Source organism: Pseudomonas sp. GW821-FHT09C09, assembly GCF_059418105.1.
On the sequence record NZ_JBWKPF010000001.1, the window covers coordinates 544,976 to 602,646 of the forward strand.

At 59.9% G+C, this 57,671-nt stretch carries 53 protein-coding genes (2 of these 53 running past the window's edge); 15 read left to right on the forward strand and 38 right to left on the reverse strand.

Going from position 1 to position 57,671, the window contains the following annotated elements; translation table 11 throughout:
• From AC07NR_RS02720 to AC07NR_RS02740, 5 genes are all read right to left on the reverse strand, one after another.
• Nucleotides 1–11: the 5' end (the start) of a Com family DNA-binding transcriptional regulator gene (locus tag AC07NR_RS02720; RefSeq protein WP_495077941.1), read on the reverse strand. It extends 184 nt beyond the left edge of the window; only the first 11 of its 195 coding nucleotides appear in the window; its start codon is at nt 9–11; its stop codon lies beyond the left edge, outside the window.
• Nucleotides 12–156: 145 nt separating this feature from the next.
• Nucleotides 157–585, reverse strand: a complete 429-nt coding sequence (locus tag AC07NR_RS02725; protein ID WP_495077752.1) for a tail fiber assembly protein — start codon at nt 583–585, stop codon at nt 157–159.
• Nucleotides 586–711: 126 nt separating this feature from the next.
• The gene (locus AC07NR_RS02730) at nt 712–1,128 is read right to left on the reverse strand and encodes a tail fiber assembly protein (RefSeq protein ID WP_134825655.1); all 417 of its coding nucleotides are present in this window, start codon (nt 1,126–1,128) and stop codon (nt 712–714) included.
• A gap of 178 nt (nt 1,129–1,306) precedes the next feature.
• On the reverse strand, nt 1,307–1,495 hold the full coding sequence (locus AC07NR_RS02735) for a hypothetical protein (protein WP_139831911.1): 189 nt from the start codon (nt 1,493–1,495) through the stop codon (nt 1,307–1,309).
• A 148-nt stretch (nt 1,496–1,643) separates the two neighbouring features.
• Nucleotides 1,644–2,378, reverse strand: a complete 735-nt coding sequence (locus tag AC07NR_RS02740) for a LexA family transcriptional regulator (protein WP_495077753.1) — start codon at nt 2,376–2,378, stop codon at nt 1,644–1,646.
• Nucleotides 2,379–2,588: 210 nt separating this feature from the next.
• Between AC07NR_RS02740 and mutS the strand changes: the two genes are divergently transcribed.
• Together mutS and fdxA are read left to right on the forward strand one after the other, a co-directional pair.
• Complete coding sequence (gene mutS, locus AC07NR_RS02745) at nt 2,589–5,171, forward strand: DNA mismatch repair protein MutS (protein ID WP_495077754.1); 2,583 nt, start codon at nt 2,589–2,591, stop codon at nt 5,169–5,171.
• A gap of 163 nt (nt 5,172–5,334) precedes the next feature.
• Nucleotides 5,335–5,658, forward strand: a complete 324-nt coding sequence (gene fdxA, locus AC07NR_RS02750; RefSeq protein WP_007908827.1) for a ferredoxin FdxA — start codon at nt 5,335–5,337, stop codon at nt 5,656–5,658.
• Between the two features lie 510 nt (nt 5,659–6,168).
• Here the strand turns inward: fdxA and rpoS are convergent.
• The 8 genes from rpoS to AC07NR_RS02790 form a co-directional block, all read right to left on the reverse strand.
• A complete protein-coding gene (gene rpoS, locus AC07NR_RS02755; RefSeq protein ID WP_007954831.1) occupies nt 6,169–7,176 on the reverse strand; it encodes an RNA polymerase sigma factor RpoS in 1,008 nt (335 codons plus the stop codon).
• Between the two features lie 106 nt (nt 7,177–7,282).
• A complete protein-coding gene (locus AC07NR_RS02760; protein WP_305837008.1) occupies nt 7,283–8,164 on the reverse strand; it encodes a peptidoglycan DD-metalloendopeptidase family protein in 882 nt (293 codons plus the stop codon).
• Nucleotides 8,165–8,376: 212 nt separating this feature from the next.
• Nucleotides 8,377–9,012 carry a protein-L-isoaspartate(D-aspartate) O-methyltransferase gene (locus tag AC07NR_RS02765; RefSeq protein WP_169432601.1) on the reverse strand — a complete coding sequence of 212 codons (636 nt, stop codon included), beginning with the start codon at nt 9,010–9,012 and terminating at the stop codon, nt 8,377–8,379.
• Between the two features lie 41 nt (nt 9,013–9,053).
• Entirely contained in the window at nt 9,054–9,803 is a 750-nt protein-coding gene (surE, locus tag AC07NR_RS02770) for a 5'/3'-nucleotidase SurE (RefSeq protein ID WP_085712856.1), read from the reverse strand.
• On the reverse strand, nt 9,791–10,849 hold the full coding sequence (gene truD, locus AC07NR_RS02775) for a tRNA pseudouridine(13) synthase TruD (RefSeq protein ID WP_248738169.1): 1,059 nt from the start codon (nt 10,847–10,849) through the stop codon (nt 9,791–9,793). The genes surE and truD overlap by 13 nt, the downstream gene beginning before the upstream one ends.
• Complete coding sequence (gene ispF, locus AC07NR_RS02780; protein ID WP_042606995.1) at nt 10,846–11,319, reverse strand: 2-C-methyl-D-erythritol 2,4-cyclodiphosphate synthase; 474 nt, start codon at nt 11,317–11,319, stop codon at nt 10,846–10,848. The genes truD and ispF overlap by 4 nt, the downstream gene beginning before the upstream one ends.
• A 43-nt stretch (nt 11,320–11,362) precedes the next feature.
• Entirely contained in the window at nt 11,363–12,208 is an 846-nt protein-coding gene (gene fghA / locus AC07NR_RS02785) for an S-formylglutathione hydrolase (protein WP_134825648.1), read from the reverse strand.
• Between the two features lie 55 nt (nt 12,209–12,263).
• On the reverse strand, nt 12,264–13,376 hold the full coding sequence (locus AC07NR_RS02790) for an S-(hydroxymethyl)glutathione dehydrogenase/class III alcohol dehydrogenase (RefSeq protein ID WP_305837006.1): 1,113 nt from the start codon (nt 13,374–13,376) through the stop codon (nt 12,264–12,266).
• A gap of 115 nt (nt 13,377–13,491) precedes the next feature.
• Between AC07NR_RS02790 and AC07NR_RS02795 the strand changes: the two genes are divergently transcribed.
• The gene (locus tag AC07NR_RS02795; RefSeq protein WP_085712852.1) at nt 13,492–14,388 is read left to right on the forward strand and encodes a LysR family transcriptional regulator; all 897 of its coding nucleotides are present in this window, start codon (nt 13,492–13,494) and stop codon (nt 14,386–14,388) included.
• Here AC07NR_RS02795 and ispD read toward each other — a convergent pair.
• The 23 genes from ispD to rpsB form a co-directional block, all read right to left on the reverse strand.
• Entirely contained in the window at nt 14,385–15,092 is a 708-nt protein-coding gene (gene ispD / locus AC07NR_RS02800; RefSeq protein ID WP_114881645.1) for a 2-C-methyl-D-erythritol 4-phosphate cytidylyltransferase, read from the reverse strand. The genes AC07NR_RS02795 and ispD overlap by 4 nt on opposite strands.
• Nucleotides 15,089–15,367, reverse strand: a complete 279-nt coding sequence (ftsB, locus tag AC07NR_RS02805) for a cell division protein FtsB (RefSeq protein ID WP_003222158.1) — start codon at nt 15,365–15,367, stop codon at nt 15,089–15,091. Before ftsB ends, ispD begins: the two co-directional genes overlap by 4 nt.
• Before the next feature lie 171 nt (nt 15,368–15,538).
• On the reverse strand, nt 15,539–16,828 hold the full coding sequence (gene eno / locus AC07NR_RS02810) for a phosphopyruvate hydratase (protein ID WP_007954808.1): 1,290 nt from the start codon (nt 16,826–16,828) through the stop codon (nt 15,539–15,541).
• Between the two features lie 156 nt (nt 16,829–16,984).
• On the reverse strand, nt 16,985–17,830 hold the full coding sequence (gene kdsA, locus AC07NR_RS02815) for a 3-deoxy-8-phosphooctulonate synthase (RefSeq protein ID WP_007954807.1): 846 nt from the start codon (nt 17,828–17,830) through the stop codon (nt 16,985–16,987).
• Between the two features lie 4 nt (nt 17,831–17,834).
• Nucleotides 17,835–19,466 carry a CTP synthase gene (pyrG, locus tag AC07NR_RS02820; RefSeq protein WP_011332696.1) on the reverse strand — a complete coding sequence of 544 codons (1,632 nt, stop codon included), beginning with the start codon at nt 19,464–19,466 and terminating at the stop codon, nt 17,835–17,837.
• 274 nt (nt 19,467–19,740) lie between these two features.
• A complete protein-coding gene (gene tilS / locus AC07NR_RS02825; protein ID WP_495077755.1) occupies nt 19,741–21,069 on the reverse strand; it encodes a tRNA lysidine(34) synthetase TilS in 1,329 nt (442 codons plus the stop codon).
• A 146-nt stretch (nt 21,070–21,215) separates the two neighbouring features.
• A complete protein-coding gene (locus tag AC07NR_RS02830; RefSeq protein ID WP_085712849.1) occupies nt 21,216–22,163 on the reverse strand; it encodes an acetyl-CoA carboxylase carboxyltransferase subunit alpha in 948 nt (315 codons plus the stop codon).
• 140 nt (nt 22,164–22,303) lie between these two features.
• Complete coding sequence (dnaE, locus tag AC07NR_RS02835; protein WP_085712848.1) at nt 22,304–25,825, reverse strand: DNA polymerase III subunit alpha; 3,522 nt, start codon at nt 25,823–25,825, stop codon at nt 22,304–22,306.
• 76 nt (nt 25,826–25,901) lie between these two features.
• Nucleotides 25,902–26,528, reverse strand: a complete 627-nt coding sequence (gene rnhB, locus AC07NR_RS02840; RefSeq protein ID WP_085712847.1) for a ribonuclease HII — start codon at nt 26,526–26,528, stop codon at nt 25,902–25,904.
• Nucleotides 26,529–26,539: 11 nt separating this feature from the next.
• Nucleotides 26,540–27,670, reverse strand: coding sequence for a lipid-A-disaccharide synthase (gene lpxB / locus AC07NR_RS02845; RefSeq protein ID WP_305837003.1), 1,131 nt, complete (start codon nt 27,668–27,670; stop codon nt 26,540–26,542).
• Nucleotides 27,671–27,672: 2 nt separating this feature from the next.
• On the reverse strand, nt 27,673–28,449 hold the full coding sequence (gene lpxA, locus AC07NR_RS02850; RefSeq protein WP_085712845.1) for an acyl-ACP--UDP-N-acetylglucosamine O-acyltransferase: 777 nt from the start codon (nt 28,447–28,449) through the stop codon (nt 27,673–27,675).
• Nucleotides 28,446–28,886, reverse strand: coding sequence for a 3-hydroxyacyl-ACP dehydratase FabZ (fabZ, locus tag AC07NR_RS02855; protein WP_003222142.1), 441 nt, complete (start codon nt 28,884–28,886; stop codon nt 28,446–28,448). The genes lpxA and fabZ overlap by 4 nt, the downstream gene beginning before the upstream one ends.
• 106 nt (nt 28,887–28,992) lie before the next feature.
• Nucleotides 28,993–30,048, reverse strand: coding sequence for a UDP-3-O-(3-hydroxymyristoyl)glucosamine N-acyltransferase (gene lpxD / locus AC07NR_RS02860; protein ID WP_495077756.1), 1,056 nt, complete (start codon nt 30,046–30,048; stop codon nt 28,993–28,995).
• A gap of 3 nt (nt 30,049–30,051) precedes the next feature.
• Entirely contained in the window at nt 30,052–30,555 is a 504-nt protein-coding gene (locus tag AC07NR_RS02865) for an OmpH/Skp family outer membrane protein (RefSeq protein ID WP_003222140.1), read from the reverse strand.
• Between the two features lie 45 nt (nt 30,556–30,600).
• The gene (gene bamA, locus AC07NR_RS02870) at nt 30,601–32,976 is read right to left on the reverse strand and encodes an outer membrane protein assembly factor BamA (RefSeq protein ID WP_495077757.1); all 2,376 of its coding nucleotides are present in this window, start codon (nt 32,974–32,976) and stop codon (nt 30,601–30,603) included.
• A 74-nt stretch (nt 32,977–33,050) separates the two neighbouring features.
• Nucleotides 33,051–34,403, reverse strand: coding sequence for a sigma E protease regulator RseP (gene rseP, locus AC07NR_RS02875; protein WP_248738177.1), 1,353 nt, complete (start codon nt 34,401–34,403; stop codon nt 33,051–33,053).
• 53 nt (nt 34,404–34,456) lie between these two features.
• Complete coding sequence (gene ispC, locus AC07NR_RS02880; RefSeq protein WP_114881639.1) at nt 34,457–35,647, reverse strand: 1-deoxy-D-xylulose-5-phosphate reductoisomerase; 1,191 nt, start codon at nt 35,645–35,647, stop codon at nt 34,457–34,459.
• On the reverse strand, nt 35,644–36,450 hold the full coding sequence (locus AC07NR_RS02885) for a phosphatidate cytidylyltransferase (protein WP_495077758.1): 807 nt from the start codon (nt 36,448–36,450) through the stop codon (nt 35,644–35,646). Before AC07NR_RS02885 ends, ispC begins: the two co-directional genes overlap by 4 nt.
• The gene (uppS, locus tag AC07NR_RS02890) at nt 36,450–37,205 is read right to left on the reverse strand and encodes a polyprenyl diphosphate synthase (protein WP_085712839.1); all 756 of its coding nucleotides are present in this window, start codon (nt 37,203–37,205) and stop codon (nt 36,450–36,452) included. Before uppS ends, AC07NR_RS02885 begins: the two co-directional genes overlap by 1 nt.
• A gap of 14 nt (nt 37,206–37,219) precedes the next feature.
• Nucleotides 37,220–37,777 carry a ribosome recycling factor gene (gene frr / locus AC07NR_RS02895; RefSeq protein ID WP_085688727.1) on the reverse strand — a complete coding sequence of 186 codons (558 nt, stop codon included), beginning with the start codon at nt 37,775–37,777 and terminating at the stop codon, nt 37,220–37,222.
• Nucleotides 37,774–38,517: a UMP kinase gene (gene pyrH, locus AC07NR_RS02900; RefSeq protein ID WP_011332683.1), complete on the reverse strand. Its 744-nt coding sequence runs from the start codon at nt 38,515–38,517 to the stop codon at nt 37,774–37,776. The genes frr and pyrH overlap by 4 nt, the downstream gene beginning before the upstream one ends.
• 209 nt (nt 38,518–38,726) lie before the next feature.
• Nucleotides 38,727–39,590, reverse strand: a complete 864-nt coding sequence (gene tsf, locus AC07NR_RS02905; protein WP_134825640.1) for a translation elongation factor Ts — start codon at nt 39,588–39,590, stop codon at nt 38,727–38,729.
• Between the two features lie 190 nt (nt 39,591–39,780).
• The gene (rpsB, locus tag AC07NR_RS02910; protein ID WP_003222119.1) at nt 39,781–40,518 is read right to left on the reverse strand and encodes a 30S ribosomal protein S2; all 738 of its coding nucleotides are present in this window, start codon (nt 40,516–40,518) and stop codon (nt 39,781–39,783) included.
• A gap of 373 nt (nt 40,519–40,891) precedes the next feature.
• Here rpsB and map point away from each other — a divergent pair, with 373 nt between their 5' ends.
• The 5 genes from map to AC07NR_RS02935 all read left to right on the forward strand — a co-directional run bounded on the left by map (nt 40,892) and on the right by AC07NR_RS02935 (nt 47,498).
• On the forward strand, nt 40,892–41,674 hold the full coding sequence (gene map / locus AC07NR_RS02915; RefSeq protein WP_011332681.1) for a type I methionyl aminopeptidase: 783 nt from the start codon (nt 40,892–40,894) through the stop codon (nt 41,672–41,674).
• Between the two features lie 40 nt (nt 41,675–41,714).
• Nucleotides 41,715–44,417: a [protein-PII] uridylyltransferase gene (locus tag AC07NR_RS02920; protein WP_495077759.1), complete on the forward strand. Its 2,703-nt coding sequence runs from the start codon at nt 41,715–41,717 to the stop codon at nt 44,415–44,417.
• A 43-nt stretch (nt 44,418–44,460) separates the two neighbouring features.
• The gene (dapC, locus tag AC07NR_RS02925; RefSeq protein ID WP_085712836.1) at nt 44,461–45,660 is read left to right on the forward strand and encodes a succinyldiaminopimelate transaminase; all 1,200 of its coding nucleotides are present in this window, start codon (nt 44,461–44,463) and stop codon (nt 45,658–45,660) included.
• Between the two features lie 167 nt (nt 45,661–45,827).
• A complete protein-coding gene (locus AC07NR_RS02930) occupies nt 45,828–46,556 on the forward strand; it encodes a M12 family metallopeptidase (RefSeq protein ID WP_495077760.1) in 729 nt (242 codons plus the stop codon).
• Between the two features lie 183 nt (nt 46,557–46,739).
• Entirely contained in the window at nt 46,740–47,498 is a 759-nt protein-coding gene (locus tag AC07NR_RS02935; RefSeq protein WP_495077761.1) for a hypothetical protein, read from the forward strand.
• Between the two features lie 24 nt (nt 47,499–47,522).
• Here AC07NR_RS02935 and AC07NR_RS02940 read toward each other — a convergent pair whose 3' ends face one another.
• Nucleotides 47,523–49,154, reverse strand: coding sequence for a Na+/H+ antiporter (locus AC07NR_RS02940; protein ID WP_192559899.1), 1,632 nt, complete (start codon nt 49,152–49,154; stop codon nt 47,523–47,525).
• Nucleotides 49,155–49,414: 260 nt separating this feature from the next.
• On the opposite strand from AC07NR_RS02940, the gene AC07NR_RS02945 reads away from it, so the two are divergent.
• The 4 genes from AC07NR_RS02945 to AC07NR_RS02960 all read left to right on the forward strand — a co-directional run bounded on the left by AC07NR_RS02945 (nt 49,415) and on the right by AC07NR_RS02960 (nt 52,484).
• Nucleotides 49,415–49,723, forward strand: coding sequence for an arsenate reductase (locus AC07NR_RS02945; protein ID WP_042607053.1), 309 nt, complete (start codon nt 49,415–49,417; stop codon nt 49,721–49,723).
• A 31-nt stretch (nt 49,724–49,754) separates the two neighbouring features.
• Nucleotides 49,755–50,789 carry a 2,3,4,5-tetrahydropyridine-2,6-dicarboxylate N-succinyltransferase gene (gene dapD / locus AC07NR_RS02950; protein ID WP_085712832.1) on the forward strand — a complete coding sequence of 345 codons (1,035 nt, stop codon included), beginning with the start codon at nt 49,755–49,757 and terminating at the stop codon, nt 50,787–50,789.
• Nucleotides 50,790–50,877: 88 nt separating this feature from the next.
• Complete coding sequence (locus AC07NR_RS02955; protein WP_495077762.1) at nt 50,878–52,083, forward strand: aminotransferase class V-fold PLP-dependent enzyme; 1,206 nt, start codon at nt 50,878–50,880, stop codon at nt 52,081–52,083.
• A complete protein-coding gene (locus tag AC07NR_RS02960) occupies nt 52,080–52,484 on the forward strand; it encodes a SufE family protein (RefSeq protein ID WP_495077763.1) in 405 nt (134 codons plus the stop codon). The genes AC07NR_RS02955 and AC07NR_RS02960 overlap by 4 nt, the downstream gene beginning before the upstream one ends.
• A gap of 25 nt (nt 52,485–52,509) precedes the next feature.
• Here the strand turns inward: AC07NR_RS02960 and tcdA are convergent, their stop codons facing one another.
• Nucleotides 52,510–53,328, reverse strand: coding sequence for a tRNA cyclic N6-threonylcarbamoyladenosine(37) synthase TcdA (gene tcdA / locus AC07NR_RS02965; protein ID WP_085702578.1), 819 nt, complete (start codon nt 53,326–53,328; stop codon nt 52,510–52,512).
• A gap of 273 nt (nt 53,329–53,601) precedes the next feature.
• On the opposite strand from tcdA, the gene AC07NR_RS02970 reads away from it, so the two are divergent.
• The 3 genes from AC07NR_RS02970 to AC07NR_RS02980 all read left to right on the forward strand — a co-directional run.
• Complete coding sequence (locus AC07NR_RS02970; RefSeq protein ID WP_495077764.1) at nt 53,602–56,193, forward strand: glycosyltransferase; 2,592 nt, start codon at nt 53,602–53,604, stop codon at nt 56,191–56,193.
• Between the two features lie 215 nt (nt 56,194–56,408).
• Nucleotides 56,409–57,560 (forward strand): succinyl-diaminopimelate desuccinylase, encoded by a 1,152-nt coding sequence (gene dapE, locus AC07NR_RS02975; protein ID WP_495077765.1) that lies wholly within the window; start codon nt 56,409–56,411, stop codon nt 57,558–57,560.
• Nucleotides 57,560–57,671, forward strand: the 5' end (the start) of a protein-coding gene (locus AC07NR_RS02980; protein ID WP_495077766.1) for a putative RNA methyltransferase. It continues 698 nt past the right edge of the window; the window shows 112 of its 810 coding nt (coding positions 1–112); it begins with the start codon at nt 57,560–57,562; its stop codon lies beyond the right edge, outside the window. Before dapE ends, AC07NR_RS02980 begins: the two co-directional genes overlap by 1 nt.

Genomic DNA, 57,671 nt, shown 5'->3' on the forward strand with positions numbered 1-57,671 from the left:
TCTTTCAACATCTGCAAATCCTTTTGATTCTCCGCCTGACAGTGTTTATGCCGTGACGCTTCGTTGAAGCGGCGCGCATCCGGCAGGCATTCCAAAAAGCCCGGCACTGAGGCCGGGCTTTTCAGTAATACAAACCAGAACAATCGGATCGTCGAATCAAACCAGCGAAAAAGGCTCTGTCGGCCAAATCATGGTGTACGGGTAACCCGGCTGACTCTTGTATTCGCACACAGCGACAACGTATTGCTTGAATGCCAGTAATGCCGCTTCTTCCTCTGGCGTTGCGATCCCCAGATCCTTCTTGTAATCCAACGGATTGAACGTCAGCCAGCCTTTGGCATTCGACAGCTTCTCAGTCGCGAGGAACTTGACTTCACTGGCCACCTCTTCGTAGGTGGGTGCATGCAACTCCCATTGATCGTTGACCAATCTGGCATTCCACCCCACCGCAACTTCCGCGTTTCCAGTGGCATCCACCCATTGCCCCCACAATCCGTCAGGAAGACTGACCGGCTTTCCTTCGTCGGTATCCAGCACCCGATAAACCTTGAAATTGGGCATCGTGATGAAGACGTATCGATTCATGCTTATCATCCTTTTTGATTGCCGGTTCCCGGCATTTCTGTTCCCGCCAGACCGGCAATCAGAAAGCCCGGCGGTGCGCCGGGCCATTGAGTGATGCGGTCTGCGTGCAGCGGCATGAATCGGTGTTTATGGAACTTCAGGCCAAGTGATTGTCAGCGGGTAGCCTGGCTGCTTGTTGACGTTGCTCATATCAATGAAAAACTGCTTGTAGGCTTGCAGCCCCGCGATATCGGCTGGAGTCGCCAGACCCAGTTCAACCTTTTGTTCCAGCGCGGTAGCCAGCAGAGTGGCGTTGACTCGATCAAACCGGCGCGATCGTTCGGCGCGCAGTTGATTGGACAACTGCGATGGCTGGCCCCACATATCGCTGTCGGTGAAGGTCCAGACGCCGTTGGTTTTCACTGCGTTCCAGGAATAATCGATCTTGGGCAATGCGGTGACATCCACCCAGACCTGAGTCGCCGGGAAATCGTCGGTGATCGGATTGTTGGTTTCGAAAATGTTGTCGACCTTGCCATCCACAACACGTACGTACTTCTTCATGGTCATCATCCTTTTTGATTGCCGGCATTCCGGCCTTTCTCTTTCTGCCCAGACAGGCATTCCAAAAAGCCCGGCAAAACGCCGGGCTTTTCAGTAATGCACTCCTTTGCCTTCCTTCCATCCCTGTGTACGTGAAGGAAGCTGACTTTTCGGCGCTACTGGCGCGGTACGAGCCCGTTCAAATTGTTTTTCCGACCGCGGTCCCTGCCCGCCGGATAACTGCTTCTGGTGCTTTACGCTGCACACCCGGGTCAGTTGCCAACCCTCTGAACCGTTGAGGCCGGTTCATCGCTGCCTGTTCTTGTGGAACTAAAGAGCTGTTGTTGCCAGCCGCTTTGTCGAGCGGCTTGGCGGCAAGAATATGCATGTATGCATATCCAGTCAATGCGTAAATGCATTTATTTATGCATGAAAAATGCGCGGATGCATGGAAGCCCCGCCAATCAAGGGTTGTCCGGTTTTCTACAGGCGAAAAAAAACCCGCCGTGGGCGGGTTTTATCTGAGAGAGGTATCGTTACCGGGCGTACATGCCCCACCAGAAGACGTGACCGAGGATGACGATCTGCTCTTCCTGCATGTCCTGGAAGCTGTAGTCCTCGTCCGGATGTTCGTCGCGATTGAAGCTGCGCAAGCGTATACCGGTGGGCAGGCGATAGAGCTGTTTCACCCGCAACTGACCGTTGTGGTTGATCGCGTAAAGGTCGCCATCGATGATGTCGCCGATACCGCACTTGCCCGCGTTCACACCGACGGTGGCGCCGTCACGCAGCACTGGCAACATGCTGTTGCCCCGTACGGTCACGCATTTGGCCTGGTCGAACTGCACGCCGTTATGGCGCAGGCTGCGCTTGCCGAAGCGCAGGCTAGAGCGTTCGCTCTCTTCGATGACGAATCTTCCTGATCCAGCAGCCAATTCAACCTCGCGAAGGAAGGGCACCGACACCTCGTCGTCATCGACGGGCGTGTCATCGTCCCACAGGCTTATGTCCTTGAGTTCGGAATGCAACTCCTCGCGCCCGCTGCCGGCGACCGGCGCAACATCCGCGCGCCCGCGCAACTGATCGGTACTCACGGCGAAGTACTCGGCGATCTTCGAGATGTGTTTATCCGAAGGATCGACGATCTTCCCGCTGAGAATCCGCGAGAGAGTGGATTGAGGCACGCCGGTGCGACGGTGGAGCTCCGTGGGGGAGATCCCGTGCTGATCGAGCAGTGCTCTTAAGACGGAGGATACGTTGCGTTTTTGCATAACGCGCATAGTGCTTGAAGTTTTTCGGGAAGACAAATGCTGATTTGCATAAATCGTGCATAATCGACCTTTTTGCGCCATATAACTGTCACCCGGCCGCGATGCCTGCGTCCGACAGACTGCCCATGGTAACCTTGCGCCCATCGCGGAAAAGCCCGGCGACCGCCCCGCTTTTGCCCCACATCTTCCAACGAGTTACCTGACAATCCGATGAATAAAGCCGTCTCCGACCTGTCCTCCCACACCCCGATGATGCAGCAGTACTGGCGCCTGAAGAATCAGCACCCGGACCAGCTGATGTTCTACCGCATGGGCGACTTCTACGAGATCTTCTACGAAGACGCGAAGAAGGCGGCCAAGTTGCTGGACATCACCCTGACCGCTCGCGGGCAGTCGGCGGGGCAGGCGATTCCGATGTGCGGGATTCCGTATCACGCGGCGGAAGGCTATCTGGCGAAACTGGTCAAGCTCGGCGAGTCGGTCGTGATCTGCGAGCAGGTCGGTGACCCGGCCACCAGCAAGGGCCCGGTCGAGCGTCAGGTGGTGCGGATCATCACCCCTGGCACGGTCAGCGATGAGGCACTGCTCGATGAACGTCGCGACAACCTGATTGCGGCGGTGCTGGGGGATGAGCGTCTGTTCGGTCTGGCGGTGCTGGACATCACCAGCGGCAACTTCACCGTGCTCGAGATCAAGGGCTGGGAGAACCTGTTGGCGGAGCTGGAGCGGGTCAACCCGGTCGAGTTGCTGATCCCGGATGACTGGCCAAAAGACCTGCCGGCGGAAAAACGCCGTGGCGTTCGTCGCCGTGCGCCGTGGGATTTCGAGCGCGACTCGGCGCTGAAAAGTCTTTGCCAGCAGTTTTCGACCCAGGACCTCAAAGGCTTCGGCTGCGAAACGTTGACCCTGGCCATCGGCGCTGCCGGTTGCCTGCTGGCCTACGCCAAGGAAACCCAGCGTACCGCCCTGCCCCACCTGCGCAGCCTGCGTCACGAGCGGCTGGACGATACCGTGGTGCTGGACGGCGCCAGCCGCCGCAACCTGGAACTCGACACCAACCTGGCCGGCGGCCGCGACAACACCCTGCAATCGGTGGTCGACCGTTGCCAGACCGCCATGGGCAGCCGTTTGCTGACTCGCTGGCTCAATCGCCCGCTACGCGATCTGACCGTGCTGCTGGCGCGCCAGACCTCGATCACTTGCCTGCTCGACCGCTATCGCTTTGAAAGCCTGCAACCGCAGCTCAAGGAAATCGGCGACATCGAGCGGATTCTGGCGCGGATCGGTCTGCGCAATGCCCGCCCTCGCGACCTCGCCCGCCTGCGTGACGCACTCGGCGCCCTGCCGGAACTGCAAGTGGCGATGACCGACCTGGAAGCGCCACACCTGCAACGTCTGGCCACCACCACCAGCACTTACCCGGAACTGGCGGCGCTGCTGGAAAAAGCCATTATCGACAACCCGCCCGCCGTGATCCGTGACGGCGGCGTGCTGAAAACCGGTTACGACAGCGAGCTCGACGAGCTGCAATCGTTGAGCGAAAACGCCGGCCAGTTCCTGATCGATCTGGAAGCCCGGGAGAAGGCCCGAACCGGCCTGGCCAACCTGAAAGTCGGCTACAACCGTATCCACGGCTACTTCATTGAACTGCCGAGCAAGCAGGCCGAATCGGCACCGGCAGACTATATTCGCCGTCAGACCCTCAAGGGTGCCGAGCGCTTCATCACGCCTGAACTGAAAGAATTCGAAGACAAGGCACTGTCGGCCAAGAGCCGTGCCCTGGCTCGCGAGAAGATGCTTTACGAGGCGCTGCTGGAAGATCTGATCAGCCAGTTGCCGCCGCTGCAGGACACCGCTGGCGCACTGGCTGAACTGGATGTGTTGAGCAACCTCGCCGAGCGAGCACTGAATCTCGATCTGAATTGCCCGACCTTCGTCAGCGAACCGTGCATGCGCATTACCCAGGGTCGTCACCCGGTGGTCGAGCAAGTATTGACCACACCGTTCGTGGCCAACGACCTGAGCCTGGACGACAACACCCGGATGCTGGTGATCACCGGCCCGAACATGGGCGGTAAATCCACCTATATGCGCCAGACAGCATTGATCGTGCTGCTGGCTCACATCGGCAGCTTCGTGCCGGCGGCCAGTTGTGAACTGTCGCTGGTGGACCGGATCTTCACCCGTATCGGTTCCAGCGACGACCTGGCCGGCGGGCGCTCGACCTTCATGGTGGAAATGAGCGAAACCGCCAACATCCTGCACAACGCCACCGAGCGCAGCCTGGTGTTGATGGACGAAGTCGGTCGTGGCACCAGCACCTTCGACGGTTTGTCGCTGGCATGGGCGGCCGCTGAGCGACTGGCACATTTGCGTGCCTATACTCTATTTGCAACGCACTATTTCGAACTGACCGTGTTGCCGGAAGCCGAGCCACTGGTGGCCAACGTGCATCTCAACGCTACCGAGCACAACGAACGCATCGTGTTCCTGCACCATGTGTTGCCGGGGCCTGCCAGCCAGAGCTATGGCCTGGCCGTGGCGCAACTGGCCGGTGTGCCGAGCGAAGTGATCGTGCGCGCACGCGAGCATCTGAGCCGACTGGAAGATACCGCACTGCCCCATGAGGCGCCAAAGCCTGCCGCCAAAGGCAAGCCGGCGACACCACAACAGAGCGACATGTTTGCCAGCCTGCCGCACCCGGTACTGGACGAACTGGCCAAACTGGATCTCGATGACGTGACGCCGCGACGGGCACTCGAAATGTTATATGCACTTAAGAACCGGATCTAAGCACCGAAGAACCGGATATAACGCAAACGGCTTCAAGCTGTTAGAATCTCGCGCGGTTCGGGATGCTGCTGGCTATTAGCCTGGCTGGCAGACATCGCTCCCGAACCTGGCGACCCCAACCGTGAAGGGGCAACGCTGCCGCCGCCTGAGGAGAAAATTAGAAATGACCTTCGTCGTCACCGACAACTGCATCAAGTGCAAGTACACCGACTGCGTAGAAGTCTGTCCGGTGGACTGCTTTTACGAAGGCCCGAACTTCCTGGTGATTCACCCGGATGAGTGCATCGACTGCGCCCTGTGCGAACCGGAATGCCCGGCCGTCGCGATTTTCTCCGAGGACGAAGTCCCGGAAGAAATGCAGGAGTTCATTCAGCTGAACGTTGAGCTGGCCGAGATCTGGCCAAACATCACCGAGAAGAAAGAATCGCTGCCGGACGCCGAAGAGTGGGATGGCGTCAAAGGCAAGATCAAAGACCTCGAACGCTGATCTGTCCCGCGTTTGAAGAAAAGGCCCCTTGCGGGCCTTTTTGTTTTTCCGGGTTTGCTTTTCTGCGGGCAAAAAAAGGGGCGGTTTGACCCGCCCACATTTTTTCCCTATTCCCTGTGTTCCTTTTCATCGTCCTGATGAATCGCGTCCTGCGATGTCCATTCCCTTCCTCCTTGAAGGGCGTGTCTATCCGTCGACACAACCCAGATACTAAAGAGTTCCCCGTTTCGGGCAACCGGTTCATTCCGGTAAAACCTCCTGTCATAAGCATTTAATATTTATAAATATTCATATAAATCAGAGTCTTACCAGTGACTCTACAGCCCAATGGATGTCTTCCGCAGTGTAAAAATAACGAACACTTACGAAAGAGTAAGCCAGGGCTTACACCGTGAGACTACAAACCCGGGAAATGACGACCGGTCGTCAGGTTCCGAACAGGTTGCCAGAGCCAGACAACAAAAAGCCCCGAACCAGTCGGGGCTTTTTGCGGGCGGTCATGCAGGACGCTTACTGAAACAGCGACTCGCTCGACAGGCCGTTTTTCTCGAGAATCTCACGCAGGCGCTTGAGGCCTTCCACCTGGATCTGTCTCACCCGCTCCCGGGTCAGGCCGATCTCCAGGCCTACATCTTCCAGCGTGCTGCTCTCGTGACCGCGCAGGCCGAAGCGGCGGACCACCACCTCGCGTTGCTTGTCGGTCAGCTCCGAGAGCCATTGATCGATGCTCTGCGACAGATCGTCGTCCTGCAGCAGTTCGCATGGATCGGTCGGGCGGTCATCCGTAAGGGTGTCCAGCAGGGTTTTATCCGAATCCGGACCCAGCGAGACGTCGACCGAAGAAACCCGCTCGTTCAGGCCCAGCATGCGCTTGACCTCGCCCACCGGTTTTTCCAGCAGGTTGGCGATTTCTTCGGGTGAAGGTTCGTGATCGAGTTTTTGCGTCAGCTCCCGTGCAGCCCGCAGGTACACGTTGAGCTCCTTGACCACATGGATCGGCAGCCGGATGGTCCGGGTCTGATTCATGATCGCGCGCTCGATGGTCTGACGGATCCACCAGGTCGCGTAGGTCGAGAAGCGGAAGCCGCGCTCGGGATCGAACTTTTCCACCGCGCGGATCAGCCCGAGGTTGCCCTCTTCGATCAGATCCAGCAGCGACAGCCCCCGATTGACGTAACGCCGGGCGATTTTGACCACCAGCCGCAGGTTACTTTCAATCATGCGCTTGCGCCCGGCGGGGTCGCCACTTTGCGACAGACGCGCAAAATGAACTTCTTCCTCCGGGGAGAGCAATGGGGAAAAGCCGATTTCGTTGAGGTACAGCTGCGTGGCATCGAGTGCCCGGGTGTAGTCGATGTACTTGTGTTGCTTAAGTGAAGCGGAGTGTTTGGATTTGGCACGAACGGAAGGTGGAGCAGCCCCTTCATCATTCGACATCGAATCCGAATCGATGCCGGTCTCCATCAGGAGAACCTCATCGTCGATGTCAAACTCCGGCACTTCTTTACTGAGAGCCATTGTTATAGTCCTTTGGTGAGTTCGACCCCAAGCTCAAGCGACGCCTTTATCCTTGGCAACGCTGGAGCCTGTCCCCTCTACGCGACGGAACAGGCTGGTCTGCAAATCAACGTCTTGGCAGGAACTGCAGCGGATCTACAGGTTTACCTTGTCGGCGAATCTCAAAATGCAGTTTCACCCGGTCTGTACCCGTTGACCCCATTTCGGCAATTGTCTGTCCGACTTTGACCTGCTGCCCCTCCCGTACCAACAGCCGACGGTTGTGTCCGTAAGCACTGACGTAGGTTTCGCTGTGTTTGATGATGACCAATTCGCCGTAGCCCCTTAAGCCACTCCCGGCGTAAACCACCGTCCCATCAGACGCAGCTAAAACAGGCTGTCCCAAATCCCCGGCGATATCAATTCCTTTATTCAAACTACCGTTTGAAGAGAATTTTCCAATCAGAATGCCATTAGATGGCCATCCCCAGCCGGTCGGGGCCGGGCCGGGTGGAGGCAATGGAGCCGGTGCCGGCTTGTTGGCGACGGACGGTACAACGGTCGTGGCAGCCGCCCCGGAACCCGTGGTTGTGGTGGTCGTCGTGCCATTCGCCTGGCGCCGGATTATCGTGGTTTTACTCGACGAGGACGGCGCAGAACCGCTGTTGCTCACCACCGCTGTCGACGTTGAACCCGGGCGTCCATCGAAGCGAATCGTCTGACCCGGGTGGATCGTGTACGGCGTAGGAATATTGTTCCGGGCAGCGAGGGCTTTGTAGTCCCAGCCGTAGCGAAACGCGATGGAAAACATCGTGTCACCCGGACGGACTACATACTGTCCGGTCGTCACTGTAGGACGCTGGGCGACCGCATTGTTGCGATCGACCACCCGAACGTTGTTCGATTTGGTGCTGGAGCAACCGACCAGCAAGGTGCTCAAGACAAGGCCAGTCACCAGGCGCTGAAAGCTCGTGTTACCCATACGCTGCGCAATGACTGTGAGACTCACCCGCCGCTCCCTTTGTGGTGGCTGAAAAAATGTGGAATGCCGATTTCGGCGTGTAGCTTCGCAAGTATAACGGGCGAATCCGGCTTTACCTTTAATGAAGCGTTATCGCTCGGCGCACACGTTTGCTCATGGACGATGAATTCTGTTTAAACAATCGGTGCCGCTGTAAGACAGGTGCACACGCAAGGAATTCAGCGCCGAAAAACAAATGCTCAGGCCAACGGCCCGTTGAGCAATGGCACGAAACGCACCGCCCCGAGAACGTGTCGGGAGAAGCCGTTTTCTTCGCGCACGATCAACATCAATTGCTGAACTTCGCCTGAGCCGACCGGGATGACCATCCGCCCGCCCGGTGCCAGCTGATCGAGCAGCGCCTGGGGAACATCGGTCGCCACGGCCGTGACGATGATGCCGTTGTACGGCGCCAGCGCCGGCCAGCCTTCCCAGCCATCGCCCCAGCGGAACACTACGTTGCGCAGGTTGAGCTCGACCAGGCGTTCCTTGGCCCGGTCCTGCAGCACCTTGATCCGCTCGACGGAGAACACCCGCTCGACCAGTTGCGACAACACCGCCGTCTGGTAACCGGAACCGGTGCCGATCTCCAGCACCTTGTCCAGCGGCCCCGCCTCGAGCAGCAACTCGCTCATGCGCGCGACCATATAAGGCTGGGAGATGGTCTGGTTGTGGCCGATCGGCAGCGCGGTGTCTTCATAGGCACGGTGCGCCAGCGCTTCGTCGACGAAGAGATGGCGCGGAGTGCGGCGGATCACTTCCAGCACGTTCGCGTTGGACAGTCCTTCTTCATACAGACGCTGAATCAGGCGTTCACGGGTGCGCTGGGAGGTCATCCCGATGCCGCTGCGCAACCGGTCGTCTTGTTCACGAGCCATCAGTTGAGCCCCTCCAGCCAGCCGTCGAGACTTCTGAAAGCATCATTGAAAGTGCGATCGAGCTGCAACGGAGTGATGGAAACGTAGCCCTGCATCACCGCATGGAAATCGGTGCCCGGCCCGCCGTCCTCGGCATCGCCGGCGGCAGCAATCCAGTAACCGGCCTTGCCACGGGGATCGACCACTTTCATCGGCGCTGCCGCACGGGCACGATGGCCCAGGCGCGTCAGCTGAATGCCGCGAATGTGATCAAGCGGCAGATTGGGGATGTTCACATTCAGTACCGTGCGCGGTGGCAGATCGAGCCCGGCGTGGGCCTCGACCAGTTTGCGCGCAAAGTAGGCGGCGGTGGGCAGATTGTCCACCTGCCGGGAAGCCAGCGAGAAGGCAAACGATGGGCGCTCAAGAAAGCGGCCTTCGAGGGCCGCCGCCACTGTCCCGGAATACAACACGTCGTCGCCCAGGTTGGCGCCGAGGTTGATGCCCGAAACCACCATGTCCGGTTCGCGCTCCAGCAAACCGTTGAGCCCCAGGTGCACGCAGTCGGTCGGCGTACCGTTGAGACTGATGAAACCGTTGGCCAGGTATTGCGGGTGCAGCGGACGATCCAGTGTCAGCGAACTGCTGGCACCGCTTTTGTCCTGTTCCGGGGCGATAACCACGCATTCGGTGTAATCCGCCAGCGCAGCATAAAGCGCGGCAAGACCGGGCGCAGTCACCCCATCGTCGTTAGAAATCAGAATACGCATGGGCTGTCCGTCTGCCCCACCGGCACCAGATCAACGAGTTCGCGCACCAATACGGTGGCGAAGCATCCGGCCGGGAGGACGAATTCCAGTTGCAGAATGTCAGGCTCGGGATAATGCCACGTCAACCCGCCAATGGGCAGCCGCAGGATACGACGTTCGTGGCTCATACCGGCATTAATCAACCAATCGCGCAGATCCGCCTCGCGTGCGGCGATTGCCTGCTCCAGATCATGGACAGCGCCGGCGGCCGGTGAGTCACCTTCGCCCCACTGCGGGCCGGTCGGATGCAGATCGAGTATCGCCAGGCGCGGGTCGCTGCACTCGGCAACACCCGCCGGGAAAAAGCTGCGGCTGTCGGTGAACGCCAGCAGATCGCCGACCTGGGCGCGCTGCCAGGTGCCATCGGCAACACGCGCCGCCAACACCTGATTGAATAGATAGCTGCGTGCAGTCGACAGCAGCCGCGAACGCACATTGCGTTGTTCTGGCAGAGCCTTGCGCGCCGCCCATGAACGGGCATCGACGACGTTGCCACCATCATGACCGAAGCGCTGGGCACCGAAGTAGTTCGGGATGCCTTGTTTGGCAATCTGTTGCAGGCGCTCGTCGATGGCGGCTTTGTCGCCATTGAATTGAGTCAGGCGCAAGGTGAAACCGTTGGCCGAATGCGCGCCGCGTTGCAGCTTGCGCTTGTGGCGGGTGGTCTTGAGGATCTTCAGCGTGTCGTTTTCCGCCGCCGACAGATCCGGATCGGCCTTGCCCGGCAATTGCACGCTGAACCACTGGCGGGTCAGCGCCTGACGGTCTTTCAGGCCGGCGTAGCTGACCGTGCGCAATGGCACACCGGCCGCCTTGGCGATGCGGCGCGCCGCTTCTTCGGTGTTCAGACCGCGCTTTTCCACCCAGATCCACAGGTGCTCGCCGTCACCGCTGAACGGAATGTCGAGGACTTCATCGACCTGGAAATCTTCAGCGATGGCTTTCAGTACCGCGGTGCCGAGGGCGTCGCCATAGGCCCGCGGGCCGAGCAGTTGCAGTTCGTTCATGCGCGCAGCAACAAGGCAACGGAATGCACGGCAATACCTTCTTCGCGGCCGACGAAGCCGAGCTTCTCGGTGGTGGTGGCTTTCACGTTCACTTGATCCAGTTCTACTTGCAGATCCGCGGCAATCAGCGCGCGCATCGATTCGATATGAGGGGCCATTTTTGGTGCCTGGGCAACGATGGTGTTGTCGACGTTGCCGATTTTCCAGCCTTTGGCGTGGATCAGGCTGACCACATGACGCAACAGCACGCGGCTGTCGGCGCCCTTGAATTGTGGGTCGGTGTCCGGGAAATGCTTGCCGATATCACCCAGCGCCGCAGCGCCGAGCAAGGCATCGCTCAAGGCATGCAGCAGGACGTCACCGTCGGAGTGAGCGAGCAGCCCGAAGCCGTGTGCGATTCGCACGCCGCCCAGAGTAATGAAATCGCCTTCAGCGAAACGGTGCACATCATAGCCGTGGCCAATACGCATAAAAAAACGCCCCGAATTTTGTCAGGGCGTGATTCTACCTGCATTAGCCCTTTAGAGCGCGTGCGTGATGCTGCAAGTGGTCGTCAATGAAGCTGGCGATGAAGAAATAGCTGTGGTCGTAGCCCGGTTGCAGACGCAACGTCAGCGGATGACCCGCCTGTTTTGCCGCTTGTTGCAGGGCTTCGGGTTTGAGCTGCGTGGCGAGGAAATCGTCGCGGTCACCCTGATCGACCAGCAATGGCAGTTTCTCGTCGGCCTCGGCGATCAGCGCACAGGCATCCCACTCGCGCCATTTCGAACGGTCTTCGCCCAGATAGCGGCTGAACGCTTTCTGACCCCATGGGCAATCCATCGGGTTGTTGATCGGCGAGAACGCCGACACCGACAGATAGCGCCCCGGATTGCGCAACGCACAGACCAGTGCACCGTGACCGCCCATGGAGTGGCCGCTGATGCTGCGCTTGTCCGACGCCGGGAAATGCGCTTCAACCAGTGAAGGCAATTCCTGCACGACGTAGTCATGCATCCGATAGTGCCGCGACCACGGTTCCTGGGTGGCATTCAGGTAGAACCCGGCACCGAGGCCGAAATCCCACGCGCCATCAGGGTCACCCGGTACATCGGCACCACGGGGGCTAGTGTCCGGCGCCACGATGATCAACCCCAGTTCAGCCGCCATGCGCATGGCGCCGGCCTTCTGCATGAAGTTCTCGTCCGTGCAGGTCAGGCCCGACAGCCAGTACAGCACCGGCAGCTTGCCGCCCTGCTCTGCCTGTGGCGGCAGATACACGGCGAACACCATGTCGCAGCCCAGCACTTCGGAGCGATGGCGATAACGCTTGTGCCAACCGCCAAAACTCTTCTGACAGGAGATATTTTCCAGACTCATGTAGGACTCCTACGCAACCACGGCTGCGCATTGGCAGCCGTGGCATCGCGATTGATCAGAAATGAATAACGGTACGGATGCTCTTGCCTTCGTGCATCAGGTCGAAGGCCTTGTTGATGTCTTCCAGGCCCATGGTGTGGGTGATGAAGGTATCCAGCGGGATTTCGCCGCTCTGAGCCATATCGACATAGCTTGGCAATTCGGTACGACCACGCACGCCGCCGAACGCCGAGCCGCGCCAGACACGACCGGTCACCAGCTGGAACGGACGGGTGGCGATTTCCTGGCCGGCACCGGCTACACCGATGATCACTGACTCGCCCCAGCCTTTATGGCAGCACTCGAGGGCTGCGCGCATCAGTTGCACGTTGCCGATGCATTCGAAGGAGAAGTCGACGCCGCCATCGGTCATGTCGACGATCACTTCCTGGATCGGACGATCGAAATCTTTCGGGTTCACGTAGTCGGTAGCGCCCAATTGCTTGGCGATTTCGAACTTGGCCGGGTTGATGTCGATAGCGATGATGCGCGAAGCCTTGGCCTTCACCGCGCCAATCACCGCCGACAGACCGATACCGCCAAGACCGAAGATGGCCACGGTGTCACCCGGTTTGACCTTGGCGGTGTTGATCACCGCACCGATCCCGGTGGTCACGCCGCAACCGAGCAGGCAGACCTTTTCCAGCGGTGCATCCTTGGAGATCCTGGCCACGGAGATTTCCGGCAGCACGGTGTACTCGGAGAAGGTCGAGGTACCCATGTAGTGGAAAATCGTTTGGCCCTTGTAGGAAAAACGCGAAGTGCCGTCCGGCATCAGGCCCTTGCCTTGAGTGGCGCGAATCGCCTGGCACAGGTTGGTCTTGCCCGACTTGCAGAATTTGCACTGGCCGCATTCCGGGGTGTACAGCGGGATCACGTGATCGCCGACGGCCACCGAGGTCACGCCTTCGCCGATCGCTTCAACGATCGCGCCGCCTTCGTGACCGAGGATCGACGGGAAGATACCTTCCGGGTCAGCGCCGGACAGGGTGTAGGCGTCAGTGTGGCAAACCCCGGAAGCCACCACGCGCAGCAACACTTCACCGGCCTTGGGCATGGCGACATCGACTTCTACGATTTCCAGCGGCTTCTTGGCCTCGAAGGCAACGGCGGCGCGCGACTTGATCATGCTGACTCTCCAGTGAATCCATTGAATAAAAAACAGACTGGCAGTGTAGTCCAGCGCCGATTGATGAATAATCCGGACAAAAGCAAAACATTATTGCCATACAGGGATAATCCCGATGTCCGAAAACCGCTGGGAAGGCATCGACGAGTTCGTTGCCGTTGCCGAATGCAGCCAGTTCACCGCTGCTGCCGAACGCCTGGGCGTCTCTTCCTCGCACATCAGTCGACAAATCGTACGGCTGGAGGAGCGTTTACAGACACGACTGCTCTACCGCAGTACCCGGCGCGTCACGCTGACAGAAGCCGGCCAGACCTTCCTGCAACATTGCCAGCGCCTGCAGGATGGTCGCGAAGAAGCGTTGCGTGCAGTCGGCGATCTGACCAGCGAGCCCAAAGGCATGCTGCGCATGACCTGCGCCGTGGCTTATGGCGAGCGCTTCATCGTGCCGCTGGTGACCCGGTTCATGGGGCACTACCCGCAACTGCGCATCGATATCGAACTGACCAACCGGCAACTCGATCTGGTGCATGAAGGCCTGGATCTGGCGATCCGTCTCGGGCGTCTTCAGGATTCCCGACTGGTGGCGACTCGTCTGGCCCCACGGCGCATGTACCTCTGCGCATCGCCGTCCTACCTCGAACGGTACGGTCGGCCACACAGCTTGTCGGAACTGAGCCGACACAATTGCCTGATCGGTAGTTCGGATATCTGGCAACTGGAACAGAACGGGCGGGAATTTTCCCAGCGGGTACAGGGAAACTGGCGCTGCAACAGTGGGCAAGCGGTGCTGGATGCGGCGCTGCAAGGCGTCGGCTTGTGTCAGTTGCCGGACTATTACGTGCTGGAGCACCTGCACAGCGGTGCGTTGATCTCACTGCTGGAGGCGCATCAACCGCCGAATACGGCGGTGTGGGCGTTGTATCCACAACAACGGCATCTGTCGCCGAAGGTGCGCAAACTGGTGGATTTTCTCAAGGAAGGTCTGGCCGAACGGCCGGAATACCGGATTTAACGACGGTTGGCCCAGCGCTGGCGCAACCATTCGAGGTCTTCCGGGCGAGTGACTTTCAGGTTATCCGCGCGACCTTCGATCAGACGCGGCGCCATGCCGGCCCACTCCATCGCCGAGGCTTCATCGGTGATCAGCGCGTCGGCCACCAGACTGTCCGCCAGCGCGCGGTGCAGAGCACCGAGGCGGAACATCTGCGGCGTATAGGCCTGCCAGATCACGCTGCGATCCACGGTTTCGACCACACGACCGTGCTTGTCGACCCGCTTGAGAGTGTCGCGCGCCGGAACGGCCAGCAGGCCGCCCACTGAATCGTCGGCAAGTTCTGAAAGTAATTTATCGAGATCGTCACGGCTCAGATTGGGCCGTGCCGCATCGTGCACCAGCACCCAATCCTCATCGTCGGCACCTTGCGCATGCAGATGCAGCAAGGCGTTGAGCACCGAACCGGAACGCTCGGCTCCACCCTCGACCCGTTGAATTCGCGGATCACTGGCGCTGGCCAGGGTCGGCCAATAAGGATCATCAGAGGCAAGACTGACCACCAGGCCCTTGAGGCTCGGATGATCGAGGAAACAGCCGAGGCTGTGTTCAAGAATTGTGCGCCCGCCCAGTTGCAGATATTGCTTGGGACGGTCCGCGGCCATACGGGCACCAACGCCCGCGGCAGGAATCACGGCCCAGAAGGCCGGCAGGGAATCGATCATTGGGCCAACTGGTAAAGGGTTTCGCCGTCCTTGACCATGCCCAGTTCGTGACGAGCCCGCTCTTCAACGGTCTCCATGCCTTTTTTCAACTCGCTGACTTCAGCGTCCATCACCCGGTTGCGCTCTAGCAAGGCTTCGTTCTCGGCGTGTTGATCAGCGATCTGCTGATTCAGTTCGGCAACTTGCGCCAGACTGCCATTGCCCACCCACAGGCGGTACTGCAGACCGGCCAGCAGTAAGAGCAAGACGAGAAACAACCAGTAAGGACTGCGCATCGAATATCAGGTATCCAGTGAAAAAAGACAGCCACGCAAAAACTTTGAAGCATCTGATAGCACGAAGCCTGGAATATCCAGGCTTGTGCATATAAGGCATCAGATTAGTGGCAAATCCATCGCTGTCACGACTTTTCCGACACAATCCGGTGTCTTTTTACCATCTACAACTTAACCGCGAAACTCGGAGCGACCGTTGTACTTGGCTTTGCCATTCAACTGCTCTTCGATACGCAGCAGTTGGTTGTACTTGGAAACGCGGTCGGAACGGCACAGAGAGCCGGTCTTGATCTGGCCAGCCGAAGTACCCACAGCCAGGTCGGCAATGGTCGAATCTTCGGTTTCGCCCGAACGGTGCGAGATCACGGCGGTGTAACCGGCAGCCTTGGCCATCTGGATGGCTTCCAGGGTTTCGGTCAGGGTGCCGATCTGGTTGAACTTGATCAGGATCGAGTTGGCGATCTTTTTATCGATGCCTTCTTTCAGGATCTTGGTGTTGGTCACGAACAGGTCGTCGCCTACCAGCTGGGTCTTCTCGCCGATCTTGTCGGTGAGGATCTTCCAGCCAGCCCAGTCGGACTCGTCCAGTCCGTCTTCGATGGAGATGATCGGGTAACGCTCGGTCAGACCTTTCAGGTAATCGGCGAAACCTTCAGCGGTGAACACCTGGCCTTCGCCGGACAGGTTGTACTTGCCGTCTTCGAAGAATTCGCTGGCCGCGCAGTCCAGAGCCAGGGTCACGTCGGTGCCCAGTTTGTAACCGGCATTGGCGACTGCTTCGGAGATCACTTTCAGTGCGTCTTCGTTGGAAGCCAGGTTTGGAGCGAAACCGCCTTCGTCACCGACAGCAGTGCTCAGGCCACGAGCCTTCAGCACAGCTTTCAGGTGATGGAAAATCTCGGTGCCCATGCGCAGACCTTCCGAGAAAGACTTGGCGCCAACCGGCTGAACCATGAATTCCTGGATGTCGACGTTGTTGTCGGCGTGTTCGCCACCGTTGATGATGTTCATCATCGGAACCGGCATCGAGTAAACACCCGGAGTGCCGTTCAGGTTGGCGATGTGTGCGTACAGCGGCAGGTCCTGATCCTGTGCAGCCGCCTTGGCCGCAGCCAGGGACACGGCGAGGATGGCGTTGGCGCCCAGGGTTGCTTTGTTTTCGGTACCGTCGAGCTTGATCATCGCGTGATCCAGGGCTTTCTGGTCGCTCGGGTCGGTGCCCAGCAGCAGATCGCGGATCGGACCGTTGATGTTGGCTACCGCCTTGAGCACGCCCTTGCCCAGGTAACGGCTCTTGTCGCCATCACGCAGCTCGAGCGCTTCACGCGAGCCAGTGGATGCACCGGACGGCGCGCAAGCGCTGCCGATGATGCCGTTGTCGAGAAGCACGTCCGCTTCCACGGTGGGATTGCCACGGGAGTCGAGAACTTCACGACCTTTGATGTCGACGATTTTTGCCATTGTTGTAAACACTCCAAAGTTGACGAAAACGACGCAGCTAGAGGAAATCTTTTGACCGTCGGCAAGTGGTGTACAGCGGGCAGCTTGCAGACGACAACGCTCATACCCAAGGGCATGAGCGACAAATCGTGCGGTACTTTACCGGAGAATTGAGGTTTACGCGGTTTCTACCGTCGGAAAACTCTTCACCAGTTCGTCCAGGGCTTTGAGCTGGGCCAGGAATGGCTCCAGTTTGTCCAGACGCAAGGCACAAGGGCCGTCGCATTTGGCGTTGTCCGGATCCGGGTGCGCTTCGAGGAACAGACCCGCCAGCGACTGGCTCATGCCCGCCTTGGCCAGGTCGGTGACCTGGGCGCGGCGACCGCCGGCGGAGTCGGAACGACCGCCAGGCATTTGCAGCGAATGGGTCACGTCGAAGAATACCGGGTACTCGAACTGCTTCATGATGCCGAAGCCGAGCATGTCCACCACGAGGTTGTTGTAGCCGAAGCTCGAACCGCGCTCGCAGAGGATCAATTGATCGTTACCCGCTTCCACGCACTTGTTCAGGATGTGTTTCATTTCCTGAGGCGCGAGGAACTGGGCTTTCTTGATGTTGATCACAGCGTTGGTCTTGGCCATCGCGACGACCAGATCGGTCTGGCGCGACAGAAAGGCCGGCAGCTGGATGATGTCGCAGACCTCAGCGACGACCGCGGCCTGGTCAGGCTCGTGGACGTCGGTGATGATCGGCACGCCGAAGGCTTGCTTGATGTCCTGGAAGATGCGCATGCCCTCTTCCAGGCCAGGACCGCGATAGGAGGTCACAGAAGAACGGTTGGCCTTGTCGAAGCTGGCCTTGAACACGTAAGGGATACCGAGCTTTTCGGTGACCTTCACGTACTCTTCGCAAACCTGCATGGCCATGTCACGGCTTTCCAGCACGTTCATGCCGCCGAACAGCACCATGGGTTTGTCGTTGGCAATCTCGATGTCGCCGACGCGGATGATCTTCTGTGCCATCGGGTTACGCCTTCTTCTGGTGTTGAGCCAACGCTGCTTTCACGAAACCGCTGAACAGCGGGTGACCGTCACGCGGAGTCGAGGTGAATTCCGGGTGGAACTGGCAAGCGACGAACCATGGATGATCCGGTGCTTCGACCACTTCGACCAGCGCTGCATCGGAAGAACGACCGGAAATCTTCAGGCCGGCTTCGATGATCTGCGGCAGCAGGTTGTTGTTCACTTCGTAACGGTGACGGTGACGCTCGACAATCACATCCTTGCCGTAGCAGTCGTGCACCTTGGAGCCGGCTTCGAGCAGGCATTCCTGAGCGCCGAGGCGCATGGTGCCGCCCAGGTCGGACGCTTCGGTACGTACTTCAACGGCGCCGGTGGCGTCTTCCCACTCGGTGATCAGACCGACAACCGGATGGCCGCTGGCACGATCGAACTCGGTGGAGTTGGCGTCTTTCCAGCCCAGCACGTTACGGGCGAACTCGATGACCGCCACTTGCATGCCCAGGCAGATACCCAGGTAAGGAACCTTGTTTTCGCGAGCATATTGAACGGCAGTGATCTTGCCTTCCACGCCACGCAGACCGAAGCCGCCCGGTACGAGGATCGCGTCCACGCCTTCCAGCAGCGCGGTGCCCTGGTTCTCGATGTCTTCGGAATCGATGTAGCGCAGGTTGACCTTTGTGCGGTTGGTGATGCCGGCGTGACTCATCGCTTCGATCAGCGACTTGTAGGCGTCCAGCAGCTCCATGTACTTGCCGACCATCGCGATGGTGACTTCGTGCTCTGGATTGAGCTTGGCATCAACGACCTTTTCCCACTCGGACAGGTCGGCGCCATTGCATTGCAGGCCGAAACGCTCGACGACGAAATCGTCCAGACCCTGGGCGTGCAGCACGGCCGGGATCTTGTAGATGGTGTCGACGTCTTCCAGGGAGATCACCGCACGCTCTTCAACGTTGGTGAACAGCGCGATCTTGCGACGCGACGACACATCCACCGGATGGTCGGAGCGGCAGATCAGCACGTCTGGCTGCAGGCCGATCGAACGCAGCTCTTTTACGGAGTGCTGGGTCGGCTTGGTCTTGGTCTCGCCAGCGGTGGCGATGTACGGAACCAGGGTCAGGTGCATCAGCATCGCGCGCTTGGAACCGACTTCCACACGCAGCTGGCGGATGGCCTCGAGGAACGGTTGCGATTCGATGTCGCCAACGGTACCGCCGATTTCCACCAGGGCCACGTCGGCATCGCCGGCACCCTTGATGATGCGACGCTTGATTTCGTCGGTGATGTGCGGAATCACCTGGATGGTTGCACCCAGGTAGTCACCACGGCGCTCTTTGCGCAGCACGTGCTCGTAGACACGGCCGGTGGTGAAGTTGTTGTTCTGGGTCATGGTCGTGCGGATGAACCGCTCGTAGTGGCCCAGGTCCAGGTCGGTCTCGGCGCCGTCGTGGGTGACGAACACTTCACCGTGCTGGAACGGGCTCATGGTGCCCGGGTCGACGTTGATGTACGGATCCAGCTTCAGCATGGTGACCTTAAGCCCCCGCGCCTCCAGGATGGCCGCCAATGAAGCCGATGCAATGCCTTTCCCCAAAGAAGAAACAACACCGCCCGTGACGAATATGTAGCGCGTCATGAAAAACCCTAGAAGTCTGCGTTAAAGCGGTCCGAGCCGCCGGGGAAAGCGAAGGAAGGCCGAAGCCCCCGATCACCTGCATTAATCACAGTGCACCTTTCAAAAAAACCGCCGCGTTGGGACAGACCGGAAGTGAAAACACCGGTACGTTGCTCGCTACACATTTTTTGGAATCGCCCAGCAAAGACTGCTTGGTAATCGGCAACTCCTGCAATTCAGGCGAATCCACAGAAGTTGTATCAAGAAGGGAGCGTAGTCTACCGGAATGCCCCCTTCATCTCAAACCTTGATCTTCGTCAGAAGGCTGCCAATGCAATCGCCATCCCTCCGGTGCATTGCCATCGAGCCCCGGCAGGTTCGCCACGGCGAGCAATTCTTCACCACGAAACAGCAGCGGCAATCTGCCACGCACAAAGGCCGGCACCGCGCGCTCATTGAGCAGGCGCTTGAGATCGCGATGTCCGCGATCCGCCAGATGCATCACCTCGCCGCCCCGTCGATAGCGGATCTGCAGCGGCCCTGCGGGAGTCTGACCGCTGAACATGACACGCCCGTTATCGGGCAAGCGTAGCGCCAGCGACGTCTCGCGCCAGTCGCCGCTGACCACCGGCGTGCGCAGCCAGTGGCCGCTGAGCCACCACAGGCGACCGGCGCTGCGGTGCAACTCGCCATCCGCCAGACGCCAGACCGGAGCGGCATCGTTACCGGCATCGCGCAGATCGATCCAACCCGACCAATGGTCGGTATCCGGCAGTCGGGTCAGCGGTTCGAGCCAGTGACTGAGTGCATTGCGCTGGCGCGCATCGGACAACCCGGCGAGGACCGCGAACTCCAGCGATGGCAATCCCGACCATTCGAACTCACCGGGCAAGCTCGCTTGAGCCAGATCGATCTGCGCCAGTTCATCGAGTAAACCTTGCGCCTCCCGCAAATGCGCCGCACTGCGGGCCATGCTGACGTGTGCCTGCGGCCAGCGACCGGTCAGCAGCGGCATGACCTGATGACGCAGGTAGTTGCGCGAGAACTGTCGATCCTGATTCGACGGATCCTCCACCCAACGCAGATCATGATCCCGCGCATAGGCTTCCAGTTCGGCACGCGAGATGTCGAGCATGGGCCGAACCAGACTGCCCTGCCCCAATGCTCGTTGCGCCGGCATGCCAGACAGGCCGCGCACTCCGGCGCCTCGCAGCAACCGGAACAACAGGGTTTCTGCCTGGTCGTCGCGGTGCTGGCCCGTCATCAAGACATCATTGATCCGGGTCGCTGAAGTGAATGCCGCGTAACGCGCATCCCGCGCCACACGCTCAAGGCTGGCGCCCTTTTGCACGGTCACGTGAACGATCTGCAATGGAATGCCCAAGGCGTCACAGACAGCCTGGCAATGCGCCGGCCACGCATCGGCCGCGGCCTGAAGGCCGTGATGGACATGGATGGCACTTAGCGCCGGAAGGGATTCGGATTTGGCGATAGTTGCCAGAAGGTGCAGCAGGACGGTGGAGTCGAGGCCACCCGAGAAAGCGATACGCCAATGGGCCGCATCGAGCCAGGGCTTGAGATTACGCAGAAGCCTGGAAGGCAAATCAATCGAGGGCTGACCCATTTTTCTACCTTTTCACAAACCAAATGTGGGAGCGGGCTTGCTCGCGAAAGCGGTGAAACAGCCAACACAGTTGTTGAATGTTACATCGCATTCGCGGGCAAGCCCGCTCCCACAGTGTTTTGCATCAATGGCCGAAACGGCTCGACTTAGAGACCGTAGCTCATCAGACGATCGTAACGACGCTTGAGCAGCGCTTCGTTGTCGAGCTTCTTCAGCATCGCCAGTTGCGAGCTCAGCTCGGCACGGATCGAGGCAGCTGCAGCCGCCGGATCGCGGTGGGCGCCGCCCAGAGGCTCGCCGATCACTTTGTCGACGATGCCCAGGCCTTTCAGACGCTCGGCGGTGATGCCCATCGCTTCAGCGGCATCCGGCGCCTTTTCTGCGGTTTTCCACAGAATCGAAGCGCAACCTTCCGGCGAAATCACCGCGTAAGTCGAGTACTGCAGCATGTTCAGCTGGTCGCAGACACCGATTGCCAGAGCGCCGCCGGAACCACCTTCACCGATTACGGTGGCGATGATCGGGGTTTTCAGGCGGGCCATGACGCGCAGGTTCCAGGCGATCGCTTCGCTCTGGTTGCGCTCTTCGGCGTCGATGCCAGGGTAGGCGCCCGGGGTGTCGATGAAGGTCAGGATCGGCATCTTGAAACGCTCGGCCATTTCCATCAGGCGGCACGCCTTGCGGTAGCCTTCCGGACGCGGCATGCCGAAGTTGCGGCGTACCTTTTCACGCACTTCACGGCCCTTCTGGTGACCGATCACCATCACTGGCTGGTCTTCCAGACGTGCCACGCCGCCCACAATGGCCGCGTCGTCGGAGAAGTGACGGTCACCGTGCAGTTCGTCGAACTCGGTGAAGATGTGCTCGATGTAGTCCAGGGTGTATGGACGTTTCGGGTGACGTGCCAGACGTGCGATCTGCCAGCTGGTCAGCTTGCCGAAGATGTCTTCGGTGAGCGTCTTGCTCTTGTCCTGCAGGCGGGAGATCTCATCGCCGATATTCAGCGAATTGTCATTACCGACCAAGCGCAACTCTTCGATCTTGGCTTGCAGGTCGGCGATCGGCTGTTCGAAATCCAGGAAATTCGGGTTCATAGGCGTCCGTCTTGGGTCGTGTCCCAAGTGAGCTTGGGGCCGGCCGGTTGTCTATTCGCGCCCTACCTTAAGGGAGAGGCGCGCTGAGGTCGAGATTAAAAATTCAGGTTGTGGGCAGGCGGTTCGGTCTCACCTGCCGGTCAACGGTATTGGAGGAAGACGTTGTCTCGCCCGAACTGGTCACGCAGGGCTTGAATCAAGGCATCCGCCGGGTCGATCCGCCAGGTCTCGCCAAACTGCAGCAAGGTCTTCGCATCCGGGCTGGTGTATTCCATGGTGATCGGGCATGCCCCGCGATGACGCTTGAGCAAATCCCCCAACCAGCGTAGCTGATCGCCTTTCAGGTCCTGGGTCTGCAGCTTCAGGCGCAGGCTCTCGGCCAGGTTGGTGCGCGCATCTTCCATGCTCATCACCCGCTTGACCCGCAGGCGCAGGCCGCCGGAGAAGTCATCGTTGCTGACCTCGCCTTCGACCACCACCATCGCATCGGTCTGCAACAGCGACTGCGCGGAGTGGAACGCATCGGCGAACAGCGACGCCTCGATCCGCCCGGAGCGGTCGTCGAGGGTGATGAAGCCCATCTTGTCGCCTTTTTTGTTCTTCATCACCCGCAGGGCAATGATCATCCCCGCCACGGTCTGGGTGTCCCGGGCCGGTTTCAGGTCGATGATGCGCTGGCGGGCGAAACGGCGTATTTCGCCTTCGTATTCGTCGATCGGGTGACCGGTCAGGTACAGGCCGAGGGTGTCTTTTTCACCCTTGAGGCGTTCCTTGAGGGTCAGCTCCTTGGCCTTGCGATGCAGCGCGTAAACGTCTGCGTCTTCCTCGACGAACAGCCCGCCGAACAGGTCGGCGTGACCACTGTCGCGGGTGCGTGCAGTCTGTTCGGCCGACTTGATCGCCTCTTCCATCGCCGCCAGCAGCACCGCGCGGTTGCGGTCGATGTTGGCCTGATACGCCTTTTGCTCGTCATGGAAGTACGGGCCGAGGCGATCCAGCGCGCCGCTGCGGATCAGGCCGTCCAGCGTACGCTTGTTGATGCGCTTGAGGTCGACCCGGGCGCAGAAGTCGAACAGATCCTTGAACGGACCGGCCTGACGGGCTTCGGTGATCGCTTCCACCGGGCCTTCGCCGACGCCTTTGATCGCGCCCAGACCGTACACGATGCGGCCCTCGTCGTTCACCGTGAACTTGAACTCCGAAGTGTTCACGTCCGGCGCGTCGAGGCGCAGCTTCATCGTGCGCACTTCCTCGATCAAGGTCACGACCTTGTCGGTGTTGTGCATATCCGCCGACAGTACCGCGGCCATGAACGGCGCCGGGTAGTGAGCCTTCAGCCAGGCGGTCTGGTACGAAACCAGGCCGTAGGCAGCGGAGTGGGATTTGTTGAAGCCGTAACCGGCGAATTTTTCCACCAGGTCGAAAATGTTACCGGCCAGATCCGCGTCGATATTGTTCGACGCACAACCCTCAATGAAACCGCCGCGCTGCTTGGCCATTTCCTCGGGTTTCTTCTTGCCCATCGCCCGACGCAGCATGTCCGCACCACCGAGGGTGTAACCGGCCATGACCTGGGCGATCTGCATCACCTGTTCCTGATACAGGATGATGCCGTACGTCGGCGCCAGCACCGGCTGCAAACCTTCGTACTGGTAATCCGGGTGCGGATAAGCAAGCTCCGCGCGACCGTGCTTACGGTTGATGAAGTCATCCACCATGCCGGACTGCAACGGGCCTGGACGGAACAGGGCCACCAGTGCGATAAGGTCTTCGAGGCAGTCGGGCTTGAGCTTTTTGATCAGCTCTTTCATGCCGCGGGATTCAAGCTGGAACACCGCGGTGGTTTCAGCTTTTTGCAGCAGCTGATAGGTCGGCTTGTCATCCAGCGGGATGAACGCGATGTCCAGCGGCGGCTCGTTGACCTTGGCGCGGTCGCGGTTGATGGTTTTCAGCGCCCAGTCGATGATCGTCAGGGTCCGCAGGCCGAGGAAGTCGAACTTCACCAGACCGGCCGCCTCCACGTCATCCTTGTCGAACTGGGTTACCAGACCGTCGCCGGCCTCGTCGCAATAGATTGGCGAGAAGTCGGTCAGTTTGGTCGGCGCAATCACCACGCCACCGGCGTGTTTACCGACGTTACGCACCACGCCTTCGAGCTTGCGCGCCATCTCCCAGATTTCCGCCGCTTCTTCATCGACCTTGATGAAGTCGCGCAGGATTTCTTCCTGCTCGTAGGCTTTTTCCAGGGTCATGCCGACTTCGAACGGAATCATCTTCGACAGACGATCCGCCAGGCCGAACGACTTGCCCTGGGCCCGCGCCACGTCCCGCACCACAGCCTTGGCCGCCATGGAACCGAAGGTGATGATCTGGCTTACGGCGTTGCGGCCGTACTTTTCGGCCACGTAGTCGATCACCCGGTCGCGGCCGTCCATGCAGAAGTCGACGTCGAAGTCGGGCATCGATACCCGTTCCGGGTTGAGGAAACGTTCAAACAGCAGGTCATATTCCAGCGGGTCGAGGTCGGTGATCTTCTGCACATAGGCCACCAGCGATCCAGCACCCGACCCCCGGCCCGGCCCCACCGGCACGCCGTTGTTCTTGGCCCACTGGATAAAGTCCATCACGATCAGGAAGTAACCGGGGAATCCCATCTGGATGATGATATCCAGCTCGAAATTCAGCCGGTCGACATAGACCTGACGCTTGGCCTCGTAATCTTCGGTGGTGTCCTTGGGCAGCAGCACGCTGAGGCGCTCGTCCAGACCATCGAACGACACCTTGCGGAAATACTCGTCGATGGTCATGCCATCGGGAATCGGATAGTCCGGCAGGAAGTGCTTGCCCAGCTTCACGTCGATATTGCAGCGCTTGGCGATCTCGACGGTGTTTTCCACGGCATCCGGCAGGTCGCTGAACAGCTCGGCCATTTCCTCGGCGCTTTTCAGGTACTGCTGATCGCTGTAATTCTTCGAACGACGCGGATCGTCGAGGGCCCGGCCCTCACCGATGCAGACGCGGGTTTCGTGGGCGGCGAAGTCTTCCTGCTTGATGAAGCGCACATCGTTGGTAGCGACCAGCGGCGCGCCGAGTTTCTCGGCCAGGGCCACGGCGCCGTGCAATTGCTCTTCGTCGTTCGGGCGATTGGTGCGCTGGATCTCCAGATAGAAGCGATCCGGGAACACCGACATCCACTCACGGGTCAGGACTTCGGCCTCGGCGGGATTGCCGCCGATCATGGCCATGCCGATCTCGCCTTCCTTTGCGGCGGACAACATGATCAAGCCTTCGTTGGCCTCGGCCACCCACTCGCGCTCGATGATGATCATGCCGTTGCGCTGACCGTCGATGAAGCCACGGGAAATCAGCTCGGTCAGATTGCGATAGCCCAGGGCGTTCATGACCAGCAGGCTGATCCGGCTCAGCGGGCCATCCGGGTCCTTGTTCGACAGCCACAGGTCGGCGCCGCAGATCGGCTTGATCCCCGCGCCCATGGTGTTTTTATAGAATTTGACCAGCGAACACATGTTGTTCTGGTCGGTAACCGCAACGGCCGGCATGCCCATGCCGGTCAGGGCCTTGACCAGCGGCTTGATCCGCACCAGCCCGTCGACCAGGGAGTATTCAGTGTGCAGGCGTAGATGAACGAATGAAGCCGGCATAGTGATCCTGTCCAGTTACATAGAGACAACAAGGCCCGGATTGTACCGGGCCCCGAATAAAACATCAGCCTCGCCGCTAAACCTGCGTGAGACCTTCCAGCGCCTCGTAGGCCTGCCGCACCGGGGCAAACGAACGCCGGTGAATCGGCGTCGGCCCGAGGCGTACCAGCGCTTCCAGATGAACGGGCGTCGGATAGCCTTTATGACCGCCGATGCCGTAACCCGGGTAGATCAACTCGAACGCCGCCATTTCGCGGTCGCGGCTGACCTTGGCCAGAATCGACGCGGCTGCGATGGCCGGGACCTTGCTGTCGCCCTTGACCACCGCTTCAGAACGCATCGGCAGTTTCGGGCAGCGGTTGCCGTCGATCATCGCCAGTTTCGGCTGGATATGCAGGCCCGCGACGGCGCGCTGCATCGCCAGCATGGTGGCGTGAAGGATGTTCAGCTCGTCGATTTCTTCGACTTCGGCACGGGCGATGCACCAGCTCAAAGCCTTTTCGCAGATTTCGTCGTAGAGCTTTTCACGCTTGGCTTCGGTGAGTTTCTTCGAGTCGTTGAGACCGAGAATCGGCCGGTTCGGATCGAGGATGACTGCTGCCGTGACGACCGCACCGCACAACGGGCCGCGACCGACCTCATCAACGCCGGCCACCAACTCTTCGACTTCGGCGACCAGGGTGAAATCCAGGCCCATCTGCATGCTTGTCTTGCTCATCGTGTTTGACCGATCAGGTTCAGAACGGCGTCAGCCGCCTGATTGGAGGCGTCCAGGCGCAGGGTGCGGTGGATTTCATCGAAGCCGCGAGTCTGTTCCTCACCGCCGTCGATCAGCGGCGACAGGGTCTGGGCCAGCGCCTCGACCGTCGCATCATCCTGCAACAATTCCGGCACCAGCAACCGCTGGGCCAGCAGGTTCGGCAGAGAGACGTACGGGCTTTTGACCATGCGCTTGAGAATCCAGAACGTCAGCGGCGCAAGGCGGTAGGCCACGACCATCGGGCGCTTGTAGAGCAGCGCCTCAAGGGTCGCCGTGCCCGACGCGATCAGGACCGCGTTGCACGCTGCCAGCGCCAGATGGGACTTGCCGTCGAGCAGGGTCACTGGCAGATCACGGCCGGCCAGCAGCTCTTCAAGCTGGGCTCGACGCTCTGGGTTTGCACATGGTATGACGAAGCGCAAACCCGGACGCAGGGCGCGCAGGCGTTCAGCGGTATCAAGAAACAGCGCGCCCAGACGACTGACTTCGCCGCCCCGGCTGCCCGGCATCAAAGCCACCAGCGGGCCATCTGGCAAACCCAGCTCGGCTCGCGCAGCGGCGCGATCAGCCTCCAGTGGAATGGTATCGGCCAGCGTATGGCCGACGAACCGCACCGGTACGCCCTTCTCTTCGTAAAACTTTGCTTCGAACGGCAGCAACGTGAGCATCAGGTCGCAGCCTTCGCGGATCTTCAGCACCCGCTTCTGCCGCCACGCCCATACCGACGGACTGACGTAATGCACGGTCTTGATCCCGGCCTGACGCAGCTTGAGTTCGATATTGAGGTTGAAATCCGGCGCATCGATGCCGATGAACACGTCCGGCTTTTCAGCGATCAGGGTGGCGATCAGATCCTTGCGGCGCTTGAGCAGCTCACGCAGCCGACCGAGGACTTCCACCAGCCCCATGACCGACAACCGCTCCATGGGGAAGTAGGAATTCAGGCCCTCGGCCTGCATCAGGGGGCCGCCGACGCCGATGAACTCGACCGCCGGATGCTGTGCCTTGAGGGCACGCATCAGACCGGCGCCCAGAATATCGCCGGAAGCCTCACCCGCCACCAGCGCAATACGCAGATTGGCCATGATCAGCGAGTGATGCCGCGAGACGACGACTGGATGGAGTCACGGAACACCGCGACTTCCGGGAACTGGGCGGCAGGCTCGGCCAGTTCGGCCAGCGCTTGCTCGACAGTCAGCCCCTGACGATAAACGGTTTTGTAGGCACGACGCAGAGCGTGAATCGCATCCTCGCTGAAACCGCGACGGCGCATGCCTTCAAAGTTCATGCTGCGAGCTTCAGCCGGATTGCCGAACACCGTGACGAACGCCGGGACGTCCTTGCCAATGGCAGTTCCCATGCCGGAAAAGCTGTGGGCGCCGATGTGGCAATACTGATGCACCAGCGTGAAGCCGGACAGGATCGCCCAGTCCTCGACGTGCACATGCCCGGCCAACGCGGTGTTATTGACCAGAATGCAGTGGTTGCCGATGACACTGTCGTGACCGATGTGGGCGTAAGCCATGATCAGGTTGTGATCGCCCAGCGTGGTTTCGGAACGATCCTGAACCGTGCCACGGTGAATCGTCACGCCTTCACGGATAACGTTATGGTCACCGATCACCAGACGGGTTTCTTCACCCTTGTACTTGAGATCAGGCGTGTCTTCGCCTACCGAGGAAAACTGGTAGATGCGATTGTGCTTGCCGATTCGGGTCGGACCTTTGAGGATCACGTGTGGCCCGATCACTGTTCCCTCGCCGATTTCCACACCTGCGCCGATGATCGACCACGGGCCGACCTCGACACCTTCGGCCAGTACGGCCGAAGGATCGATGATTGCGCGAGGGTCAATCAAACTCATAGCTTGCGTTCCGCACAGATGATTTCAGCGGAGCAGACCGGCTTGCCATCGACCGAAGCCTGGCATTCGAACTTCCAGATCTGACGCTTGCAACTGATGAACTTGGCTTCGAGGATCAACTGGTCACCCGGCAGCACTGGCTGACGGAAACGCAGTTTGTCGGAACCGACGAAATAGTAGAGGGTGCCATCGGCCGGTTTCACATCGAGCATCTTGAAACCGAGGATCCCGGCAGCCTGAGCCATCGCTTCGATGATCAACACGCCTGGCATGATCGGGTGCGCAGGGAAATGGCCATTGAAGAACGGTTCGTTGATGCTGACATTCTTGTAGGCGCGAATGCGCTTGCCTTCCGTATCCAGTTCCACCACCCGGTCCACCAGCAGGAACGGGTAACGGTGAGGCAGGTATTCGCGAATCTCGTTGATGTCCATCATTTCGGGGGGAAGCCTATGTAAAGATTGGGAGCGCGACTGACGCGCACTCCTCTAGCAAATCAAGGAGGCAGTCCAGAGGCTGTGCACACTTGATATGGAAATGGTATCAGCCTTCAGATGAAGCGTTACCGCCAGGGGTCACTTCCCCTGCCTGCTTTTCCAGCTGTCGCAAGCGTCGCGCGATGTCATCGAGCTGACGGATGCGTGCCGCGCTTTTGCGCCACTCGGCAGCCGGCTGCATGGCCGTACCGGAAGAGTAGGCACCCGGCTCGGTAATCGAGTGAGTCACCATGGTCATCCCGGTCAGGAATACGTTGTCGCAAATATCGATGTGCCCTACCAGGCCGACACCACCGGCGAGCATGCAGTGCTTGCCGATTTTGGTGCTGCCGGAAATCCCCACGCACGCAGCCATGGCGGTGTGATCACCGACCTGAACGTTGTGGGCGATCTGAATCTGGTTGTCGAGCTTTACACCGTTACCGATCACGGTATCGGCCAACGCACCGCGGTCGATGGCGGTATTCACGCCGATCTCCACATCGTCGCCGATGGCCACGCCACCGATCTGGGCGATTTTCTGCCAGATGCCTTTCTCGTTGGCAAAGCCGAAGCCCTCACCGCCAAGCACTGCACCTGACTGGATCACCACCCGCTTGCCGATGCGCACATCGTGATACAGCGTGACACGCGGAGCCAGCCAGCCGCCCTCGCCGATTTCACTGCGGGCACCGACAACGCAATGCGCGCCAAGCGTCACGCCCGCCCCGATCCGTGCTTGCTCCTCGATCACCACAAAGGGACCGATGCTGGCAGTCGGATCGACCACGGCATCCGGAGCGATCACTGCCGACGGATGGATACCGGCTGCAGCTTTCGGCTTCGGATCGAACAGGTGAGAAATGCGTGCGTAAGCCAGATAAGGATCCGGCACCACCAACGCATTACCGGCATAACCTTCGGCATCAGCCGCCTTGAGCAGCAATGCTGCCGCTTGCGAGCCTGCCAGGTATTTGCGGTATTGAGGGTTTGCCAGAAAGCTCAACTGAGCTGGGCCAGCCTCCTGCAAGGTGGCTAGCCCAGTAATTTGCTTCTCGGGATCGCCACTCAGGGTGGCACCGAGGAACTCGGCCAACTGGCCGAGTTTGATAGTCACGGTCATGGGTTACTTCAGCTGATTCATGCGCTCGATAACCTGGCGCGTGATGTCGTACTGAGGTTTGACATCGATCACTGCGCCACGCTCGAACACCAGGTCAAAACCACCTTTCTTGATGACTTCTTCCACTGCGCTATCCAGTTTCGGCTTGAGCTGCTTGAGCATTTCACGGTCAGCAACAGCCTTGGCTTCGTTCAGTTCCTTGGACTGGAACTGGAAGTCACGGGCCTTTTGCTTGAATTCCAGCTCGAGACGCTCACGCTCGCCTTGCTGCATCTTGTCGCCACCAGCCATCAGACGGTCCTGGATACCCTTGGCGCTGCTTTCCAGCGTCTTCAGTTTGGTCAGTTGAGGACCGAACTTCTTCTCGGCATCCACGGCGTACTTCTTGGCCGCATCGGACTCCAGCAGAGCCATCTGATAGTTCAGAACAGCGATTTTCATGTCGGCAAATGCCGGGCCTGCCACCAGTACGGAGGCCAGGAGAACCAATTGAGTCAACTTACGCACGATGCACTCCTACAAAATCCATTGTCGTTATCTTGGGTCAGACGCTTAGAACGTCTGGCCGAGGGAGAATTGGAACACTTGAGTTTCAGCGTTATCCGGTTTCTTGATCGGTGTGGCCAACGCGAAGCTCAAAGGACCCAGTGCGGTAACCCAGGTCACGCCGACACCGACGGAACTGGCCATGTTGCTCAGACTGATGTCGTTGCACTTGGTGCTGGACTTCGAGCCATCGGCGTTCACAGTATCCTTGCACTGCGAGTCAAACACGTTACCCACATCCCAGAAAACCGAGGTACGCAGGGAACGCTGATCCTTGACGAATGGCAGCGGGAACAGGACTTCAACACCGCCCTGAATCAGGACGTTACCACCGAACGGAAGCGGATCCTGGTCCGGGTCTGCCAGGGTGCCAGGGTTAGTACCCTTACTTGGCGTACTGCGTGGACCGAGGGTGCTGTCCTTGAAGCCACGAACCGAGTTGAAACCACCAGCATAGTAGTTTTCATAGAACGGCAAGCCATCCGTCGAACCGTAGCCATCGCCGTAACCCAGTTCGGTGTGCAGGCGCAGGGTATAGTTCTCGGTAATCGGCTGGAACAGCTGACCACGATAATCAAGCTTGTAGAACGACAGGTCGCTGCCAGGGATGGTGGATTCCAGGGTCACGCTCTGGGAACGGCCACGAGTTGGCAACACGCCCTTGTTCAGAGTGGACTCGGACCAGCCGGCCGACGCCTTGAAGTTCAGGTACTGGTCGCCTTCGCGCTTAACGAAGTCGAAAATCTCGTCAACGGTGTAGGTACCGGTCTTGATCTTGTCCTGCTGAGCCGACAGACCGAAGGTCAGACGCGAAGTCTCGCTGATCGGGTAACCGACGTTCACACCGGCGCCCAGGCTGTCTACCGCATAGCTTGCTACGTCGACGTCAAGGTCTTTGTAGTCGGTGGTGCGATAGAACGCGTTGTAACCCAGGCTCACGCCATCGGCGGTCCAGTAGGGGTCAACGTAGCCGAAGTTGTAACGGCTCTGGTACTGGCTACGGGTCAGGCCGACGCTGACGCGGTTGCCGGTACCGAGGAAGTTGTTCTGGGTGATCGAGCCACCGAGGATCAGACCGGCACTTTGAGCAAAACCGACGCTGGCAGTGATCGAACCGGAAGCCTGCTCTTCAACCGCATAGTTCACGTCAACCTGGTCGTCGACGCCCGGAACAGCCGGAGTCTCGACGTTCACTTCCTTGAAGAAGCCCAGACGCTCAAGACGAGTCTTGGACTGGTCGATCAGGTACGTCGAAGCCCAGCCACCTTCCATCTGACGCATTTCGCGGCGCAGCACTTCGTCTTCGGACTTGGTGTTGCCACGGAAATTGATGCGGTTGACGTAAGCACGCTTGCCCGGATCGACAGCGAACAGGATGTCGACGGTGTGATCGTCATCGTGCGGCTGCGGAACGCCATTGACGTTGGCGAAGGTGTAGCCTTCGTTACCCAGACGGCGGGTGATCAGTTCCGAGGTGGTGGTCATCAGCTTGCGCGAGAAAACCTGGCCCTTTTGCACCAGCAGCAGCGACTTGACCTGGTCTTCAGGGACTTTCAGATCACCGCTGAGCTTGACGTCACGAACGGTGTACTTCTCGCCTTCGTTGACGTTGACAGTGATATAGACGTGCTTCTTGTCCGGGGTGATGGAAACCTGGGTCGAAGCGATATCCATGTTGATATAGCCGCGGTCCAGGTAGTAGGAACGCAGACGCTCCAGGTCACCGGAAAGCTTTTCACGGGCGTACTTGTCATCGTTCTTGAAGAACGACAACCAGTTGGTGGTCTTCAGTTCGAACAGGTCGGTCAGGTCTTCCTCAGGGAAAACCGTGTTGCCTACCACGTTGATGTGCTGAATGGCAGCGACGGTGCCTTCGTTGATCTTCACTTTCAGGCCGACACGGTTACGCGGCTGCGATACCACTTCGGTATCGACGGTGGCCGAGTAACGACCTTGTGCAACGTACTGACGTTGCAGTTCGTTACGCACGCCTTCGAGGGTCGCACGCTGGAAGATCTCGCCTTCGGCCAGACCGGATTGCTTGAGGCCCTTCATCAGGTCTTCGGTGGAGATCGCCTTGTTGCCTTCGATCTCGATGCTCGCGACCGATGGACGTTCGACGACCGTGATCACCAGAACGTTGCCTTCGCGGCCCAGCTGGATATCTTGAAAGAAACCGGTTTTGAACAACGCACGAGTGGATTCCACCAGCCGACGATCATCCGCCTGCTCGCCGACGTTCAACGGCAAGGCACCAAAGACGCTACCCGCGGAGACCCGCTGGAGGCCATTGACGCGAATATCAGAGATAGTGAAGGACTCGGCGTGAACTTCGGCGATCATCAATACGGTGAGAACCGCAGTTAGCAGCAGACGTTTCATGAAGTCCTTTCTTATTCCAACTGGCAATAAACAAACTGCCGCAAAATGCGGCAGATTCGCAATTCAGCGAAGCGTTACAGTCGACCCAGATCGTTGACCAGAGCAAGCAACATCACCCCGACCACCAAACTGATACCGATCTGTATCCCCCAACCTTGCACCCGATCCGACAAGGGACGACCACGCGCCCACTCGATCAGATAAAACAACAAATGCCCCCCATCCAGTACAGGAATAGGCAGCAAATTCAGAACCCCCAGGCTAATACTCAGATAAGCAAGGAAATTCAGGAAATCAGCAACGCCCGACTGGGCAGAAGCGCCCGCCACTTTAGCAATGGTTATCGGTCCACTCAAGTTTTTTACCGAGAGCTCGCCGAACAGCATTTTCTTCAGTGAATCCAGCGTCAGCACGCTCATGGTCCAGGTACGACGGGCACCCTCGCCAATCGCGGCCAAAGGACCATAACTGACCTCGCGGATCATCTCCGGTGGCCAGTCGACAGCTTTTACTCCTGCCCCCAGATAACCGCTTGGCGACTTGCTTTCACCACGCGCCGCCAGCGTCACGGGGACGTCGATTTGAGCACCGTCGCGCTCGACGTGCAGCATGATTTTGGTATCAGGACGCGTACGAACCGTGTCGACCACTTGCTGCCAGTCATCCAGCGCCTTGCCGTCCAGCGCCAGCAGACGGTCACCGGTCTTCAACCCGGCAGCCTGGGCCGGGCCTTTCGGATCGAGCTCAGCGAGAATCGGCGGCAATGCAGGACGCCATGGACGGATACCCAGAGAACGAATCGGATCCGGCTCGTCAGCACCTTTGAGCCAGTGATCCAGCGCAAGCTCACGCGGCGAATCGGCCGAAGAGCCCTGCTCACGCACCAATACCTGCAGGGAACCGCTTTCCCCCAGGCGACGCACCAGTTGCAGATTGACCGCCGCCCAGCCCGAAGTGGGCTCGCCGTCGATGGCGACGATTTCCTGACCTGCATTCAAACCGGCTTTCGCAGCGATACTGCCGGACTCGACAGCGCCGATGACCGGACGTACCTGTTCGCTGCCGAGCATGGCCAGCACCCAGAAGAACACCATGGCCAGCAGGAAGTTGGCGACGGGTCCGGCAGCCACGATAGCAATACGCTGGCGAACTGACTTGCGATTGAAAGACAAATGAAGCTGATCAGCGGGCACTTCACCTTCACGCTCATCGAGCATCTTGACGTAGCCGCCCAGCGGAATGGCAGCAACGACAAACTCTGTCCCCTGCTTGTCATGCCAGCGCAGCAACGGCATGCCGAAGCCCACGGAAAAGCGCAGGACCTTGACGCCACAGCGACGCGCGACCCAGAAGTGGCCGAATTCGTGAAAGGTGACCAGCACACCCAGGGCGATCAGGGTGCCGGCAATCATATAGAGCGCGCTCATCTACTTTCTCCGCAATCCTGTTCTATGCCGCGTGAAGCCTTTTACCGCAGGGTCTATCGACCGTGACGAGTCAGCCATTGCCCGGCGAGCGTACGTGCTGCCGCGTCCGCCGTGAACACCGCATCGAGATCATTCAGAGCAACCACCGGCTCGAGATTCAACACTTCCTCGATGATACTCGCGATTTCGAGGTAGCGAACCCGTCCGTCGAGAAACGCCGCCACCGCGACTTCATTCGCGGCATTGAGCATGGCAGGTGCACTGTTGCCGGCCTCGGCTGCCTGACGGGCAAGTCGCAGGCACGGGAAGCGCTCTTCATCGGGCGCTTCGAAGTCCAGGCGCGCGATGGCAAAAAGGTCCAATGGCGCCACACCGGAATCAATGCGCTCAGGCCAGGCCAGCGCATTGGCGATCGGCGTACGCATGTCGGGATTACCCAACTGCGCCAGTACCGAGCCATCTACGTAGTCGACCAGAGAGTGAATCACGCTCTGTGGATGGATCACCACTTCGACTTGCGACGGCCGGGCATCGAACAGCCAGCAGGCTTCGATCAACTCGAGCCCCTTGTTCATCATGCTGGCCGAATCCACGGAAATCTTGCGACCCATGGACCAGTTAGGATGGGCACAGGCCTGGTCGGGAGAAACATGCGCCAGTTCGGCCATCGGCGTCTGCCGGAAAGGACCACCAGAGGCCGTCAGCAAAATCCGACGCACACCGACATTGCTCAATCCACGAGCGAAATCCTGCGGCATGCACTGGAAAATCGCGTTGTGCTCACTGTCGATGGGCAGCAGGACGGAACCGCTCTTGCGCACAGCCTCCATGAACAAGGCGCCGGACATCACCAGCGCCTCCTTGTTGGCCAGGAGAATTTTCTTGCCCGCCTCGACAGCGGCGAGGGTCGGGCGCAGACCCGCGGCGCCGACGATGGCCGCCATCACGGCATCCACCTCAGGGGCTGCCGCGACCTGACACAGACCTTCCTCACCTACCAGCACCCGGGTCGACAGGCCGGCAGCACGCAAATCGTCTTGCAAACCACGGGCTGCCGCGACTTCCGGCACCACAGCGAACTGCGGCACATGGCGTACGCATAAGGCAAACAGCTCGCTCAGACGCGTAAAGCCACTGAGTGCAAATACCTGATAACGCTCGGGGTGACGAGCAATGACATCCAGAGTGCTCAGACCGATCGAGCCGGTTGCCCCCAGAACAGTGACCTGTTGTGGGCGGCTCACGGTGCAGCCATCCACAACAGCACGGCGAATACCGGGATCGCGGCCGTCAGGCTGTCAATGCGGTCCAGTATGCCGCCATGACCCGGCAGCAGATTGCTGCTGTCCTTGATACCGGACTGACGTTTGAACATGCTTTCAGTCAGATCGCCCACCACCGAGATGAACACGATCAGCGCAGCGCCAATCAAGCCTTTGAACAGTTGCGCCACTGTCCAGTCACGGAACAGAGCGACCAGCGTGGTGATGACGAGGCTCAGCGCCAGACCGCCATACACGCCTTCCCAGCTTTTGCCCGGGCTGACTTGCGGGGCCAGCTTGCGCTTGCCGAATGCACGACCGGAAAAGTAGGCACCGATATCGGCGCCCCAGACCAGCACCATCACCGCCATGATCAGCCAGTTACCCAGCGGGTATTGCTTGATCTGAACCAGCCCTTGCCAGGCCGGCAGGAGAATCAGCAGGCCGATCACCAGTTTGCTGGCGGCACTGGCCCAGCGCTCGCTGGAGCGCGGATAGCTCAGCACCAGCCAGGTCGCTACTGCCCACCAGATCACCGAAGCACCGAGCACCCAGGGCGCCAGCCCCGGCAGGATGTACATGACGAACAGCATCAGCGCGACGACTGCCGCATAACCAACGCGAAACGATTGCGCGGTGAAACCGGCCAGGCGTGCCCATTCCCAGGCACCCAGACTGACCACCAGACCGATGAACAGCGCAAAACCGGAACCCTCGAGCAGGAAAAATCCGCCCAGTGCGATCGGCAGCAGGATCAGCGCAGTGATGATTCGTTGTTTAAGCATTAAACCCGGGCTCCAGCTTCGATCTGCTCGCTCGTTTTACCGAAGCGACGCTGACGCGAAGCGAAATCGGCCAGTGCATTACGCATGGCATCGTGTTTGAAGTCCGGCCAGAACAGGTCGGAGAAGTACAACTCGGCGTAGGCCAGCTGCCACAGCAGGAAGTTGCTGATGCGGTGCTCGCCGCCCGTACGGATGCACAGGTCCGGCAATGGCAGGTCGCCGGTCGCAAGACAGGTTTGCAGCAGATCCGGGGTGATGTCTTCCGGCCGCAGGTGACCGGCCTGGACTTCACGAGCCAGGCGCTGCGCGGCTTGCGCGATATCCCACTGACCGCCGTAGTTGGCGGCAATTTGCAGGATGAAGCGATTGGCACCCGCAGTCATCGCTTCAGCTTCACGCATGGCCGCCTGAAGCTCAGGATGGAAACGCGAACGGTCACCAATGATGCGCAGGCTGATGTTGTTGTCATTGAGGCGCTTGGCCTCACGACGCAGCGCCTTGAAGAACAGATCCATCAGGGCACTGACTTCATCGGCCGGGCGCTGCCAGTTCTCACTGGAAAAGGCGAACAGCGTCAGCACCTCGACCCCGGCCTCGGCACACACCTCGATCACCGCCCGCACAGCATCTACACCCGCTTTATGCCCGGCGACACCCGGCATAAAGCGTTTTTTCGCCCAGCGATTGTTGCCATCCATGATGATCGCGACATGGCGCGGCACCGCGGACGGCGCAGTCTGCTTGGTCTTTTCCATTTAAAGCTCGACCCTTATACGGCCATCAGATCCGCTTCTTTTTCCTTGGTAGCCGCGTCGATATCAGCTTCGGCCTTGTCGGTCAGCTTCTGGATATCAGCCGCCGCACGGCGCTCTTCGTCTTCGCTGATTTCCTTGTCCTTGACCAGTTTCTTCAGGTCGCCCAGTGCATCCCGGCGAATGTTGCGCACGGCAACGCGAGCATCTTCAGCCGCTGCGCGCGCCTGCTTGGTGAAGCCCTTACGGGTTTCTTCGGTCAGCGCCGGCATGGAAACCAGCAGCAGCTCGCCAAGGTTGGTCGGATTGAGGTTCAGACCGGCGTTCATGATCGCCTTGTCGACCGCCGTGAGCATGTTGCGCTCGAACGGCACGACCTGCAGGGTACGGGAGTCTTTCACCGTAACGTTCGCTACCCCGCTCAAAGGGGTATCGGCACCGTAGTAAGGCACCATCACGCTACCCAGAATGCTCGGGTGAGCCTTGCCGGTACGAATCTGGCCGAATGCATGACTCAGCGACTCGATCGACTTCTTCATGCGCTCTTGGGCGTCTTTCTTGATTTCGTTGATCATTGTTGAACTTCCTCGATCAGGGTTCCTTCAGCGCCGCCGTGCACAATGTTCAGCAGGGCGCCGGGCTTGTTCATGTTGAATACGCGCAATGGCATCTTGTGGTCGCGGCACAGGCAGATGGCCGTCAGATCCATTACGCCCAGCTTGCGATCCAGTACTTCATCGTAAGTCAGATGATCGAACTTCTCGGCATGCGGGTCTTTGAACGGGTCGGCGGTGTAGACGCCATCGACCTTGGTTGCCTTGAGTACGACGTCCGCGTCGATCTCGATGGCACGCAGGCAGGCTGCCGAATCCGTGGTAAAGAACGGATTGCCGGTACCGGCCGCGAAAATCACCACGTCCTTGGAGTTCAGGTGGCGCATGGCCTTGCGACGATCATAGTGATCGGTCACACCGACCATGGAAATGGCCGACATCACGATGGCCGAGATATTGGCACGTTCCAGCGCATCGCGCATGGCCAGGGCGTTCATCACAGTGGCCAGCATGCCCATGTGGTCGCCGGTGACGCGATCCATGCCGGCCTTGCTCAGCGCTTCACCGCGGAACAGGTTGCCGCCGCCGATCACCAGACCGACCTGAACGCCGATGCCGACCAGCTGGCCGACTTCCAGCGCCATGCGATCGAGCACTTTCGGATCGATCCCGAACTCTTCCGAGCCCATCAGGGCCTCGCCGCTAAGCTTGAGTAGAATGCGTTTATAGCGAGCCTGATAACCACTGCCCTGCTGAGCCATTGCGAATCTCTCCTGCGGCGTATTTAAAAATTCTTTGCGAGCTGTTTGCAGCTGCGTTCACTCTAGCGCGGCGCTGCTTCAGCGCCATCGGAACATGGCTTTGTAAGTCAGTTCCAAGGGGAAACCAATTAAAAATTGGTAACCCTATCTGAAAAGAGGCTGCGCGCGTGAGCGGGCAGCCTCTTTCGGGCGACAGTTGAAAAACCGTCTTACTGCTTGGCGGCAGCCACTTGAGCGGCAACTTCGGCAGCGAAGTCATCAACTGGCTTCTCGATGCCTTCGCCTACTTTGAAGTAGGTGAAGGAAACGATTTCGGCACCGGCTTTCTTGGCCAGCTCGCCAACCTTGACTTCAGGGTTCATGACGAAGGCTTGCTCTTTCAGCGAGGCTTCGGCTTTGAACTTGGTGATACGACCGTTGATCATGTTCTCAACGATGTTTTCCGGCTTGCCGGCGATCTTGTCGGCATTCAGCTGCAGGAATACGTTCTTCTCGCGCTCGATGGCCTCGGCGGAGATTTCCGACGCGTCCAGGAACTCTGGGTTCGAAGCTGCAACGTGCATGGCGATGTTCTTGGCCAGGTCGACGTCGCCGCCTTTCAGAACAACCACTGCACCAATCTTGTTGCCGTGCAGGTAAGCGCCTACAACGTCACCCTCAACACGCGCCAGACGACGGATGTTGACGTTTTCGCCGCACTTGGCAACCAGGGCTTCACGAGCAGCTTCACGCGAAGCGATCAGCGGAGCCGCGTCGGTCAGCTTCTGAGCGAAGGCTTCTTCGAGGCTTTCAGCGACGAAGTTCTTGAAGTCGTCCTGCAGGGCCAGGAAGTCGGTCTGCGAGTTCACTTCCAGCAGAACGGCGGACTTGCCGTCAGCCTTGACAGCGATAGCGCCTTCAGCGGCAACGTTGCCGGCTTTCTTGGCAGCCTTGATCGCGCCCGAAGCACGCATGTCATCAATGGCTTTTTCGATGTCGCCGCCAGCCTTTTCCAGGGCTTTCTTGCAATCCATCATGCCTTCGCCGGTACGCTCGCGCAGTTCTTTGACCAACGCTGCAGTAATTGCTGCCATTTTCAAATTCCTCTTGGATAGGTTTTCAACCATTCCACCCGATCGAACGGGCGTTCAATTCTTCCCGAACCACCTTGTAGCCGCTGCACGTTACAGATGCTGTAGCTGCGCTGCCGACAGATGGTTTTCGAGGTGGCAAAAAGGGGGCCAAGCCCCCTTTTTGCTTACTGAGTCAACGCCAGGGCGTCAATTACTCAGCTGCAGCCTGAGTTTCTTCAGCTGCGAATTCAACAGTACCGCCAGCAACGTTGTTGCGACCACGGATAACTGCGTCAGCCATCGAACCCATGTACAGCTGGATAGCGCGGATTGCGTCATCGTTGCCTGGGATGATGTAGTCAACGCCTTCCGGGCTGCTGTTGGTATCGACAACGCCGATGACCGGGATGCCCAGCTTGTTGGCTTCGGTGATCGCGATGCGCTCGTGGTCAACGTCGATCACGAACAGTGCGTCTGGCAGACCGCCCATGTCCTTGATGCCGCCCAGGGAGCGATCCAGCTTCTCAAGATCACGGGAGCGCATCAGCGCTTCTTTCTTGGTCAGCTTGGCGAAAGTACCGTCTTCGGCTTGTACTTCAAGGTCACGCAGACGCTTGATGGAAGCACGGATGGTCTTGAAGTTGGTCAGCATGCCGCCCAACCAGCGGTGGTCGACGTACGGCGAACCGCAACGTGCTGCTTCTTCAGCAACGATCTTGCCAGCGGAACGCTTGGTGCCGACGAACAGAATCTTGTTTTTGCCCTGGGCCAGACGCTCTACGAAAGTCAGAGCTTCGTTGAACATTGGCAGGGTTTTTTCAAGGTTGATGATGTGAATCTTGTTACGCGCGCCGAAAATGTACTTGCCCATTTTCGGATTCCAGTAACGGGTTTGGTGACCGAAGTGCACACCGGCCTTCAGCATATCGCGCATATTGACTTGGGACATGATAGTTCCTTGATAAGTCGGGTTGGGCCTCCACGTATCCCAATGACCAACCCCTGATCCGAGGATCAAAGGCACCCAGGCCATCGTGTCGACACGTGTGTGGGTTAATGCTCCCGGAGCTATCCCCGGAAAGCGGCGCATTTTATACCACAGCAAGGCTGCAAACGGAACCCGGAATCTTTAATCCCGTCAGGGACATGGATGCCGGCCCCTTGGAATCGGCCTTGCGCGCACTATTGTATAGAGAGAAGCGATGCACGCAGGCGCGGATTTGCGCCTTTGGTCTGTTAGAATCGCGTTTTTCAGGGCTGCCAGGCGAAAACCGCCGCCCTGTCCGTATCAGCAAGCGCCGTCGAGCGCAGAGAGAGCCTGTATGACCGTCACCCTCAAAACTCCCGAGGACATCGCTGGCATGCGTGTCGCCGGCAAACTGGCCGCCGATGTGCTGGAAATGATTGCCGAACACGTCAAGCCGGGCGTGACCACCGATGAGCTGAACCAGATCTGTCACGACTATATCGTCGACGTGCAGAAGGCCATCCCTGCCCCGCTCAACTACAAGGGCTACCCGAAGTCGATCTGCACTTCGATCAACCACGTGGTCTGCCACGGCATCCCGAACGACAAACCGCTGAAAAACGGCGACACCCTGAACATCGATGTCACCGTCATCAAGGACGGCTACCACGGCGACACCAGCCGCATGTTCCACGTCGGCACCGTACCGGTCTGGGCCGAGCGTCTGTCCCAGGTCACCCAGGAATGCATGTACAAGGCGATCGAGATCGTCAAACCCGGCTGCCGCCTCGGCGACATCGGTGAAATCATCCAGAAGCACGCGGAAAAGAACGGCTTCTCCGTGGTGCGCGAATTCTGCGGTCACGGCATCGGCAAGGTGTTCCACGAAGAGCCGCAGATCCTGCACTACGGCCGCGCCGGCACCGGCATGGAACTGAAGGCCGGCATGACCTTCACCATCGAGCCGATGATCAACCAGGGCAAGGCCGACACCAAGGTACTGGGCGACGGCTGGACCGCGATCACCAAGGATCGCAAGCTGTCGGCACAGTGGGAACACACTTTGCTTGTCACCGACACCGGCTACGAGATCTTCACCCTGCGCAGCGACGACACCATCCCGCGCATCTCGGCCTGATACAGACACCGTTCCCAGCCTTTAGAAGGAAAGCCAATCGATGCCGCAGGTGGATCCCGAACTCTTCGACCGCGGCCAGTTCCAGGCTGAACTGGCCCTGAAAGCGAGTCCCATCGCGGCGTTCAAGAAGGCGATCCGCCAGGCCCGCGAAGTGCTCGATGCACGCTTTCGCAGCGGCCGCGACATCCGGCGACTGATCGAGGATCGCGCCTGGTTCGTCGACAACATCCTGCAAAAGGCCTGGGACCAGTTCAACTGGAGCGAAGACGCCGACATCGCGCTGGTCGCGGTCGGCGGCTACGGTCGCGGTGAATTGCACCCCTATTCCGACATCGACCTGCTGATCCTGCTGGACAGCGCCGACCACGAAATTTTCCGTGATTCCATCGAACGCTTTCTGACGCTGTTGTGGGACATCGGCCTGGAAGTCGGTCAGAGCGTTCGCTCGGTGGACGAATGCGCCGAAGAGGCCCGTGCCGACCTGACGGTGGTCACCAACCTGATGGAAAGCCGCACCATCTGCGGCCCCGAGCGTCTGCGCCAGCGCATGCTCGATGTCACCAGCACCGCCCACATGTGGCCGAGCAAGGAATTCTTCCTGGCAAAACGCTCCGAGCAGAAGGCCCGCCACCACAAGTACAACGACACCGAATACAACCTGGAACCCAACGTCAAAGGCTCGCCCGGCGGACTACGGGATATTCAGACGATTCTGTGGGTCGCCCGTCGCCAGTACGGCACCCTGAATCTGCGCGCCCTGGCCGGCGAAGGTTTCCTGGTCGAGAGCGAAAACGCCCTGTTGGCGTCGTCCCAGGAATTCCTCTGGAAAGTGCGCTACGCCCTGCACATGCTGGCCGGCCGCTCCGAAGATCGCCTGCTTTTCGATCACCAGCGCACCATCGCGGGGCTGCTGGGGTTTGAAGGTGACGACGCCAAGCAGGCCGTCGAAAACTTCATGCAGCAGTACTTCCGCGTGGTGATGAGCATCGCCCAGCTCAGCGACCTGATCATCCAGCACTTCGAGGAAGTCATCCTCGCCCCGGAAGACGAAGCCCCGCCGCAGCCGATCAACTCGCGCTTCCAGCTGCACGACGGCTACATCGAGGCACGTAACGACAACGTGTTCCGCCGCACGCCGTTCGCTATGCTCGAGATCTTCGTGCTGATGGCCCAGCAGCCGGAAATCAAGGGCGTGCGCGCCGACACCATTCGCCTGCTGCGGGAAAACCGTCACCTGATCGACGACAATTTCCGCAACGACATCCGCAACACCAGCCTGTTCATCGAACTGTTCAAGTGCAAGATCGGCATTCACCGCAACCTGCGGCGGATGAACCGCTACGGCATTCTCGGACGTTACCTGCCGGAGTTCGGCTTCATTGTCGGGCAGATGCAGCACGACCTGTTCCACATCTATACGGTCGATGCCCACACGCTGAACCTGATCAAACACCTGCGTAAATTGCAGTACTCGCAGGTGTCGGAAAAATTCCCGCTGGCCGCCAAGCTCATGGCCAAATTGCCGAAACCCGAACTGATCTATATGGCGGGCCTGTATCACGACATCGGCAAGGGCCGGCACGGCGACCACTCGGATATCGGCGCGGTGGATGCCGAGGCGTTCTGTCAGCGCCATCAGCTGCCGGTGTGGGACAGCCGCCTGATCGTGTGGCTGGTGCAGAATCATCTGGTGATGTCGACCACCGCCCAGCGCAAGGACTTGTCCGACCCACAGGTCATCCATGACTTCGCCCAGGCGGTCGGCGACGAAACCCGCCTCGACTACCTGTACGTGCTGACCGTGGCCGACATCAATGCGACCAACCCGACCCTGTGGAACTCCTGGCGCGCCAGCCTGTTGCGCCAGCTCTACACCGAGACCAAGCGCGCCCTGCGCCGCGGCCTGGAAAACCCGGTGGACCGCGAAGAACAGATCCGCCAGACCCAGAGCGCAGCGCTGGACATTCTGGTGCGCGGCGGCACCGATCCGGACGACGTCGAGCAATTGTGGGCGCAACTGGGCGACGACTATTTCCTGCGCCACACCGCCGGCGACGTGGCCTGGCACAGTGATGCGATTCTCCAGCAGCCGGCCGACGGCGGCCCGCTGGTGCTGATCAAGGAAACCACCCAGCGCGAATTCGAGGGCGGTACGCAGATCTTCATCTATGCCCCGGACCAGCACGATTTCTTTGCCGTGACCGTGGCGGCGATGGACCAGCTCAACCTGAACATTCACGACGCCCGGGTCATCACGTCCAGCAGCCAGTTCACCCTCGACACCTATATCGTGCTCGACACCGATGGCGATTCGATCGGCGACAATCCGCTGCGGATCAAACAGATCCGCGACGGCCTGACCGAAGCCCTGCGCAATCCTGACGACTACCCGACCATCATCCAGCGTCGGGTGCCGCGCCAGCTCAAACACTTTGCGTTCGCACCACAGGTGACGATCCACAACGACGCTCAGCGTCCGGTGACGGTGCTGGAACTCACCGCCCCCGACCGCCCGGGTCTGCTGGCACGGATCGGCGGGATTTTCCTGGAGTTCGATCTGTCGCTGCAGAATGCCAAGATCGCCACCCTGGGCGAGCGGGTGGAAGACGTGTTCTTCATCACCGACGCCCACAATCAGCCGCTGTCCGATCCGCTACTGTGCAGCCGTTTGCAGGATGCCATCGTCGAGCAGCTCAGCGTCAATCAGGAACCCGATATCAAACTGTCGCGCATCAGCATTTGATTGCGCGCCCGGATTCAATCGCTTTGCACGAGACCCAGCACCGATGAACAACGCTCTGACCCAGTTGCAGCCCTACCCGTTCGAAAAGCTCCGCGCCCTGCTCGGCAGCGTCACGCCAAACCCGGACAAGCGCCCGATCGCCCTGTCCATCGGCGAGCCGAAACACCGTTCGCCAAGCTTTGTCGCCGAAGCCCTGGCCAACAACCTGGATCAAATGGCGGTGTACCCGACGACTCTCGGCATCCCTGCCCTGCGCGAAGCCATCGCCGCCTGGTGCGAGCGTCGTTTCAACGTGCCGAGCGGCTGGATCGACCCGGCGCGCAACGTGCTGCCGGTCAACGGCACCCGTGAAGCGCTGTTCGCGTTTACCCAGACTGTGGTCAACCGTGGCGACGATGCGTTGGTGGTCAGCCCGAACCCGTTCTATCAGATCTACGAAGGCGCAGCGTTCCTCGCCGGCGCCAAGCCGCACTACCTGCCATGCCTGGATGAAAACGGCTTCAACCCGGACTTCGACGCGGTTTCTCCGGACATCTGGAAGCGCTGCCAGATCCTGTTCCTGTGCTCGCCGGGCAACCCGACCGGCGCGCTGATTCCGGTCGACGTGCTGAAAAAACTGATCGCCCTGGCCGACGAATATGACTTCGTGATCGCCGCCGACGAGTGCTACAGCGAGCTGTACTTCGACGAGCAGACGCCACCGCCGGGCCTGCTCAGCGCCTGCGCCGAGCTGGGTCGCAAGGACTTCAAGCGTTGCGTGGTGTTTCACAGCCTGTCCAAGCGCTCGAACCTGCCGGGCCTGCGTTCCGGCTTCGTTGCCGGTGATGCCGACATCCTCAAGGGCTTCCTGCTGTATCGCACCTACCACGGTTGCGCGATGCCGGTTCAGACCCAACTGGCCAGCGTTGCCGCGTGGAACGATGAAGTGCATGTACGCGCCAACCGTGCGCTGTATCGCGAGAAGTTCGATGCCGTGTTGGCGATCCTCAGCCCGGTGATGGACGTGCAGCGCCCGGATGGCAGCTTCTACCTGTGGCCAAACGTGCAAGGTGACGACGCCGCGTTCTGCCGTGATCTGTTTGCCGAAGAGCACGTAACCGTGGTGCCGGGTTCGTACCTGTCCCGGGATGTCGACGGGGTCAACCCGGGTGCCGGCCGCGTGCGCATGGCACTGGTTGCACCGTTGGCAGAATGCGTGGAAGCGGCCGAGCGTATCCGCGACTTCGTACTGCGTCACAAGTAACGCCTGAACGCCCGTGCCGGGCAATCCGGCACGGGCGCCTCATACATCGGGTTACAGATCCTCCAACTATTTATCTCACTTGCCATCCGGCCAGACGTTAGTCTTGAGCCGCGCCTGTCTCTGCGCCCAAACAAACTCAAAACTTAAACTTCAAGGAAGAAGTGCAAATGAACGACCTGCTGGATTGCCAACTCATTCAATGGCCCGATGATCAAGCTGCGTACACAGCGGCCATCAATGAAAACCCCGCCAATGCCGGTAAAACTACCGGCACTCGACGCAAACGCTCAATCCTTAATTATTCAAAATTGTGGGCTAATGGCCGAACCTTGAAAGTGGCTTTCATGGACGCACCCGACGCTGACCACAAGAACAAGATAATCACCGCGGCCAGGCAATGGCTGCCGTACATCAACCTGAAGTTTGAATTTGTCGACGACTTGAAAGGCGACATCCGGATTGCAACAAAAAACAATAACAACAGTTCGATGCTGGGCACCGACGCTTTATTGATTCACCCCGACCACCCCACCATGAATCTTGGGGTGAAACCGGAACACGAAGACTTCGAGGTAATCGTGATTCACGAATTCGGCCACGCATTGGGCGCGATGCACGAACATCAGCACCCCAGGGCCAACATTCCGTGGGACAAGCCGAAGGTGTATGAATTTTACAAAAAACGCGAAATGAACCCGCTCACCGAGGAGCAGGTCGACAGGAACCTGTTCGCATCTTTCGACACACTGGACGCGATCTACACCTCCTACGACCGGAAATCGATCATGCACCACCCGGTGGCAAACACATTGACGGTGGGCAACTGGGAGGTGCCGATCAATCGCCGGATCAGCAGGAAAGACAAACGACTGATGCGATTGCTTTATCCAAAATAATCAACCGATACCGACACAAAAAGTTCGCCTGGTGCAACAACCTCGCGAACTTTCAATATCACGCAATACAACCCGACTTCGCTCAGCCCGCACTTTCCTTTAACTTTCACCCGTCTGTTATCCGACCCACGTGCCCGGAATAAACAACAGCCTATTGGATCAACATCAGTACGGACACTTAGTATGAACTCCGCAACACTTTGCCCCACAGAAAAAGCAGTTTCGCTTCAACGCGCTTATGAAGTCGCTGTAGCCGAGAACCCGGCCAATGAAAAAACCTCGGCATCCACTCGAAAAAAACGAGCCGTCGGGAAACACAGTTACTTCTGGGCGCCAGGCCGGACCTTGCGCATCGCGTTCCTGAGTGGTGATCAAGCATTCAAGGACGCCGTAAAATCCGCGGCGAACAACTGGCTGCCCCATATCAACCTGACGTTCGATTTTGTCGAAGGTGAGTCAGGGGATATCCGCATCAGCAGCGAACCCGGCATTTACTGGTCGATGATCGGTACCAACGCACTGCTGGTCGAGGCAGAAGAGCCCACTATGAGGCTGTCTCCGGATCATCAGCTCGCCCCGGCATTTTTCGCCGCCAATGTCATGCACGAGTTCGGACATGCACTGGGTGCCGAACATGAGCACCTGCATCCGGAGTCAAACATTCCCTGGAACAAGCCTGCGGTTTACGCTGCACACGGAGTGGCCGAAGACGCCGATGAGGACGATTACGCGCGCCGATCTGTCGATGAACGCTACTTCAATCTGCTCGATGCCAGCGAGTTCGATTACTCGCCCTACGATCCGAAGTCGATCATGCATTATGTCGTGCGCCAGAACTGGACCCACGGCGACTTCAAGATTGATCTGAATCTGGTACTCAGCGAAAAGGACAAGGCGTTCATGGCGAAGGCGTATCCCTTCCCCGCTGCACAAACGGCGTAATCAGCACGGGGCAGGTCAATGCGATTACTTGACCTGCCCCAGATTCGCCTCACTCAGATCCAGCTCGCCCAACACTTCCCGCAACACGTCATCGCCAATCTGGTGCTGACGGCTCAGGCTGTACAACTCAAGGCGTTGCGCCCGCAGCGCCTTGAGACGCAAACGTCGTTCGAGCAGGTCCATCTGAAATGCCAGCGCCTGGGCTTCCGCCGAATCGTTGAACACCTCCAGTTGATGGCGATACTCGGACATGATCCGCGCCTTGAGCTCGGCCGACAGCGCCGCTTGCGCAGCGTCCTGCGGATTGACCTCTTCGATCTCCAGCGCGTGGATCGCCGCTTCGGCCGTCTTGCGCCAGGCATCGCGGACTTCCTGGCGACGCTTGTCGTCGGGGCTTTTCTGGATCCCGCGCAGCAGCAACGGCAAGGCGATGCAGGCTGCCACCAGCGACATCAGGATCACACCGGCGGCAATGAAGATCAGCAGATCACGCTCGGGAAAGGCCTCGCTGCCCATCAGCATCGGCACCGACATCACGCCCGCCAGGGTCACCGCACCGCGCACCCCGCCGACGGTCAGCAGCCAGCAGGAACGGGCGGTCGGCACTTGCGTCAACTCGCCCTTGCCACGCAAACGGCGCAGCAGCACGGACAGACGCCAGATGCTTTGCACCCAGATGAAGCGCAACAGCACCAGCGCCAGGAAAATCGCTACCACATCGAGACAGCGATAGAACAGGGTCGGCCACAATGAGGTTTCGTGGCTGACGACAGCCTTGATGATGTCCGGCAATTGCAGACCGAGCAGCAGGAAGATCAAACCGTTGAAAGCAAACTCCAGCAACGACCAGACGCTGCGATTGAGCAAGCGGGTACTGGTCTGGCGCGGCAGCAGATCGAGCCAGCTCTGCATCATCCCCGCCGCCACCGCCGAGAGAATGCCCGAGGCGCCAAGCCGTTCGGCCAGCACGTAAGCGGCAAACGGCAGGAGCAACATGAACACCACGTGGGTCGCCGGATCGTCCCACCCCCGGGCGATCATCCATGCGCGCAAGCGGCCCACCAGCCAGCTCAGCGCGACACCGACCGCCAGCCCGCCCACCGCCACCAGCACAAACGTCAGGCTCGCATTGGCCAGCGAGAATGCACCGGTAACCGCCGCCACCAGCGCGAACTTGAAGGTCACCAGACCCGAAGCATCGTTCATCAACGCTTCGCCTTGCAGCATGTGCATCAGCGGGGTCGGCAAGCGGTTCTGCGAAATCGCCGACACCGCCACGGCGTCGGTCGGCGACAGCACCGCCGCCAGCGCGAACGCAACAGGCAATGGAATCGTCGGCAGCAGCCAGTGAATGAAGTAGCCGGCACCGACCACGGTAAACAGCACCAACCCGACCGCCAGCGTCAGCACCGGCCCGCGCAGGCGCCACAATTCGCGCTTGGGCATGCGCCAGCCATCGGAGAACAACAGCGGCGGCAGGAACAGAAACAGGAACAGTTCGGGATCGAGCGCCACATGCAGGCCAAGAGTCGGCCAGGCCAGCAAGGCCCCGGCAGCGATTTGAACCAACGGCAGCGGCAACGGGATGACCCGTCCGACCAGACGCGAAACGCTGACCAGCATCAGCAGGATCAGGACGGTATAAGCGGTTTGCATAAAGCGGAAATCCCGGACAATCGACAGCGTTGAACTGCCATATTAGCCGCTTAGGCTGTGGCTGACCGTTGCACCTATGTCGCACATCGGTGGACGGCGGCCAGTGACAATGGGACAAACCCCGGCCAGCGGCGACGCCGAAACCGTCCGGTCGTGGCATAATCCGTCACCTTTTCTTTCCGGCAACCTGTAAAGGGGGCGATTCCTTGACCGTTTCAAGCAAAACGTTGCACCTTTTCGGCATCAAAGCCTGCGACACCATGAAGAAGGCGCGCACCTGGCTCGATGAACACGCTGTCAGCTACGACTTCCACGACTACAAAACCGCCGGCATCGACCGTGAACACCTGACCCAATGGTGTGACGAACACGGCTGGCAAACGGTGTTGAACCGCGCAGGCACGACCTTTCGCAAGCTCGACGACGAACGCAAAGCCGATCTCGACCAGTCGAAAGCCATCGAACTGATGCTCGCTCAACCCTCGATGATCAAGCGCCCGGTGCTCGATCTCGGTGACCGAACCCTGATTGGCTTCAAGCCAGATATCTACGCGGCTGCGCTCAAGTAAGCAGCCCGTCACTTTTTGTAGAGGTATTCACATGTCCAACTCTCTGTTCAGTATCGCCTTCGGCGTCGGCACCCAGAACCGTCAAGGCGCGTGGCTGGAAGTGTTCTACGCCCAGCCGCTGCTCAATCCTTCGGCCGAACTGGTCGCTGCCGTGGCACCGATCCTCGGTTACACCGAAGGCAACCAGGCCATCAGCTTCACCACCGCACAGGCCGCACAACTGGCTGAAGCCGTGAAAGGCATCGACGCGGTACAAGGCAAGCTGCTGACCCGTCTGGCCGAAAGCCACAAGCCGCTGGTCGCTACCCTGCTGGCTGAAGACGCTCAACTGACCTCCACGCCAGAGGCGTACCTGAAGCTGCACCTGCTGTCCCATCGCCTGGTCAAGCCGCACGGCGTGAGCCTGGCCGGGATCTTCCCGCTGCTGCCAAACGTTGCCTGGACCAGCCAGGGCGCGATCGACCTGAGCGAACTGGCCGAGCTGCAACTCGAAGCCCGCCTGCGCGGCGAGCTGCTGGAAGTGTTCTCGGTGGACAAGTTCCCGAAAATGACCGACTACGTGGTACCGGCCGGCGTGCGTATCGCTGACGCCGCACGTCTGCGTCTGGGCGCCTACGTGGGCGAAGGCACCACCGTGATGCACGAAGGTTTCATCAACTTCAACGCCGGCACCGAAGGCCCGGGCATGATCGAAGGCCGCGTCTCCGCTGGCGTGTTCGTCGGCAAGGGTTCGGACCTGGGCGGCGGCTGCTCGACCATGGGCACCCTGTCGGGCGGCGGCAACATCGTGATCAAGGTCGGCGAAGGCTGCCTGATCGGCGCCAACGCCGGTATCGGTATCCCGTTGGGCGACCGCAACACCGTCGAGTCGGGACTGTACGTGACCGCTGGCACCAAGGTGGCGCTGCTGGACGAGCACAACAACCTGGTCAAAGTGGTCAAGGCCCGTGAACTGGCCGGCCAGACCGACCTGCTGTTCCGTCGTAATTCGGAAACCGGCGCTGTGGAGTGCAAGACCCACAAGTCGGCGATCGAACTGAACGAAGCGCTGCACGCTCACAACTAAGCGCCGCGCAATCCTTCTGTGGGAGCGGGCCTGCTCGCTCCCACAGGATTTGGCGTACACCCGCCCAAGTTCACCAGGGCTCGAAAGCATGATGATTCCCTCCCCCTGGCGCGCCGACTTCCCGGCCATCGCCGCCCTGCAACGGCAAGACCAGACCTATCTGGACAACGCCGCCACCACGCAAAAACCCCAGGCCCTGCTCGACGCGCTGGCGCATTACTACGCCAACGGCGCGGCCAACGTGCACCGTGCCCAGCACTTGCCCGGCGCCCACGCCACGCAGGCGTTCGAGGACAGTCGCCTGAAGGTCGCCCAGTGGCTGAATGCCGGTGACAGCGGGCAGATCATCTTCACCCACGGCGCCACCAGCGCGCTGAATCTCCTGGCTTATGGCCTGGAACATCTTTTCCACCCGGGCGATGAAATTGTCATCAGCGCCCTGGAGCATCACGCCAACCTGCTGCCGTGGCAGCAACTGGCACAACGTCGCGACCTGAAACTGGTGATCCTGCCGCTGGACGATGACGGTGTGATCGACCTCGCCGCCGCCGTTCACCTGATCGGTCCGCGCACCCGCCTGCTGGCGGTCAGCCAGTTGTCCAATGTGCTCGGCGCCTGGCAACCGTTGCCGGCCCTGCTGGCGATGGCCAAGGCGCAAAACGCGCTGACGGTGGTTGATGGCGCTCAAGGCGTGGTCCACGGCCGCCATGATGTGCAGGCCCTGGGTTGCGACTTTTATGTGTTTTCCAGCCACAAGCTGTACGGCCCCGATGGCCTCGGCGTGCTGTTCGGGCGCAACGAAGCGCTCGTACAACTGCGGCCGTGGCAGTTCGGCGGCGAAATGGTGCTGGAAGCCAATTATCACGAATCCCGTTTCCGCCCTGCTCCGCTGGGCTTCGAAGCCGGAACGCCGCCGATTGCCAGCGTGATCGGCCTCGGTGCGACCCTCGACTACCTCGCCGGTCTGGATCTGGACGCCGTGTCCGCCCACGAAGCCGCGCTGCACGATTACCTGTTGCGTGGCCTCGCCGCTCGCAATGGCATTCGTCTGCTGGGCAAGCCGCAATTGGCGCTGGCGAGTTTTGTCGTGAAAGGTGTGCATAACGCCGATCTGGCGCACTTGCTGACCGAGCAAGGCATCGCCGTGCGTGCCGGGCATCACTGCGCGATGCCGCTGCTCAAGCGTTTCGAACTGGCCGGCGCGATTCGCGTGTCGCTGGCGCTGTACAACGACTCCGAAGATCTGGAGCGCTTCTTTGAAGCGCTGGATCAGGCGCTGGAGTTGTTGCGATGAGCCTGCCGGTCGAGGCCGCCGAAGCCCTGCAAACCTTTCAGAACGCCGCCGGTTGGGAACAACGGGCGCGTTTGCTGATGCAGTTTGGTGATCGTCTGCCGCCGTTGAGCGATGCGGACAAGTGCGACACCAACCGGGTGCATGGCTGTGAAAGTCAGGTGTGGCTGATCGGCGAGTTGCGCGATGGCCACTGGCAGTTCGCGGCGAGCAGCGATGCGCGGATGATTCGCGGATTGGTGGCGTTGTTGCTGTTGCGGGTCAACGGCTTGAATGCTGAAGAATTGCAGCAGGTGAATCTGCCGGACTGGTTCAATCAGCTGGGGTTGTCGCGCCAGCTGTCGCCGTCGCGCAGCAATGGCCTGAATGCCGTGCTGCAGCGGATGAACGAACTGGCCCGCTAAAAGGGCTGCCACGCAGCCCTGTGCTTCAGGCCTGAGGCTTGACCCGATCCGCCGGACGACGGACACCCGCGACAATCTTGTCCACCGCCTTGGTCGCCGCGACCATGCCGAACGTCGCGGTCACCATCATCACCGCGCCAAACCCGCCGGCGCAATCCAGCTTCACGCCGTCGCCGACAAAACTCTTCTGCAGGCAGATGCTGCCGTCCGGTTTCGGATAGCGCAGCTGTTCGGTGGAGAACACGCACGGCACGCTGTAGTGACGGGTCACAGTGCGCGAGAAGCCGTAATCGCGGCGCAGTGTGGAGCGCACTTTCGACGCCAGTGGATCGTTGAACGTGCGGTTGAGATCGCAGACCTGAATCAGTGTCGGATCGATCTGCCCGCCGGCGCCACCGGTGGTGATGATCTGGATCTTGCGGCGCTTGCACCAGGCGATCAGCGCGGCCTTGGCGTTGACCGCATCGATGCAGTCGATCACGCAGTCGATGTTCGGCGTGATGTATTCGGCCATGGTGTCGCGGGTGACGAAGTCCGCCACGGCGTGCACCTTGCAGTCCGGGTTGATCCCGCGCAGGCGCTCGGCCATCACCTCGACCTTGGGTTTGCCGACCGTGCTGTCCAGCGCATGCAACTGGCGGTTGGCGTTGCTGACGCAGACATCGTCGAGGTCGAACAGGGAAATCTCGCCCACCCCGCATCGGGCCATGGCTTCCGCCGCCCAGGAACCGACGCCGCCAACGCCGACAATCGCCACGTGGGCGGCGCGCAGACGCTCCATCCCTTCAATGCCATACAAACGGGCGATGCCTGCAAACCGCGGATCTTCTGTACTCATGACCATTACCCCAAAAACCGGCGCGCATTATAGGGCCGTCGGCGGCCAAGAGCACCTTTGCGCTATGAACGGCGAACCTGCCTGCTTTAATTAAAGCTGCACGTAACAAAGTTTTGCCTTACATGCTGAAACGAAAGAACTTAAGTCGGGTTGGATTGCCCAACGTCCGGCATTTCCCTGTCTGTTGTAGGACTCGGCGAACTGCCGGTGTAGGATGCGCGCCCTCAGGCGTCAACCAGCCGACCCTTCGTTCCACAGACCTTGGAACCCGACACAGCTATGTCATCGCGTAAATTTGGACTCAACCTGGTGGTGGTTCTGGCAATCGCCGCCCTGTTCACCGGTTTCTGGGCGCTGATCAACCGCCCCGTCTCCGCGCCGAACTGGCCGGAGCAGATCTCCGGTTTCTCCTATTCACCGTTCCAGCAAGGACAGTTCCCGCAGAAGGATCAGTATCCGACTGACGACGAAATGCGCCGCGACCTTGAGATCATGAGCAAGCTGACGGACAACATCCGCATCTACTCGGTCGACGGTTCCCTGCAAGACATCCCGAAACTGGCTGAAGAGTTCGGCCTGCGCGTGACCCTGGGGATCTGGATCAGCCCCGACCAGGAACGCAACGAACGGGAAATCACCCGCGCCATCGAACTGGCCAACACCTCGCGCAGCGTGGTTCGCGTGGTGGTCGGTAACGAAGCGATCTTCCGCAAGGAAATCACCGCCCAGGAACTCAGCGTCCTGCTCGACCGCGTGCGCGCGGCCGTGAAAGTGCCGGTGACTACCTCCGAACAGTGGCACGTCTGGGAAGAACACCCGGAACTGGCCAAGCACGTCGACCTGATCGCCGCGCACGTTCTGCCTTACTGGGAGTTCATTCCGGTGGACAAGGCCGGGCAGTTCGTTTTCGACCGCGCCCGCGATCTGAAAAAGATGTTCCCGAAAAAGCCGCTGCTGCTGTCCGAAGTGGGCTGGCCGAGCAACGGCCGCATGCGCGGTGGCGCCGATGCGTCGCCGGCGGATCAGGCGATCTACCTGCGCACGCTGGTGAACAAACTCAACCGCCAGGGCTTCAACTACTTCGTGATCGAAGCGTTTGACCAGCCGTGGAAGGCCAGCGACGAAGGTTCGGTCGGCGCTTACTGGGGCGTGTTCAACGCTGCGCGCCAGCAGAAATTCAACTTCGAAGGCCCGGTGGTAGCGATCCCGCAATGGCGCGTGCTGGCCATCGGTTCGGTGGTGCTGGCGCTGTTGTCGCTGACCCTGCTGATGATCGACGGCTCGGCCCTGCGCCAGCGCGGCCGTACCTTTCTGACCTTTATCGCGTTCCTGTGCGGTTCGGTACTGGTGTGGATCGGTTACGACTACAGTCAGCAATACAGCACGTGGTTCAGCCTGACGGTGGGCTTCCTGCTGGCGCTCGGTGCGCTCGGGGTGTTCATCGTGTTGCTGACCGAGGCCCACGAACTGGCCGAAGCCGTGTGGATTCACAAGCGTCGCCGTGAATTCCTGCCGGTGGTCGGCGATTCGGACTATCGCCCGAAAGTCTCGATCCACGTGCCCTGCTACAACGAGCCGCCGGAGATGGTCAAACAGACCCTCAACGCCCTGGCCAACCTCGACTATCCGGACTTCGAAGTCCTGATCATCGACAACAACACCAAGGACCCGGCAGTCTGGGAACCGGTGCGCGACTACTGCGAAACCCTCGGCCCGCGCTTCAAGTTCTTCCACGTTTCGCCCCTGGCCGGCTTCAAGGGCGGTGCGCTGAACTACCTGATCCCGCACACCGCCAAGGACGCCGAAGTGATCGCGGTGATCGACTCCGACTACTGCGTGCACCCGAACTGGCTCAAGCACATGGTGCCGCACTTCGCCGACCCGAAAATCGCCGTGGTGCAGTCGCCGCAGGACTACCGCGACCAGAACGAAAGCACCTTCAAGAAGCTCTGCTACGCCGAATACAAAGGCTTCTTCCACATCGGCATGGTCACCCGCAACGACCGCGACGCGATCATCCAGCACGGCACCATGACCATGACCCGTCGCTCGGTTCTGGAAGAACTGGGCTGGGCCGACTGGTGCATCTGTGAAGACGCCGAACTCGGTCTGCGCGTATTCGAAAAAGGCCTGTCGGCGGCGTATTACCACGACAGTTACGGCAAGGGTCTGATGCCGGACACCTTCATCGACTTCAAGAAGCAGCGTTTCCGCTGGGCCTACGGCGCGATCCAGATCATCAAGCGTCACACCCGCAGCCTGCTGCGCGGCAAGGACACCGAATTGACTCGCGGCCAGCGTTACCACTTCCTCGCGGGCTGGCTGCCGTGGGTGGCGGACGGCATGAACATTTTCTTCACCGTCGGCGCGTTGCTGTGGTCGGCGGCGATGATCATCGTGCCGCAACGGGTCGACCCGCCACTGCTGATCTTCGCGATCCCGCCGCTGGCGCTGTTCGTATTTAAGGTCGGCAAGATCATCTTCCTCTACCGTCGCGCCGTGGGCGTGAACCTGAAAGATGCGTTCTGCGCGGCACTGGCCGGTCTGGCGTTGTCGCACACCATCGCCAAAGCGGTGCTGTACGGTTTCTTCACCAGCAGCATTCCGTTCTTCCGCACCCCGAAAAACGCCGACAACCATGGCTTCTGGGTGGCGATTTCCGAGGCCCGGGAAGAGCTGTTCATCATGCTGCTGTTGTGGGGCGCGGCGCTGGGGATTTATCTGGTGCAGGGCATTCCGAGCAACGACATGCGCTTCTGGGTGGCCATGCTGCTGGTGCAGTCGCTGCCCTACGTGGCGGCGCTGATCATGGCGTTCCTGTCGTCGCTGCCGAAACCTTCGGCGGCGCCTGAACCGGCACCTGTCGTCTAATTCCTCGACGAAGCACTAAACGGCGGCCAATGGTCGCCGTTTTGCTTTAAGATAACCGCCATTTTGCGGGGCTTGGCGTGATATCCAACCCTGTGGGAGTGAGCTGGCCCGCGATGGCAATGTAACAATCAGCCTTTATGTTGACTGACACACCGCCAACGCCAGCAGGCTGGCTCCCACTTTGGCCCTCGCCCAATTTCAATCCGGAGTTTTCCATGACGGCCCACGCCGACCTTTCGCCGACCCTCCAACTCGCCATCGACCTGATCCGCCGTCCTTCCGTGACGCCGGTCGACGCCGATTGCCAGAAACAGATGATGCAGCGCCTGGGCGATGCCGGTTTCACCCTCGAGCCGATGCGCATCGAAGATGTGGATAACTTCTGGGCGACTCACGGCAAAAGCGACGGCCCGGTGCTGTGCTTCGCCGGTCACACCGACGTGGTGCCGACCGGCCCGGTGACGGCGTGGCAGATCGACCCGTTCAACGCGGTGATCGACGAACACGGCATGCTCTGCGGCCGTGGCGCAGCGGACATGAAAGGCAGCCTGGCCTCGATGACCGTGGCAGCCGAGCGCTTCGTCGCCGACTACCCGGATCACAAGGGCAAGGTCGCATTCCTGATCACCAGCGACGAAGAAGGCCCGGCGCATCACGGCACTAAAGCTGTGGTCGAGCGTCTGGCAGCCCGTAAGGAGCGTCTGGACTGGTGCATCGTCGGCGAACCGTCGAGCACCACGCTGGTAGGCGACGTGGTGAAGAACGGTCGTCGCGGCTCCCTCGGCGCCAAGCTGACCGTGCGCGGAGTGCAGGGCCACGTGGCCTATCCGCACCTGGCGAAGAACCCGATCCACCTCGCTGCCCCGGCCCTGGCCGAGCTGGCCGCCGAGCACTGGGATCACGGCAACGACTTCTTCCCGCCGACCAGTTTCCAGATTTCCAACGTCAATTCCGGCACCGGCGCGACCAACGTGATTCCGGGCGATCTGGTGGCGTTGTTCAACTTCCGCTTCTCCACCGAATCGACCGTTGAAGGCCTGCAGAAACGCGTCGCCGACATCCTCGACAAGCACGGCCTGGACTGGCACATCGACTGGGCGCTGTCCGGTCTGCCGTTCCTCACCGAGCCGGGCGCGCTGCTCGATGCAGTGTCGTCGAGCATCAAGCAGATCACCGGCCGCGAGACCAAGGCGTCCACCAGCGGTGGCACCTCCGATGGCCGTTTCATCGCGACCATGGGCACGCAGGTTGTTGAACTGGGCCCGGTCAACGCGACCATCCACCAGGTCAACGAGCGCGTGCTGGCGGCCGATCTCGATGTACTGACCGAGATCTACTACCAGACCCTGATCAAGTTGCTTGCCTGATGCTTGCGTGCCCGATCTGCAGTGAACCGCTGAACGCGGTGGACAACGGCGTGGTCTGCCCCGCAGGCCACCGCTTCGACCGTGCGCGTCAGGGTTACCTGAACCTGTTGC

Excerpts from the sequence above, each read along its gene's own strand:
- eno (WP_007954808.1), bottom strand. The coding sequence starts at position 16,828 with ATGGCAAAAATCGTCGACATCAAAGGTCGTGAAGTTCTCGACTCCCGT.
- pyrH (WP_011332683.1), bottom strand. The coding sequence starts at position 38,517 with ATGGCTCAGCAGGGCAGTGGTTATCAGGCTCGCTATAAACGCATTCTA.
- dapE (WP_495077765.1), top strand. The coding sequence starts at position 56,409 with ATGACGGCCCACGCCGACCTTTCGCCGACCCTCCAACTCGCCATCGAC.
- surE (WP_085712856.1), bottom strand. The coding sequence starts at position 9,803 with ATGCGTATTCTGATTTCTAACGACGATGGGGTGACTGCGCCCGGTCTT.
- truD (WP_248738169.1), bottom strand. The coding sequence starts at position 10,849 with ATGAACGAACTGCAACTGCTCGGCCCGCGGGCCTATGGCGACGCCCTC.
- rnhB (WP_085712847.1), bottom strand. The coding sequence starts at position 26,528 with ATGCAGATGGGCCTGGATTTCACCCTGGTCGCCGAAGTCGAAGAGTTG.
- map (WP_011332681.1), top strand. The coding sequence starts at position 40,892 with ATGACCGTCACCCTCAAAACTCCCGAGGACATCGCTGGCATGCGTGTC.
- mutS (WP_495077754.1), top strand. The coding sequence starts at position 2,589 with ATGAATAAAGCCGTCTCCGACCTGTCCTCCCACACCCCGATGATGCAG.
- rpoS (WP_007954831.1), bottom strand. The coding sequence starts at position 7,176 with ATGGCTCTCAGTAAAGAAGTGCCGGAGTTTGACATCGACGATGAGGTT.
- lpxD (WP_495077756.1), bottom strand. The coding sequence starts at position 30,048 with ATGACCGTGACTATCAAACTCGGCCAGTTGGCCGAGTTCCTCGGTGCC.
- dnaE (WP_085712848.1), bottom strand. The coding sequence starts at position 25,825 with ATGCCGGCTTCATTCGTTCATCTACGCCTGCACACTGAATACTCCCTG.
- AC07NR_RS02945 (WP_042607053.1), top strand. The coding sequence starts at position 49,415 with ATGAAGAAGGCGCGCACCTGGCTCGATGAACACGCTGTCAGCTACGAC.
- tsf (WP_134825640.1), bottom strand. The coding sequence starts at position 39,590 with ATGGCAGCAATTACTGCAGCGTTGGTCAAAGAACTGCGCGAGCGTACC.
- AC07NR_RS02940 (WP_192559899.1), bottom strand. The coding sequence starts at position 49,154 with ATGCAAACCGCTTATACCGTCCTGATCCTGCTGATGCTGGTCAGCGTT.
- kdsA (WP_007954807.1), bottom strand. The coding sequence starts at position 17,830 with ATGGCACAGAAGATCATCCGCGTCGGCGACATCGAGATTGCCAACGAC.
- AC07NR_RS02885 (WP_495077758.1), bottom strand. The coding sequence starts at position 36,450 with ATGCTTAAACAACGAATCATCACTGCGCTGATCCTGCTGCCGATCGCA.
- AC07NR_RS02740 (WP_495077753.1), bottom strand. The coding sequence starts at position 2,378 with ATGCAAAAACGCAACGTATCCTCCGTCTTAAGAGCACTGCTCGATCAG.
- AC07NR_RS02935 (WP_495077761.1), top strand. The coding sequence starts at position 46,740 with ATGAACTCCGCAACACTTTGCCCCACAGAAAAAGCAGTTTCGCTTCAA.
- AC07NR_RS02930 (WP_495077760.1), top strand. The coding sequence starts at position 45,828 with ATGAACGACCTGCTGGATTGCCAACTCATTCAATGGCCCGATGATCAA.
- rseP (WP_248738177.1), bottom strand. The coding sequence starts at position 34,403 with ATGAGCGCGCTCTATATGATTGCCGGCACCCTGATCGCCCTGGGTGTG.
- dapD (WP_085712832.1), top strand. The coding sequence starts at position 49,755 with ATGTCCAACTCTCTGTTCAGTATCGCCTTCGGCGTCGGCACCCAGAAC.
- ftsB (WP_003222158.1), bottom strand. The coding sequence starts at position 15,367 with ATGCGCAGTCCTTACTGGTTGTTTCTCGTCTTGCTCTTACTGCTGGCC.
- pyrG (WP_011332696.1), bottom strand. The coding sequence starts at position 19,466 with ATGACGCGCTACATATTCGTCACGGGCGGTGTTGTTTCTTCTTTGGGG.
- AC07NR_RS02955 (WP_495077762.1), top strand. The coding sequence starts at position 50,878 with ATGATGATTCCCTCCCCCTGGCGCGCCGACTTCCCGGCCATCGCCGCC.
- ispF (WP_042606995.1), bottom strand. The coding sequence starts at position 11,319 with ATGCGTATTGGCCACGGCTATGATGTGCACCGTTTCGCTGAAGGCGAT.
- ispD (WP_114881645.1), bottom strand. The coding sequence starts at position 15,092 with ATGATCGATTCCCTGCCGGCCTTCTGGGCCGTGATTCCTGCCGCGGGC.
- fghA (WP_134825648.1), bottom strand. The coding sequence starts at position 12,208 with ATGAGTCTGGAAAATATCTCCTGTCAGAAGAGTTTTGGCGGTTGGCAC.
- fabZ (WP_003222142.1), bottom strand. The coding sequence starts at position 28,886 with ATGATGGACATCAACGAGATTCGCGAATACCTGCCTCACCGTTACCCG.
- AC07NR_RS02735 (WP_139831911.1), bottom strand. The coding sequence starts at position 1,495 with ATGCATATTCTTGCCGCCAAGCCGCTCGACAAAGCGGCTGGCAACAAC.
- frr (WP_085688727.1), bottom strand. The coding sequence starts at position 37,777 with ATGATCAACGAAATCAAGAAAGACGCCCAAGAGCGCATGAAGAAGTCG.
- AC07NR_RS02795 (WP_085712852.1), top strand. The coding sequence starts at position 13,492 with ATGTCCGAAAACCGCTGGGAAGGCATCGACGAGTTCGTTGCCGTTGCC.
- AC07NR_RS02970 (WP_495077764.1), top strand. The coding sequence starts at position 53,602 with ATGTCATCGCGTAAATTTGGACTCAACCTGGTGGTGGTTCTGGCAATC.
- AC07NR_RS02960 (WP_495077763.1), top strand. The coding sequence starts at position 52,080 with ATGAGCCTGCCGGTCGAGGCCGCCGAAGCCCTGCAAACCTTTCAGAAC.
- tcdA (WP_085702578.1), bottom strand. The coding sequence starts at position 53,328 with ATGGTCATGAGTACAGAAGATCCGCGGTTTGCAGGCATCGCCCGTTTG.
- lpxA (WP_085712845.1), bottom strand. The coding sequence starts at position 28,449 with ATGAGTTTGATTGACCCTCGCGCAATCATCGATCCTTCGGCCGTACTG.
- AC07NR_RS02730 (WP_134825655.1), bottom strand. The coding sequence starts at position 1,128 with ATGAAGAAGTACGTACGTGTTGTGGATGGCAAGGTCGACAACATTTTC.
- rpsB (WP_003222119.1), bottom strand. The coding sequence starts at position 40,518 with ATGTCCCAAGTCAATATGCGCGATATGCTGAAGGCCGGTGTGCACTTC.
- AC07NR_RS02725 (WP_495077752.1), bottom strand. The coding sequence starts at position 585 with ATGAATCGATACGTCTTCATCACGATGCCCAATTTCAAGGTTTATCGG.
- AC07NR_RS02830 (WP_085712849.1), bottom strand. The coding sequence starts at position 22,163 with ATGAACCCGAATTTCCTGGATTTCGAACAGCCGATCGCCGACCTGCAA.
- lpxB (WP_305837003.1), bottom strand. The coding sequence starts at position 27,670 with ATGGCCAATCTGCGTATTGCGCTGGTGGCGGGTGAGGCTTCCGGCGAT.
- AC07NR_RS02765 (WP_169432601.1), bottom strand. The coding sequence starts at position 9,012 with ATGACCTCCCAGCGCACCCGTGAACGCCTGATTCAGCGTCTGTATGAA.
- tilS (WP_495077755.1), bottom strand. The coding sequence starts at position 21,069 with ATGGGTCAGCCCTCGATTGATTTGCCTTCCAGGCTTCTGCGTAATCTC.
- AC07NR_RS02920 (WP_495077759.1), top strand. The coding sequence starts at position 41,715 with ATGCCGCAGGTGGATCCCGAACTCTTCGACCGCGGCCAGTTCCAGGCT.
- fdxA (WP_007908827.1), top strand. The coding sequence starts at position 5,335 with ATGACCTTCGTCGTCACCGACAACTGCATCAAGTGCAAGTACACCGAC.
- uppS (WP_085712839.1), bottom strand. The coding sequence starts at position 37,205 with ATGGAAAAGACCAAGCAGACTGCGCCGTCCGCGGTGCCGCGCCATGTC.
- AC07NR_RS02790 (WP_305837006.1), bottom strand. The coding sequence starts at position 13,376 with ATGATCAAGTCGCGCGCCGCCGTTGCCTTCGAGGCCAAGAAGCCGCTG.
- bamA (WP_495077757.1), bottom strand. The coding sequence starts at position 32,976 with ATGAAACGTCTGCTGCTAACTGCGGTTCTCACCGTATTGATGATCGCC.
- dapC (WP_085712836.1), top strand. The coding sequence starts at position 44,461 with ATGAACAACGCTCTGACCCAGTTGCAGCCCTACCCGTTCGAAAAGCTC.